The sequence below is a fragment of the Mesorhizobium sp. LCM 4577 genome (genome assembly GCF_001854795.2).
Lineage (GTDB): Bacteria > Pseudomonadota > Alphaproteobacteria > Rhizobiales > Rhizobiaceae > Mesorhizobium > Mesorhizobium plurifarium.
Genome location: NZ_MDDU01000053.1, coordinates 230,339 through 288,009 on the forward strand (window position 1 = coordinate 230,339; position 57,671 = coordinate 288,009).

Sequence of the window (57,671 nt, forward strand, 5' to 3'; positions counted from 1 at the left end):
TCACGCTGGCGCCCGATGCCGACACCGCAACGAAGGGCAAGACCGTCGCGCGTCCGGCCGAGCTCGACAGTTCAGGCGCTTCGCCGCAGATCGAAATCCTCTCCGACGTGATGCTGAGCGCCAGCGAAAAGTTCATGACGACGATCCCGTCGACGCAGGAGGATTTCGCCTTCTTCCAGGCGCAGCGGCAAGCCGCTCCGAAACCTTCGACAACGGCGCCCGACGACCGCCAGCCGGCCCCGCCCACCCCCGCCGCGGCGCCGAGCGATCAACAGGGCGATCCGCAAGGCGATCTGGCGAACGACCTCCAGGCGGCGCCGGACGAGAGCGACGCCGGCTCGGCGCCCAAGGCCGACGCCGACGACCCCGAGGCCGGGTGGGGCGAGACTATCGACCAGGGGGAAGCGGCACTGCCGGCCTTCAAGAAAACCGCGATCGAGAACAACACGACCGTCGCGACCGTCACCAGCGAATATCAGCGCTTCGAGGCGACCGAAGACACCTTCGTGAAGATCCTCAACGACCGCAGCCTGGACAGCGTGGCGCTCGATGCGCATTTCTCCGCCGACGACGCGAAGCTTGCGGGCGAGGCGCTGAAGACGCTGTTCAACCGCGACAGGCTGGAGGCCGGCTTTGTCGTGGCCATGCGCGGGTTCCGGCCGAACCGCGAGACGACGACCATGTCGCTGATGCAGGTCTCCGTCTATGCGAGGAACGTCTATGTCGGCACGCTGACGCGCAATGCGGCCGGGGCCTTCGTGTCGGGCGTCGACCCCTGGGTGCGCGAGGATCTGTTCAACTATTCCGGCGCTTCCGACCAGGGCGGGCCCAAGCGTCAGTACCGCCTGCTCGACGCGATCTATTCGACGGCGGCGCGCAACAAGGTGCCGACCAGCGTCATCGGCGAGGCGATCATGTATCTGTCGCGGGGGCAGGACCTCGACGCCTTCGCCAGCGAGGACCAGCGCCTGGTGCTGATCTATTCGCAGACGCCGCGCGGCCAAGGCGAGATCTCCGGGCGGGTGCTCTATGTCGGCGTCCAGGGCGCGGACAGGAGCCTCGACTGTTTCGTCTTCCAGCAGAGCGACGGCCAGTATGCCTGCGTGACCGGCGACGACCAGGTGCGCTCGCTCACCGTCACCAACGGCATGGTCACGCCGGTCGCCGGGGTGATGACCTCCACCTTCGGCCCGCGCAAGCATCCGATCCTCGGCACGGTCCGTATCCACAAGGGCGTCGACTGGGCGGCGCCGGTCGGCACGCCGATCATGGCCGCCTTCGACGGCGAGATCTCTTTCCAGGGCGATGGCGGCAGCTACGGCAATCTGGTGAAGATCACGCATGCCAACGGCCGCGAGACGCGTTACGCGCATATGCAGAAATTCGCCATCGCCAGCGGCGTCGGCACCAAGGTGAAGGCCGGCGACGTCATCGGCTATATCGGCACCACCGGGCTTTCGACCGGTCCGCATCTGCATTTCGAACTCTACCAGAATGGCGAGGCGATCGACCCGCTGGGGACGGTCACCACGGTGGCTACCGCCGTTGCCGTCAGTTCCGGCGGTTCCGGCGATACCGCCGTCGAAACGCTGACGGACCGGATCGTGCATGTCGAAAGCGGCGGCAGCGCGCGGGCCAAGAACCCGCTTTCCTCGGCGACCGGCGCCGGCCAGTTCATCTCCAAGACCTGGATCCGGATGATGAACACCTATCGGCCCGACCTCGCCCGCTCGCTGTCGACGGCCGACCTGCTTGCGCTTCGCTACGACGCGACGCTGTCGCGCGAAATGGTGCGCAACCTGGCGCGCGAGGGCGAGGCCTATCTGCGCGCCCGCGGCCACCAGATTACTGCCGGCCGCCTCTATCTTTGCCATTTCCTCGGCATGGAAGGCGCTGCCCAGGTTCTGGCGGCCCCCGGCTCGACGCAGTTGAGCGCGGTGCTCGGGTCGGCCGTCATCCAGGCCAACCCGTTCCTCACTGGCAAGACCGCCAGTTACGTCGTCGATTGGGCCGAGCGGAAGATGGGGCAGAAAGCGCCGCGCGTGGTGACCGATCAGGGCCAGCCGACGACGACCACGACCGAAGTCCGGCAGACCTCGCCGGAATTCGAAAAATACAAGCAGGCGATCACTGCGCTGATAGGCTCCATCCAGGACACGCTGGAGCCTGGCTAGCCCCGTAGGGAGCGCTGCCGTCCGTTGCGTCGCAATGAGCCGGCCGGCGGCCTATTCCGTCCGGATCCGCATTTCCACCCGGCGGTTGACCGGGTCGTAGGGGTTGGCGACGCGCGGGTGCGACTTGCCGAGGCCTATCGCTTCGAGCCGCGCCGATTCAACGCCGTTGGCTTCGAGGAAGGCGGCCACCGATTGCGCCCGTCGCTGCGACAGGTCCTGATTGTAGCGATCCGTGCCTGTCGCATCGGTGTGGCCTTCGACGACGAAGCTGAACGTGCTCAGCCTATTGTCCTTCAGCGCCTTGGCAAACTCGTCCAGCTCCGTGCGCGCGGTCTGGTCGAGCTGGGCCGAATCCAGGGCAAAATTGATMATCATGTCGAGGCCGGCCTTCTGAGGCGGCGCCTCGTTCTTCTCGGCCTTGCTCTTGCACTCTTCCTCGGTGCCGACGCAGATGCCGCGCGAGGCGCCAAGATTGCCTTGGCCGGCGAAGAATTTCACGATGTCTTCCGATTTCTGAAGCGGATCGGCGTAAACGTGCGTTGAAAAAAGCACGGCCGCCAATGCCAAGGCTGAGCTGCCCCACCGCATGACCGTCACTCCTGTTAGAACGGGCCTGTTTGAACGGGTTTTCGCTGGCGCGCACTATATCAAATCCCGAAACGATTGTCTGTGAACAAGCGCACGTTGCCAGTGGCTTCCGCCTGATAAAGGGGGAGGCTTGACCGGCACTCAGCCGCGGGCTTGAGTGTTGTTCTGCCGGTGCTCGGGGTGTGGCGGCCATGGCCAATGAACTCGGATACAGAACGGCGAGGGATCTGTTTCTTGCCTGTCCCGCGATCGCCCGGGACATGAAATCGCCGGCCGCCGCCCAACCCCCGCTGGAATTCTGCCGCGCTTTGCTCGCCGGGCGCGTGCCGGAGGAAGCCGTCACGTTCTGCGCCTATCTCCTGCCCGAGCGCGCCGCGGTCTGGTGGGGGCATGAATGCCTGAGCAATCTCGCCGAGCTCCTTGCCGAAGGGGATCTCGAATTGCTGGCGCTCGTCAATGACTGGGTGGGCGAACCCGGCAATCCTCGCCATCGCGCGGCGCTGAGCAGCGCCGTCGATCCGTCGCCGGCGACGCCGGCCGCATGGATCGCGCTGTCGGCAGCGTGGCGCGACCCGGCCTTCGACATGCTATCGACCGGATTTCCCGCCGCCCACGCCGTCAACGCCGGGATCCTGGCGGGGCTGGCCCGTGTCTCGACCGCGGATCGCTTTGACGTGCTTTCCGCCTTCGTCGAAATGGGCATCCAGATGGTGAAGATCGAGGCGCAACGACCATCGGTCGACGCGTATTAGAGCAGTTCAGCAATCATTTGCAGCCGCCTTGCGCCCACCGGGCGAGCGCGACCTTGAATCGGGTGCCGAGCGGATGCTGCAGGCGCAGGACGGAAACGTCATTGGCGGCGAAATTCTTCGCCTGCTCGCAGAGGCGGGTCTCATTCCACTCGTGACAGCCGTCGCAGTGCTTGCCCTGCCAGACCGATTTGTCGAGGCCTTCGACCGGGCTGAAAATCGGCTCACTCTTGATCAACTGGGCTATGCTCTTGCCGTCGATCACCGGGTCGCCGAACTTGACCGGGCGATCGAAAAAGATCGGCCCATCCGTCGCCAGCTTCGGGATCTTCTCCCGCAGCGCGTTGAGCGCAAGCTGGTCATCGGCCTGGCCGGGCGCCGCACCGGTGTTGCGCGTCCCGGAACCGGCTTCGGCCTGCGGCGGGTTCGCCTCGCCGACGATCAGCGGCGCGTTGAGGTCGACCTTGTGCAGCACGACCTCGGTGGTCAGCGAGACATTGATCCAGGGGCGCTGCTTGCCGGCGGTCGCCTTGAAGACGTCGCTGGTCACCCTGTTCATGGCTTCGGTGACGGAGACGTTGGATTCGCCGATATGCTGGAGCAGCGCCGTGGTGAAAGGCGAGTGGTCGCCCGACCCGTCATAGGCAAGCTGGTTCGGGCTGGCGGCGAAAGCGACCAGCGTGCCGGCGCCGCCATTCTCGATCGGGATCTCGGCAAGGCCGCTGCTTGCGCCCTTGATGCCGGTGGCCTTCGCCAGCACGTCGGCAAGCGGGTTGTCCCGGCAGGCGTCAAGGAACACCAGCCTTATGCTGGTCTCGCGCGACATCTGGCGCAGGATGAAATCGACCGAGACGGCCTCGAAGTCAAGCGAGGTCTCGTCCTCGAGCGCGGCATCGACCGGCAGCAGATAGTTCTTGCCGGAGACCTGCAGGCCATGGCCGGCATAGAAGAAAAGCGCGATGTCGGCGCCGCGCACCTCTCTGGCGAACTGCGCGACGGTAGCCTGCGTCTGCTGCTTGGTGAGGTCGAAGCCGGAAACCACCTGGAAGCCGAGGTCCTTGAGCCGCCCGGCCATGGCCTGCCCATCCCGCGCCGGATTGGCGAGGGCCGCCGCGTGCTGATATTGCGAGTTGCCGAGCACCAGCGCGACGCGCCGCTCGGCGCTCGCGGCCGTCAAGGTCAGGAGCAGGGTCAGCGCCACAAGTCCAGCGGCGCGAAACATGCCACCGCAAAAGGCGATCGGAGCGGAACTCACCGCCACCTCAGTTGGCGAGCTTCGTGGCGGAGAATTCGATCCGCCGGTTGAGCGCCTTGTTCTTGGGCGTGTCGTTGGCGGCGACCGGCTTGTCCTCGCCATAGCCGGCGGAGCTCAGCTGGTTGCGCGGAACGCCGTCGGCAATCAGCGCATCCGCGACCGCCTTGGCCCGCCGTTCAGAGAGCGCCTTGTTCGCCTCGGGCGATCCGTCGGAATCGGTGTAGCCGGACACCTCGACCTTGAGGGTCGGGCATTTGCCGACGACGCCTTCGACCTCGGCCAGCAGCGGGCGACTCTTCGCGTCGAGCCGGGCGCTTGCCTGGCGGAAATAGATGGCGCCGGTGCGCGAGAGCACGGCAAACCTGTTGAGGCACTCCTCGTCGCTGAAATTGGCCTTCGCCGCATCGGTGGCGACGGGACCGACCTCGGCGGTCGAGGCCGCAACGGTCTGCACGGCGGCCGGCTTGCCGCCGTCAGCGTTGAAGACGAAATCGAAGGACACCGAAGCGATCGGCACGATGTTGGTCACATTGGCGGCCTGCTGCAATTTGTCGATGTTGGGCAGGAGGCCGAAATCCTCGACATGGACAGCGACGGGCGCTTCCGAGGCGACGGAGACCTGGGTGTCGCTGATCATGGTGACGACGACGCTCGCCTCGAGATCCTTGCTGACGCCATGCAGGTTGAGGTGGAACGGCAAGGTCGTCTTCACCCGGCGCTTGGCCGGCAGGTCGGCGAACGCCGCCGGGTCCACCTTGGCCGTCACCTCGGCCGTCGGATAGGTGAATGTCTCGAAGAACAAGAAGCGCATGCGGACGTTGCGCAGGTCGACACCGGTATCGACGGAATTGAGGTCGAAGCTGATCTTCGCATCGCCGGCGGGACTCAGCGTGCCGGTGATGTTCCTGATCTTGTTGGTCTCGACGATCGTGTTCTTCTTGACCGACTGGTAGGTGAGCACCGAGGCGGACGGATCGAGCGTCCAGTTCGGCGCGGCGCCCGCAGCCTGCGATCCGAGGACCAGCAGCGTGGCAAGGATCAGGCAAAAGGCTACGGCCTCGGCTCGCGCTTTGCGCCAGAATGCGACTTCGAACATGGAACGCCCCCGCCAGGACAACCCGATCTCGATACCGGCACGTGGCCGGAGCATAGAGCACTTGCCCCGGCTTGGCGAGCGGTTACGTCGGGCTGCAGAAAAGCGACCCCCATCGCCATGCATCGGAAAGCATGGGGTCGGGGGCGTTATCACCACCCGCCGCCACCGCCACCACCATTGCCGCCGCCACCCAGAGGCGCAATGGTGGGTGGGGTTTCGTTCTTGACCGGTTTGATCACTTTCTTGGCGGTCACCTTCTTCTGCTTGACCACCTTCGGCGTCGTCGTCACGCGAACGTGCTTGGTACGATGTTTCGTTGTCGGCGCCGGTTCGAGCCTAGGCGCGATGGTCGTGCACCCAGCAACCGCAAAGGATAGGAATGTTGCGATGACCGCCTGCTTCAATGCCCTGCCCACCATTGCCTCCTTGTTGATCAGAACAGGTCCCGACGCGGATTGGCTTGCTCCCAAACCGCTCTGGCCGTCTTGATCAGTTGGTCGTCGACCGAGCCGCCCGCCGGGATTTTCGATTTGAGTTCGGAACGCAGTTGCTTGAGCGCAACCGACTTCGGCTTGTCTCCAAACTGCGCCAGCGTGGTGCGCGCGCCGGGCAACTCGTTGCGGAGGTCGAGCCCGGCGGCAAACGCCAGATAGCGGACGGCGACGACCTGATCGGATTTGTCGCCTTTCTGCATTTCGATGGCCGCGCGGTCGTATGCCGCCGAGTAGTCGCCACGGTCCGTCGCCAGTTCGAACAGCCGCTGCGCCTCGGCAAGATTCCGGTCCACGCCATCGCCGTCCCGGTACATGCGCGCAAGGCTGCCGGGCGCATAAGGCTGGCCAAGATCCATCGCCTTCTGGAACAGCGCCTGCGCCTGCTTGGTGTCCTTCTCGACGCCGCGCCCGCTGAGATAATTGCGGCCGAGAATGTTCATCGAATACATGTCCTGGCGTTCCACGCCCGCCTTGAGAAAAGCAACGGCGCGAGCCGGGTCGGCGGGCACGCCATTGCGACCTTCGGTGAAGATCGCGGCGAGATCGTTCATGGCATATGTATGACCCATGGCCGCTGCCTTGAGCAGCAGGTCCAGGCCCTTGCCGGTATCTCGCTCGACGCCAAGACCGTTGAACAGAGCGCGGCCCCAGGCGGTCATCCCATAGGGATCGCCCTTGTCGGATGCCTTCGCGTAGAAACCATTGGCTTTCTTGGGATCAACGGCCGTCCCAATTCCTGAAGAGGCAATGTAGCCAAGCTCGAACACCGCGCGGACATGTCCCTTGTCGGCAGCGTCCTGGATAGCTTTCTTCGCCTCGTCGACCTTGCCGGCGGCGAGCAGCGCGCGCCCGAGCTCGTAGTGGAAGCGGGCGACATCGGGATAGGCCTTCACCGCCGTCCGACAGGCCTCCACCGCGCCGGCGCCGATCTCGTTCGGCAACAGGCCGGGGACGACGCCCTGCAGGTCCAAGGGCTCGCCTGCCTGCGTGTCGCATGGATCGACACTTGGCGAGAGCTTCATCGTCGCCGGCTTGGACGAGGTATTGTCAGCCGTGATCTCGAAGCCGACGATCAACGGTTTTGCGGCGCCGATCTGCGGTTCGTAGCGCAGCTGATCGATTTCATTGGCCATCAGGCTCGATTGCGGCGACAAGGTCCGGTCCGGAAGGGACAGCGTCCCGGTCGCCGGATAACTCGCGAGCTTCAGGCTGACGCCCGGATCCTTGGTCGGGACATCCAGCTTCAGCGGCACGGGGCCGACACCGACGGGAATCTTGACGTCGCGGTTCTCGATCGCCTCGGCGGCGCCGGCGATGTGGATGCCGCGCTCCGCCACCTCCTGCTTCTGGTCGGACTCCAGCGAGGCCACGAGCTGCTTGCCCGCGGCACCGTCGCCATTCTTGACCCGGAACACCAGAATACCCTGCGATCCGCCGCCCCACTCGTCATGCGTGGCGTAGGCCAGCATGTCGACCTGGTCCTCGGCGTCGGCGCCCTTCGGCACATCCATAGCGAGCCGCGGCAGATCCTTGCCCTCTATCGGCTCGCCTGTCGCGACCGGCTTGCCGTCCAGGATCAGACGCCCCAGCGCCGGCGGTCGTTCGATGCTGACGGTGACCGCGCCGCCATCGACCTCGACCGGCACCGGCAGGTCGAGCACGACAGGCCCGACGCCCGACGGCACGGTCTTTTCCAGCACCGGCGGCAAAGCCGGCCGGTTGGCGCGACGCATCAGCACCACCTCGTCGATCAGCGAGGAATTCTCCCACGGAACCTGCGCCCCCTTGGTGGCCTCGACCACGTCGCGGCGCACGGCCGCCATGACCGAGCGTATCTCCTGGTTCGGCGCCAGCGCGCGGCGCGAGAAGGCGGATGAAAACGGGCTGAGATCGCCGGAGCCGTCATAGGCCACCGCACCCGGCTCGGTGGCAAACGCTATCAGCGTGTTCAACGAACTTTTCACCTGCGCCAGGCCGGTGCCGCCGGCCGCGATCAACTGGTCGCGCAGCCAGTAGTCCTTGCGCGGAAACGGGTTGTTGCGGCAGGCGTCGAGGATGATCACCTGGATCTTCGATTTGGCGCGCAATTGCTGCAGGACATCGTCCAGCTTGACCGCCTGGACCTCGATGTCGGCCGCAGCCTTGAGCGACGCGTCGACCGGGATCAGGAAATTCTCGCCGCCAATCTGAAAGCCGTGGCCCGAATAATAGACGACCGCCAGATCGGCGCCGTCGGCCGCCGCGAGATAGTTGCGGAACTCCTTCTCGAACTGGAGCTTCGTCAGGTCCTTGGCGACGAACACGTCGAAACCGGCCAGCCGGAAGGTGTTCGACACGTCCTCGGCATCCTTGTCGGGATTCTTCAGGGCCGGGATCTCGCGGTATTCGGAATTGCCGATGACAAGGGCAACCCTTCGATCGGCGCACGCCTGCACCGTCGTGAGGCCCACGAGGATCAAGGCTGCAATCAGCGCGCAGCACCGCAGCATGGCAAAATCCCTAACTGCTCGTCGGCCACAAGAACGCAGCTTGCGACATCGTGGTCTGTTAAAGACTTCACAATCTGCCAAGACGGCAAGGAAACGCGCCTGCGATGGCAAGGCAGGTCGCGTATCCAATAAACTGCTAAAATAACTCAGAGGCCCGGTCGCCGCAATGACCTCGGGCAGGCGTATCGAGGCGAGGACGCCCGGCTCATCCGGGCATCCTGAGATATGCAAGCGTGGGCGGCGTTTACTTCTCGGCGTATGTCGGCTTGCCGTCCGCGCCCTTCTTCCATTCGTAGATGACATAGTCGGGACGCGTGATGTCGCCCTTCTCGTCATAGCCGATGTCGCCGATCGCCGTCTTCCACGGGCCGCCTGCCTTGATGGTCGCGCCGACCTTCTGCGCGTCGTCGGCCGAGCCGGTCTTGTCGATCGCGGCGGCGACGATCTGGACCGCYGCGTAAGAGTAGAGCGTGTAGGCTTCCGGCTCGAAACCAGCGGCACGGAACTTTTCGACGATGTCCTTGGCGGCGGGGTTCTTGCGCGGGTCCGGCGAGAAGGTGTTCAAGGTGCCGATGACCGAATCGCCGGCGATCGAGGCAAGCTCGTTCGAGACCATTCCGTCGCCCGAAAACAGCGTCGCCTTCAGACCCTGGTCCGCCGACTGGCGCATGATCAGGCCGGCCTCTGTGTGGAGGCCGCCGAAATAAATCAGCGTGACGCCCGCGGCCTTCATCTTGGCGATGAGCGCGGAGAAGTCCTTGTCGCCGACATTGATGCCTTCATACATCACCTCGGTGATGCCGTCGGCGTTCAGATCCTTCCTGGCGACATCGACGAGGCCCTGGCCGTAGGGCGTCTTGTCGTGGATGATGGCGATCTTGGCGTCCTTGAAGTTCGCGGCGATATAGTCACCGGCAACCTTTCCTTGCTGGTCGTCGCGGCCGCAGGTGCGGAAGGTGTTCCACAGGCCGCGCTCGGTGTATTGCGGATTGGTCGATGCCGGCGATATCTCGAGCACGCCGTTCTCGGCATAGACTTCCGAGGCGGGGATCGACACGCCCGAGTTGAAGTGGCCGACCACATATTTCACGCCGTCCGCGACGAATTTGTTGGCGACCGAAATGCCCTGCTTCGGATCGGAGACATCGTCGCCGATCTCGATCTTGATCTTCTGGCCGAGCACGCCGCCGGCCGCATTGATGTCGGCGGCGGCCTGCTCGGCGCCTTTCTGGAACTGGGCGCCGAAAGCCGCGTTCGGACCGGTGATCGGCCCGGCGACGCCGATGACGATGTCCGCCCTGGCATTGCCCGCGAAGGCGACAAGCGCGGCCGCCGCCACCGCCGACAAGAGATGTTTCTTCATATTAGGCTCCCATTTCGTGGCGGGCACTGATTGAAGCTTCGATGCGATGCCCACGTCCCGCGCATCGAGCTGACTTGAATTGGGCGGGCCGGGTTTGCCGTTGGGCAAGATCAGGCCCAGGCGGGCGGGTCAGGTCATGAGGCCGGAGCAGGCTCCCGTCACCAAAGATGTCTTGCTCTCGATCCGCATCCGAAATGCCCCGCCTTCGGGGCATATTGGATGCAAGCGAAGTGGCATGCGATGACCGTAGGACCCAGATTTGGTGATCGATTTTGCAATGTTTCGGGAATGCGTCGCTCAGCGGTCAGTTCGCCGACGCGTTGTCGCAGGCATCGACCTCGGAAGACGCCTCGCGGCGGAACAAAGCCGGGCTCTTGCCGGTCCATTTGTGGAAGGCGCGGTGGAAGGCGCTCGGCTCGGAAAAGCCGATGTCGGCGGCGAGATCGGCGACGCTGCGGCTGCCATTGAGCAGGGCCTCCATCGCCAAAGCCCTGCGCATCTCGTCCTTGATCGAACGATAGCTCTGGCCTTCCGACTGAAGCCTGCGGCGCAAGGTCGGCGCCTGCATGCGCATGCCTGCGGCAAGCCGCTCGAAGCTCGGCCATGACGCGGGCGCGGTGGCATGAAGGCGTCCGCGTATGGCCGCCGAGAGCCCCTCGTCATGGCGGTAGCGCACCAGGATGTTGGCCGGCGCCTTGCGCAGGAATTCGCGCAACGCGCAGGCATCGCGGATGACCGGCAGCTTCAGGAATTCGGCGTCGAAGACAAGGCGGCTTTCGGGCTGGTCGAACCGCACCGGCGCGCCGAAGAACAGCCGGTAATCGCTCCCCGTCGGTGGAATGCTGCATTTGAAATCCACCCAGCGGATGGGAAGGCGCCGGCCCACCAGCCAGCAGTTCACGCCATGAACGATGATCCAGAAGGTGCGGTAGGCGAAGGCCGACCGCAACGGCCCGGAATCGCTCAGCCTGACTTCGGCGAGCCCGTCGCCGACGGTCAGCTCGCCATGCGGATCGTCGAGCACGGCGCGCAGGAAGCGCAGGCCCCTGCGCAGGGCGTGCTCCAGCGTCTCGGTGGTAAGCAGCGCCTGGCAGAGCAGCGCGAAGCTGCCGGCCCGCATCGGCCGGGCGCCTTCGCCGAAGAACTCGTCGTCCATCGCCTGCGCGACGGCATGCCAGAGCGCGCCATATTGTTCGGCCGAGATCGGCTCGGAAATCACCGGCGGCAGCCCGACGCTCGCCAGCAAAGGCTCGACCTCGACATTGTGGCGGCGAAGGCATTCGAGCGTGTCGTCCATGAAACAGGGAGCGATCATCCGGCGCTGCATCGCGTGGGGCTCCGTCCTCCTTCTGCCTGCGCCTTGCTAGCGCTCGCCCCGATCGAATGTGGCGGCGCCGACACCCTGCTGCCGCAGCGCTGTCCTGGCGATTTTTTCCGTCGGCGTTCGCGGCAGCGGCATGTCGGTGATCTCGATGTAGCGCGGCACCATGTGGCGCGGCGCCAGCGCCCTGAAATGCGCCAGCAGCTCGGCCGCCTCCAGGGTCGAGCCCGCCCGCCGCTGGGCCACGACCATGATGTCTTCCTCGGTGAACTCCGACGGGATCCCGAACGCCGCGCTTTCAACGATCTCGGGATGCTTCTCGGCGACGGTTTCCACTTCGTAGGCGGATATATTCTCGCCGCGCCGCCGGATCGCCTCGTTCAGGCGGTGCTTGAAATAGAGCCAGCCATCCGCGTCCAGGCAGCCGGCGTCGCCGGAGTGGTACCAGAGGTTCCGGAGCGTCTGCACCGTCTTGGCGTCCGCCCGGTAATAGCCGGAAAACATGCTCCAGCTCTTGCGCGGGCGCGATACGATCTCGCCGACGCACCCATGCGGCAAAGGCCGGTCCTTGTCGTCGACGATCGCGACTTCCCAGTCAGGGTGCGGACGGCCGCAGGAACCTTCCTTCGTGTCATCCACGGTATCGAGCGTGACGAAACCCGTCTCCGTCTGTCCGTAGCCGGTGACAAGCCGCATGCCGAAGCGTCGCTCGAACGCTTGCTTGTCCGGCACCATTGGAATGCACTGGCATATGCGCACCGGATTGGCGCCGTCGCCGTCGGACGGCGACTGGCGCGACAGGATGACCGCCATGGCGCCGAGCAGGTTCGTGGCCGTGGCGCCGCTGGCGCGGACCTGCTCCCAGAAGCGCGAAGCGCTGAAGCCGTCGACCAGCGTCGCGCGGGTGCCGTAGATCAGCGGCAGGTAGACGCCGAACATCTGCGCGTCGGTGTGAAACAGCGGCAATGCCGAGAAATAGCTGTCGCCGGTCGTGTAGCCGAGATTGAGCGCCATTCCCGCAGCCCAGGAATAGCAGTGATGGTGCGACATCAATGCGCCCTTGGCCGGGCCGGTGGTGCCCGAGGTGTAGAGGATCGCCATCGGGTCGGAATAATGGATGTCGGCGAGGTCGAAATCCGGCTGCCCGGCCATGCATTCCTCGAAGGAGACGATGCGGCCGATCCGGATGCCGGCCGCCCGGGCCTCGCCCGGATCGACGCCGACGAGGACGAGAGTGCGCAGGTCCGGCAGCCGGTCCTGGACCCTGGCGAGCTCCTCAAGCGCGTTGGCGTCGGCGACGAGGACCTCGGCGCCACAATTGTTCAGGTTGTGGYAGAGCAGGTCGCCCTTGAGCCCCGGATTGCTGGGCACCTCGATGGCGCCCAGGCTCGACACGGCGAACCACGTCGCAACCAGCTCGAAACAATTGGGCAAGAGCATCGCCACCCGGTCGGACTTGCCGATGCCGAGGCCGCGCAGGCCGCGCGCCAGCCGCGCTGAAGCGACCTGCATCTCCTCGAAGCTGGCGGAGCGTCCGCAAATGTCGATGAACGGGCTATCGCCGAGGCGTTCGGCCTGCGTGCGCAGGATCTTCGGCAACACCCGATTCTCCAAATCGTCGTCGTGCTGGCCGGGGATGTAGAAGGAAGGGGCGAGTTCGAGCATGGTCATGGATCAAAAATTCTTTGCCCGCGCTTGCGCTTCCGGGGAGAGGAAACCGCTCACCGTGGCCCTGGTCTCCAGCGCCATTGCATCGGCGAGGGAAGAGTGGAAGCCGTTGTTGATGGCATGCTTGATTTCGGCCACGGCGCTTTCCGGACGCTCCGCTATCGCCAAGGCCAGTTTCCTTGCCTCGTCCAGCAATTGCGCCTCGGGAAAAAGCTTCCACGCGATGCCGACTTCGAGCGCCTTCCTGGCGTCATGCTTCTCGCCCAGGATCATCAGCTCCTTGGCGACCTGCGGCCCGGTCTGCTTGGTAAGCAGCGCAGTGACGCCACCGGTGACGAACAGCCCATAGGTGACTTCGGGGAAGAACCAGCGCGCACTGTCGGCGAAGAGCGTGAAATCGCAATTCACCGCCCATTCGAGCGCGCCGCCCACGCACCAGCCATGCACTGCTGCGATGACGATCTTGCGCGACTGCATGATCTGCAGGGTGATGTTCTGGATGGCGTCGACCCAGCCTCGTGTCGTCGCCTCGGAGGTGGTCTGCTCGTCGAGGTCCTTGAGGTCGTCGCCCGAACAGAAGGCGCGCCCTTCGCCATGCAGGATGACGGCGCGGATCGACGGGTCCGCTTCGGCGCGCGCCAGCGCCTCGGACAGCCCGTCGACGAGCTGCCTGTTCATGGCGTTCAGCCGCTCGGGACGGTTGAGCTTGACCCAGGCGATGGCACCATCATGCCTGGAAATGACTGCGCCCATCTTGACGCTCCCCATCTTGTCGTCTCCCACCTTGGGCATCCTCCTCAAACGATCATTGGTTCGGCATAAGCGCCCCAGACCTCGCGCAGCGCGGCGCAGATCTCGCCAAGCGTCGCCTTCGCCTTCACGGCCTCGATGGTCTTCGGCAAAAGATTGATGTCGTCAGACCTCGCCTGTTCGGCGAGGTCCTTCAGCAGTTCCCGGACGCGGGCATTGTCGCGGCTCGCCCGCACCGCCTGTAGGCGGTCGATCTGCAGCTGCGTGCACGCTTCGTCATAGGGATGGATGTGCACTTCGGCCGAGCGGCTGGCCTCGTCGACATAGCGGTTGACGCCAACCGAGATCTTCTCGCCGGCATCGATCTTCTGGAATGTCGCGTAGGCCGAGTCCGCGAGCTTCTGCTGGAACCAGCCTTCCTCGACCAGCTTCACGGCGCCGCCGCGCTCATCCACCTCGTCCAGCAGTTTCCAGATCTCGGTCTCCATGTCGCGGGTGAGGCGCTCGATGAAATAGGAGCCGCCGAGCGGGTCGATCACGGAAGTCACGTTGATCTCGTCGCGGATGATCTGCTGGGTGCGGATGGCCAGCTTCATGGCCTCTTCGGTCGGGATGGCAAAGGCCTCGTCGAGGCCGTTGGTGTGCATGCTCTGGCAGCCGCCCAACACGGCGCCGAGCGCCTGGATCGCCGTGCGCATGAGGTTGTTGTGGTGCTCGACCTTGGTCAGGCTCATCGCCGCGGTCTGCACATGCACCCGCAGCCGCATGGATTCCGGCTTCCTGGCCTTGAAGCGCTGCGCCATGATCTTGGCGTAGACCCGCCTCGCCGCCCTGAACTTGCAGATCTGCTCGAAGAAATCCTGGTGGCTGATGAAGAAGAAGGACAGCCGGGGCGCGAAGTCGTCGATGTCCATGCCGGCGCCGGTGACCTCCTCGCAATAGGCGATGGTGAAGGCCATGATGAAGGCGATCTCCTGCAGAGCGTTGCCGCCGACATCCGAGAGGTGATAGCCGCTGAGGCTGATCGGATTGATCTTCGGCGTCGCCTTGGCGCTGTGCATGATGAGGTCGCGCAACAGCCTCACGGCGGGACGCACCGGGTAGATCCACTCCTTTTGCGCGACATATTCCTTCAGCGGGTCGGCCTGCAGCGTGCCCGCCAACTTGTGGAGGTCGTAGCCGCGCCGCTCCGCGACGGCGACATACATGGCATAGACCACCCAGGCCGACGGATTGATGGTGAGCGAGACCGAGATCTTTTCCAGGTCGATCCCGTCGAACAGCCGGTCGACGTCGTCGACCGTGTCGATGGCGACGCCGACGCGCCCGACCTCGCCGAACGCCCGCGGATCGTCCGAGTCGAGACCAAGCAGCGTCGGCAAGTCGAAGTCGGTCGAGAGCCCGGTCTGGCCGGTCTGGATCATGTATTTGTAGCGCTGGTTCGTGGCCTCGGGATTGCCGAAGCCGGCGACCTGCCGGATCGTCCAGGGCCGCCCGCGATACATCGTCGGATAGGCGCCGCGGGTGAAGGGATAGGCGCCGGGGAAACCGAGCTCGTCGGCCGGAATGTCGGCGATGTCGGCGGCCGTGTAGACGCGCTTCAGCGGAATGCCGCATTCCGTCTCGTAGGCCGGCTTTTCCTCCGGCCGGCTGCCGAGCGCGGCGGCGAGTTCCTTCTCCTCCCACGCGGCCTGTTTCTCGCGGATGTCCTCGATCGCGGTCTCAGAGAACAGATTCATGTCGCTTGCCCCTCGTCCGTCCAGCCGAGCAGAAGGCGAGCCGCGCCGGCAGGGTCCATATCCCTGTTCACGACCGCCTGGATGTGCTCTCCGATCTCGCCGGCCCGCTCATCGAATTTGCGCTGGAAAAGATATTTGGCCGCGCCGAGGATCCGCGTCCGGCAAATGCCGCGCTGCCGCTCRGCCAGCTCGCCGCTGTCGCGCAGATGCCCCCAATGCCTGGAAATGGCATCCTTCAGCTCGCCGATCCGCTCGCCCGAGACGGCGCTGACCGGAAGCACCGGCGGCGTCCATTTCGACCGCGCCCTTTGCGACCCGAGGGTCATCATACCACGCAGGGCCGAGACGGTTGCCGCCGCTTCCGGCTTGTCGGCCTTGCTGACGGCATGGATATCGGCGATCTCCAATATGCCGGCCTTGATCGCCTGTATGTCGTCGCCGAGCCCCGGCGCCGAGAGAACGACGATGCTGTGCGCCGCCGTCACCACTTCCACCTCGTCCTGGCCGACGCCGACGGTCTCGATGATGATGGGCGAGTAGCCGGCGGCGTCGAGGACGTCGACCGTCTGCAACGTAGAGCGGGCAAGGCCGCCGAGATGACCGCGTGTCGCCATGCTGCGGACGAAGGCCTGCGAGGACGAAGCCGCCTCGCTCATGCGCACCCTGTCACCGAGGATCGCGCCGCCGGAGAACGGGCTGCTCGGATCGACGGCGACGACGCCGACCTTGCGCCCCTCCGACGCGAACGCTCGGACGAGGGAAGACACGAGCGTGGACTTGCCCGCCCCCGGAACGCCGGTGATGCCGACGACATGCGCCTTGCCGGTGTGGCGGTAGATCTGCGCCAGCGCGGACGTGGCTTCCGGATAGCCCGCCTCGGCGCGCGTGATCATGCGGGCGATGGCCGCAACATTGCCGGCGAGTATCTCGGGCACCAGCTCGATCGAGGGCCTGTATGCCGCACGCCTCACCGGCCTCGAAGGCGTGAAGACGGTCATACCCGGCCACGAGCGGCGATCAGGTCCCTGATCGTCATCACGATCAGCTCGGCCCGCGCCTCCTGCGGCACGATCGCGTCGACGCCGCTATCCCACAAAGCGGCATAGTCCTGCTCGGGAATGACGCCGCCGGCGACGACGAAGATGTGATCGGCCTTCTCTTCGCGCAGGCAGCGCCCAAGTTCCCGGAACAGCGGAACATGCGATCCGGAAAGGAGGCTGACGCCGATGACGTCGACGTCCTCCTGGACCGCCGCCGCCACGACTTCGCCCGGCGACTTGTAGAGGCCGGTATAGACGACTTCCATGCCGGCATCGCGCAGGATCCGCGCCACCACCTTGGCGCCCCGGTCGTGCCCGTCCAGCCCCAGCTTGGCGACAAGCACGCGGATGGTGCCGGCCGCCRCGTCCCGGTCCGGCGTGTCGCCCGAGGCCTGTTCAGTCATGCTCGCTTCGTTCATAGGCCCCTGCCCGTCACTCGGCGGCGATGYCTGGGCGGCCGGCGCCGGCGGACAGCACCGCCTCGATGGCGTCGGAGATCGTGCGCAATCCGAGATCGAGCTCGTCCTCGGAGATCGTCAGCGGCGGCGCGATGCGGAACACGCCGCCCATGCCGGGAAGCTTGACGATGTTCATGCTGAGCCCGCGCCTGAATGCCTCCGCGGCAATCTTCGCGCCGAGCTCGTGGTCGGGCTCGCGGCTCTCTCCGTTCTTGACGATCTCGACGCCCAGCATCAGGCCGCGGCCGCGCACGTCGCCGACGCATTCATAGCGTTGCTTCAGTTCGAACAGTCCGTCGAAAAGCCTTTTGCCGAGATGGCGTGCGCGCTCGACGAGGCGCTCCCCTTCGACGACATCGAGCACGGCCACGCCAACGGCGGCCGGCAGTGGATCGGAGACATGGGTGGTGTAGAACAGGAAGCCGCGCTCATGCGCGGTTTCCTCGATCTCGGCGCTCGTCATGACGGCCGCCAGCGGAAGGCCGGCGCCGATGGTTTTCGACAAAGTGAGGATGTCGGGCGTGACGCCGTCGCGCTGGAAGGCGAACATGTCGCCGGTGCGGCCGACGCCGGTCTGCGCCTCGTCGAGGATGAGCAGCATGCCGCGTTCGCGGCATTTCTGCTTCAGCGCCGCGAGGTAGCCCGGCGGCAGCTCCAGCATGCCGCCGCTCGACAGGATCGGCTCGGCGATGAAGGCAGCCAGACTGCCGGTCGACTGGCTGTCGACCAAGGCGAAGGCATCGTCGAGCTCGGCCGCCCAGTCGAGCGAGCCGTCTGCCTTCTTGAAGCGCGGGCGAAAACTGTTCGGCGCGGGAATCGCGATCGAACCGACCGCCGCAGGCCCGTAGCCCTTGCGCCCGGCGCTGTAGGTGGCGGAAGCGGCGACCCCGGTCATACCGTGCCAGCTCTTGGAGAAGGCGACGATCTCGTGCTTGCCCGTCACCAGCTTGGCCATGCGGATGGCCGCCTCGTTCGACTCCGCGCCCGTCGAAAGCAGGAGCGCCCTGTCGAGGCCGGGCGCCAGCGCGGCGAGGCGCTCAGCAAGCTCGACGACCGGGCGGGACAGCATGCCGCTGAAGAGATGCGCCACGGTTTCGACCTGGCGGCGCACCGTCGCGACGATCCGCGGATGCGCATGCCCGAGCAGCGCGCTCATCTGGCCTGAGGTGAAGTCGAGTATCGGCCGATCGTCGGCGTCGTAGACGAACGAGCCTTCGGCGCGCTCGATGATGGCGGGCTCGAAGGCGCCGCCATAACGGATGAGGTGCTTTCGCGCCGCCGACCAGAAGGCATTGTCCAGATTTCTCGACATCTCACAGCCTCGCCAAGAATGCAGACCCGAAGATTAGCGGCTGGCGCAACAGCAGTAAAATTGATAGATATCGAACTCCGATATCAATGGAATTGATATGGCTGCACCCCTCGATCTCAAATTGCTGTCAACCTTCGTGCGCGCGGCGCATTCGGGAACGCTCAGCGCCACGGCCGTGCAGGTCGGGCGCACGCAATCGGCGGTGACGATGCAGATACAGCGGCTCGAGGATGYGCTCGGCGGCCAGAGCCTGTTCCATCGCAGCGGCAGCGGCGTGCGCCTAACCGGCAGCGGCGAGCGCTTCCTTGCCTATGCCGAGCGCATCCTCAAGATCCACGACGAAGCGGTTTCGGCTTTTTCCGGCAAGGGCCTGCGGGGCTCGATCATCTTCGGCAGCCCGGAAGACTATCTGAGCGCCTTCTTTCCCACGCTCTTGAGAAGTTTCGGGACCCTCTATCCGGACATCGAGATCAAGGTCGTGGCCGCGCCGACCGTCGAGCTTCACAGCCTGCTGCATGCGCGCCAGGTCGATCTGGCGCTCGTCTCCATTCCGGACGCGAGCGCGTCCAGGGAGGTCGTGCGCACGGAAGCGATGGTCTGGGTCGGCAGCAAGCCGACACTGGAGCTGCACGAGTTCGGCGAGACCGTGCCGCTGGCCCTGCCGGCCTCGAACGCCATGGACCACAAGGCGGCCTGCGATGCCATGTCCCGTGCCGGGCTGCGCTACAAGATAGCCTACGCCAGCAACAGCCTCACCGGCCTGATAGCCGTGGCGCGCTCCGGCCTTGCGATAAGCGTAATGACGCAGAAGGCCGTCCCGCCGGACCTGTTCATCCTCAACGCGCCGCTTCCGAGACTGTCCCGGCTCGGCGTCCTGATCGCCTTCGCCGAAACCACGAGATCGCCGGCCGTCGAGGYGTTCGCCAGCCACATTCGGGGCATCCTGCCGTCGCTGTAAAATCGACCCGTCAGAGATCCGGCAATCGATCAAAGCATGTCTCCCGAAAGYGGGAACCGGTTTCGGGATAAGGCATGCGTAAAATCAAAAACCTAACGCGCATGGAGCAAATCTGAAAGATCGCGACGCGCTTTAGGCTCTCCACGGAGACAACCGATCCCCGCTGGTCTAGATGTGGGTCGCATCGGATAAATTATCGGGAGCAAAGATGATCTTACTGACGAGAGCTGTGGTTCAACCCTGGAATTGCGACATGATGGGCCACATGACGACGCGGTTCTACGTCGCCTTCTTCGACGACGCCATCAACATCCTGCTGGGACAGGCGACCGGCTGGGCGCCGACGACGCCCGAATGGGCCGACAGGGGGTGGGCCGACGTCCGGCATGAGATCGACTTCGTCGGCGAGGTGCCATCGGGGGTCATCGTGGAAATCTACGGCACGGTCCGCAGTGTCGGCCGCACCTCCATCCAGACGGACTACGAGATGCGCAGGCTGCATGGCGGCGAACTCGCGGCGAAGCTCGCCGCCAAAACGGTTTTCTTCAATCTTGCGGAACGGAAATCCACCCCGCTGACGGAGCCTATGCTCGAACGCCTGAAATCCTGGATGGCCGCAGCCGATGCGCCAAGCCATGGCGGCGGCGCTTGAACCAGGAAGGCTGCCGGCAGGGATCGGTCAGCAGTGGACGCCTCGCTAGCGGATGCGGTTGCCCTCGGCGTCGAAGATACGGGCGCGGGTGGGCTGGAAACGCAGCGTTATCGTCTCGCCGAAGCGCGGTTGATCCTCGCGGCGTTCGGYGACGACCGTTTCGCCGGAGGGCAGCGCGCCGTGGACGTATGAGGTCGAACCCAGCCGCTCGGTGACGTCGACAGCCAGAGAAAGCGTCACGCCTTCCTTCTCGTCGAGATGTTCCGGGCGGATGCCGAGCGTGACGGTGCGGCCGTTATCTAGCCGAGCCTTGAGATGCGTAATGTCCACTCTCGCTTCGCCGGCCGTGAGCGCCTTGCCGTCATCGACCACCGTCGCCTTGAGGAAGTTCATGCGCGGCGTGCCGATAAAACCAGCGACGAAGACATTGTCGGGATCGTCATAGAGCGAGAGCGGCGTTCCGGTCTGCTCGATCTTGCCGGCCTTCAGGATGACGATCTTGTCGGCGAGCGTCAGCGCCTCGGTCTGGTCGTGCGTGACATAGACCATGGTGCGGCGGATCGACTGGTGCAGGCGCTTGATCTCGGCCCTGAGCTCGGTGCGCAGTGCGGCGTCCAGATTGGACAGCGGCTCGTCGAACAAGAAGAGGCGGGGGTCGCGCACCAGCGCCCGGCCGATGGCGACGCGCTGACGCTGGCCGCCGGAAAGCTCGCGCGGCAGACGCGATAGCAGCGGCTCGATCTGCAGCAGGCGCGCGACGCCGGCGACCTTCTCGTCCGAAGTCCTGCGGTCGAGCCCGCGCATCTTGAGCGGGAAGGCGATGTTCTGCGCCACCGTCATCGTCGGATAGAGCGCGTAGGACTGAAAGACCATCGCGACATCGCGTTCCCGCGCGGGCAGGTTGGTGACGTTGCGGTCGCCGATGACGATGCTGCCGGAATCGATCGGGTTGAGACCGGCCACGGCGTGGAGCAGCGTCGACTTCCCGCAGCCGGACGGGCCGAGCAGCACGACGAAGGAGCCCTCCTCGACCTCGACCGAGACGTCGTCCAGCACCTGGACCGCTCCGTAGGATTTCGAGACCGACCGTATCGAGAGTTGCGCCATCGGATGTTCAGCCCTTCACGCTGCCAAGCGTCATGCCGCGCACCACCTGTCCCTGCACCAGGACGCCGAGCACGATCATCGGCAGCATGATGAGGGTGGCGGCGGCGGTCAGCGCGCCCCACTGGATGCCCTGGAATGTCAGGAACGAGGTGATCGAGACCGGCAGCGTCTGAGTGTCTCGGCCGGTCAGCACGAGCGCCACGAAGAACTCGTTCCAGGTGAACAGCACGCACAGGATGAGCGTGGCTATGATGCCGCCGCGGGCGGCCGGCAAATAGACGTGCCAGAAGATCGAAAACTCGCGCGCCCCGTCGACACGCGCCGCATCGCGCAACTCCTTCGGGATGTCGTCGAAGAAGGTGATGAGCAGCGAGATGGTGAAGGGTACGTTGACGAAGGCATAGGCGGCGATCAGCAGCCAGTGTTTGTTCAGCGCGCCGATGCGGGTCGCCAGGTAATACATGGGGATGACGAAGAGCAGCGCCGGCGCGATGCGCAGGCTGAGGATGAATTTCTCCCGGGCGCGGCGCAGCTCCGCCGGCTGCTGCGCCAGACCATAAGCCGCGAGCGAGCCGACGGCGACGGCAAGCGCGCTGGAGAGGATCGAGACGATGAAGGAATTGGCGAAGGCGCTAAGGAAGCCGCGATTGGCGAACACCGTCCGATAGTTGTCGAGCGTCGGGCTGAACAGCCAGACGGGCGGAATGGCGAAGGCGTCGCGCGTCGTCTTGAAGGAGGTGACGACGACCCAATAGAGCGGGAACAGCACCGCAAGCAGAAGCAGGGCCAGACCAACATAGAACAGCGCGCGCCTGGCCATCAGCGGTTCCCGGTCTTCGGGAAGAGCACGCTGTACATGGTGAGCAGCGCGACATTGGTGAACACGGTCAGGATGATGGCGATAGCCAAGGCGTAGGAGATGTCGAAATTGGWGAAGGCGACGATATAGCCGTAATAGTTCAGCGTCTCGGTCGACAACGCCGGCCCGCCGCGCGTCATGATGTAGAAGAGGTCGAAGGCCTTGATGCTGTCGATCGCCCTGATCAGCGCGACGATGGCAAGCGCCCGGCGCAGCATGGGAAGGAGCACGTACCAGGTGACCTGCCATTCGCGTGCGCCGTCGACGCGGGCGGCGTTGAGCGGATCKGTGGGCGCCGATTCAAGCGCGGCCATCACAAGCAGGATGACGAAGGGCGTCCACTGCCAGATGTCGGCGACCAGTACCGAAAACAGCGCGATCCGCGGGCTGCCAAGCCAGTCGACCTGGGCGATGCCCACCAGCGACAGAAGATAGTTCGCCATGCCGGTGGCCGGGTCGAAGAGGAAGCGCCAGGTGAGGCCGACGACAACAGGCGTCATGATGATCGGCACCAGAAGCAACGTCCGCACCAGCCGCTTCATGGCGAAGTCGCGGTCGAGGAAGAGCACGACGGCAAGGCCGAGCGCGATCTCGATCACGGTGGCCAGCACGGTGAAGAGCACCGTGCGCCAGAGCGCGGCCATGGCGCGCGGATCGCCGAGGAAGCGGATATAGTTGTCGAGCCCGACGAACTTCTCGCGCCCTGCCCGCATCAGCGAGAGGTCGTGCAGGGAAATCCAGATGACAAACAGCGTCAGCGCCACCGATGCTACCGTCAGGCAGACGATGATCGGCTGGAAGAAATGCCTTGTAGGATCGGACGCTGCGGCCACGGGTCTCATCATCAATCCATGAATGCAGGGAAATTCACCCTGCCGCGCACAGGGAGCGCACGCGGCAGGGCACGCCTCTCGACCTAGCGGGCGAGCGCGGCGTTGTTGGCTTCGTCGGCTTCCTTCAGGGCGTCGGCCGCGCTTGCGGTTCCGGCGAGCGCCTTGGAGACGGCGATGCCAGTGTTGTTGATGATCTCGTTCGCCTGCTCGACCGTCGGCAGATATTGCGGGTTGCCGGCGTTGATGGCCGCGATCATGCCTTCCTTGAAGGCGCCGTAGCGTTTGCCGAAACTGTCGCTGTTGAGCGCCGAGAGCGAGGTCACGCCGGAGTTGGGATCGGTCTCGATCGATTTCAGCTGCTGCTCCTTTGCGGTTGCCCAGGCGGCGAAGAGGKCCGCCGCTTCCTGGTTCTTCGACTCGGCCGAGACATACATGGAATGCACGGCGAGCGAGGACGAGCCGCCCTTCGGCGAAGCCGACTTCATCGGCACCGGCACATAGCCGACCTTGCCGACCACCGTCGAGACGGCCGGATCTTCATTGTAGGCGCCGTTGACGGTCGCATCGAGCGTGATTGCCGCCTTGCCCTGCTGGAAGAGCAGCCGGTTTTCTTCCCAGCCGAAATTGGCGACGCCGACCGGACCGTAGTCCTTCAGCACCTTGGTGAAGGCGTCGAGCGCGGCGATGCCTTCAGGTGTCGCCAGCGCCGACTTGCCGCTGGCGTCGAAGAAGGAGCCGCCGAAGCCCCACAGATAGGCCGCCCAGACATAGACGCCCTGGATGCCCTGCTGGCCGCGCATGGTGATGCCGGCGATCTGCTTGTTGGTCTTTTCCGAGATGGTTTTCGCCGCGTTCTCGATGTCCTCGAAGGACTTCGGCGCCGCCAGCCCGTACTGTTCGAACAGGTCCTTGCGGTACATGACGAAGGTGCTCTCGCCATAGACCGGCAGGCCGTAGACCTTGCCGTCGAGGACGTTGGTATTGAAATAGCCAGGCACGAAATCGGCCTTGTCGAAATTCTCCTTGTGCTTGGCCAGGAAATCGTCGAGCGGCACGATGTAGCCCGACTTCACGAAGCCCGGCAGGTAGATGATGTTGTTCTGGACGACATCGTAGCGGCCGGACTTGGACGAGAACTCGAGCAGCTCCTTCGCGGTGATGTCGGCCTCGGGCACGACCTCGATCGCCACGTCGATGCCGGTCTTCTCCTTGAATTCGGGCACCATCTTCTGGATGGCGTCGGTGGTCGGATGGCCCTCGAGCAGCACCGATATCTGCACGCCGTTGAACGGCTTGTCTTCGGCCGAGGCCGGCGCGGCCAGCGAGAGCGCGGCGGCGGCCGCGCCAAGCATCAGTAGATTGCGTCTGTTCAGCATGTTTTCGTCTCCCATTCTTGGGCCGTCTGGCCTCGTTGCAACAGCGCCGTCCGTTTGACTGAGCTCAACCGAGGCGCACGATTTCGCCGCTCTGTGCCGACTGCATCATGGCAAGGGTGAGTTCGAGCGAACGAAGGGCTTCCCGGCCGGTGGCGATCGGCATCGCCGCGCCGTCCAGCCAGTCGATGAGGCCGCCGAGCTGGCGCGCGAGGTCGCCGTCGATACGGCCGTTGAGCTGGGGCCAGTGCTGGGTGTCGATCTCGCGCGACGTCTCGTTGCTGGCGAAATAGAGCCCGCTGTCGCCGCACTGGACCTCGAAGGATCCGTCGGTGCCGATAAGTTCCATGCGCGCGTCGATCATGTGGCGCGCGCCGGACGGCAGCGACCAGGCGCTCTCGAAATTGACGACTGTGCCGCCGGAAAAGCGCACGATGGCCGCGATGCTGTCCTGTGTGCCGGAGCTGCCCAGCAGCTTATCGGTCTGCTGCGCATAGACCGACACCGGCTGCTGGCCCTCGAGCATCCACAACACCATGTCGACGTCGTGGACGGTGACATGCAGTGCCAGCGGCAGCTTGCCGCCATAGCGCTTCGGGCCCTCGGTGCGGGCGCTGTTGCGGCGGGCATAGATGTGGATCGGCTCACCGATCTTGCCCGATGCCATCAGCTCCTTGGCGGCGGCGTAGCGCGGATCGAAGCGCAGCAGGTAGCCGACGCCGAGCTTTACGCCCGCCGCCTCGCAAGCCGCGATGATGGCCTGGGCGTCGTCGACCTTGGAGGAGATCGGCTTCTCGACGAAGACGTTGATGCCGGCTTCGGCAACTGCAACGGCCGGCGCCAGATGCAGATTGTCCGGCGTGCAGATCGAGACGAGATCGAGATCGCGTTCCGAGCCGAGCAGCGCCTGATGGCTGTCATAGACCTTGCAGCCCGGCGCCTTGGCCGCCACGGCCTCGGCCAACGCGCGGTTGGGATCGACGATGGCCGCGAGCTCGGAGCCCATCATACTGGCGAAGATGCCGGCATGCATGGAGCCCATGAAGCCTGCACCAATGACGGCGACGCGACGGCGCTTGATCATGTCGGGTTCCTTCTCAGTTGCGGACGGGCACTCGAGGCGGCGACCTCGTCGGCGAAACGGCGGGTGATGGCGTCGGGCCGGGTGATGGCGCCGCCGACGACGATGAAGCGGGCGCCGAGCTCGAAGCAACGGACGGCCTCGTGCGGCGACCATATGCGCCCCTCGGCAACGAAAGGAAGGCCGGCACGGGCGAGTTCCTCCATCAGGGCGAAGGCGGGGCCGCGCTGGTCGCTGGAATAGTTTGTGTAGCCGGCCATGGTGGTGCTGATGAGGTCAGCGCCGGCATCGAGCGCGCGCCGGCCTTCATCGAGCGTGGCGACGTCGCCCATGGAGAGCCGCCCCCTCGTCGCGATGCTGGCGAACATCGCCTTCAGCTCGGCGGGGCGCGGCCGGGCGGTGGCGTCGATCGCGACGACATCGGCGCCGGCCTCGACGACGGCGGCGACGTCGTCGAGCGTCGGTGTGATGTAGACCTCGGTGTCGTCGCGCCTGGACTTGATCAGGCCGATGAGCGGCACGTCGACCGCCGCGCGGACGGCGGCGATGTTGGCCACCCCCTCGATGCGGACGCCGGTGGCGCCGCCCAACACGACGGAGCGCGCCATCGCGGCGATGTGGCCGGGAGCGTCGAGCGGCAGGCCGGATTCGGCCTGGCACGACACGACCAGCGTTCCATCGAGTGTGGCGAGCAAATCGCCCTGCTTGGCCTGCACCGGGGCATCTCCTGGAAGAGCATCACCTCTCTAACCAAGCGTAGATGAAAGTTTTTGTCAAGAAGTTATATAAGATGAAAATTTCCGTCAGGCACTTTCGAGCGTGCCAGCGTCGCCGCGCCAAGCAGGCCGGCATCGGCGCCCGCACGCGCGGCGAGGATGGGACGCCGGTAGACGCGGGGCAGGTCGAGCGAGCGCGCGTGCAGTGCCTCGATGAAGCCGCCGGCGAGGCCGACTCCGCCGCCGACGGCAAAGCAGTCGACATCAACCGAGGCCGTCAGGTCAGCAAAGGCGTTGACCAGTGCTGCGACCGCGCCGGCGATGATTTCCGCGGCATTACCGTTGCCTTGTTCCGCCGCCGCAAACAGCTCCGGCGCCGTAACCTTGCGGCCCAGGCGCGCGCTGCCCAGCCGCGCCAGCGCCGTACCCGAGGCGACCGTCTCCAGGCAGCCGCGCCGGCCGCAGCCGCACAGGATGCCGCCGGGCTCGGAGCGCGTGTGCCCGACATGGCCGGCGAGCCCGGTCGCGCCGCTTTCCAGCCGGCCATCTATCACCAGCCCGCAGCCGATGCCGGTGGAGACGGTGAAGAAGGCGAAGTTGCGAAAACCCTCGCCGGCGCCGATCGTGAATTCGGCCCAGGCAGCGGCCTGCGCGTCATTGACGACGAACGGCGGCATGCCGAAAGCGCGCTCGATCGCCGAGGCAATCGGATAACCGTCCTCGATCGGCAGGGTTTCGGGGTTCAGCGCCGTCAACGCGCCGTCGCGCACGATGCCGGTGGTGGCGACGGCCACCGCGCCAAAACCGCTTTTCGGCGCAAGCCCAGCGATGGCCGCGATCAGGTCGTCACCCCTGCCGGTGCGTGGCGTCGGCGCCTGGCGGCGGTTGGCGATCATGCCGCCACGCACTTCGGCTGTCGCGATCTTGGTGCCGCCGATATCGATGGCGAGCACCGGCAAATCAGAAGCTGCGGTCACTCACGACCTCCGCCGTGCGGCTGAGCTCGACCAGCCGCTTCGGATCCTGCCTGGTCATCTCGGCGACCAGCGCATCGACGATGAGCAGTTGGCTGATCTTCGACGGGAAGGCGCCGCCAGTGAGCGGCGTCTCCGGCCAGGAGGCAATCAAAGCCAGGTCGCAGACGGCGATCAGCGGGCTCTTCGAACGGTTGGAGATACCGATGACGAAAGCGCCCTTGGAGCGGGCGAGCTCGGCGACACGCACGGCGTCGATGGTCGAGCCGGAGCTCGAGATCACCACCTGCACCGTCCCCGGCTGCGCGGTTCCCGCCGCCATAACCGCCAGATGCGCATCGCCCAGCGCGCGGCTGAACTTGCCGATGCGGGTCATCTTGTAGGCGAGATACTGCGCCGTGACGGCGGAGGCGGCGATGCCGAAACACTCGACCACGGAAGCGTCGAGGAGTTTTCGCGACGCGACGGCGACGTCTTCGCGAACGATCAGCTGCTCGGTCTCGCGCAGCGAGGTGATCGCGGTTTCGACCAGCCGCTGGATGTCGTCGGAAGGAGAGCCGTTATCGCGCGCCCGTTCGTCGGTCGCCAATTCCTTGGCCAGCGCCAGCTTGAAATCCTGGAAGCCGGAAAAGCCTTGGTCGCGGCAAAAGCGCATGACGCTCGCCTCAGACGATCCGGACGTTTCGGCAAGCTCGGTGATGCTCTGGCGAAGCGTGGCGTCGGGTTGCGCCAGCACCGTCTCGGCGACCCGCGCCAGCGCTGGCGTCATGTCGCCCGCCGCCGCTCTCAGCGAGGCTATCAGCGCGTGTGTCATGCAATATCCCTCAAAAGCTTCCTGGTGTGAGCATGATCCTGTCCAAAACCGGTTCCCACCTTTTCGGGATCATGCTCAGAAATGTTCCGCCACCCAGGGCGGCGATCCGGCAAAGAGCTGGTCACAGCGGCGTATGTCAGCCGAGTCGCCGGAAACGAGGCGATACTGCGCCAGTTTCGAGGCGCTGCGAAAGCCCGTGAAGAGCTGGGCGAAGGCGGTCGGTTGCAGTGACACCGCCCCGCCCAACGCGCCGGCCGCCTCGCCTACCTCCGCCTTGCCGGCGCGGATGTCGATCTCCAGCGGCGGCGCCTCGCCGATGCGCAACGCGAGCCGGGCTGCGTCGACATGGTAGCCGCGCTGGCGCAGCGCGGCTGGGGGGTCGAGCACGCGCAGCAGCCACTCCTCCTGATGCGCAAGCCGCCAGCCCTTGTCCGGCATGGCCGCCACCAGATCGTCCTGCGGAGCGCCGTGCCAGCGCACGGCCGGATAGACCGAGCGGAAGCGGGCGAGGAAGGAGAGCAGGCCAAGCGCCGCCTCGGGCGAAGCGGCAAACCAGTCCCGGACCTCAAGACGCGCCTCGTTGCCCATGTCGAGGATCAGATAGGCGGCCTCGCCCTCGGCCAAATAGGCGGCGAGCGCATCGGTCGGCGCGCGGCGCAACTCGTTCCAGTGCGCCGTGCCGCGCACGAGCAGCCCGGATTCGCGCAACGTCTTTTCGGCATAGGCGCCGGCCAGCCGCTGATCGTCGAGTTCGACGCGCTCGAAGCCAAGCCGGCTGGCGGAGGGCAACGCCGCGGTCTCGGCCTCGTAGACGATCTCGTGGCCGGCGAGCTCGAAGCCCGCCTTGCGATAGACCGGCCGGGTCGAGGCAAACAGCGTCGCGACCGCCGCGCCATTTGCCTTTGCCTCCTCGCAAAGCGCGTCGACCAAGGGAACCGCTAGGCCCTGCCCACGCCGCTCCGGCGCGATCGCCACATGGGCGATGTTGACGGCCCGCACCGGCCTGCGGTGGAAGACATGCGCGGTTTCGAGCAAGGCCGCGCAAGCCATCGGAAGCCCGTCCTCGTCGCGCAGGAGCCTCAGCGAAGCCAGCCCGGCATTGGCGATGTATTCCTCAGACCGGACCTTGCTGAAGCCGAAAGCCCAGCTCAGAAGGTTGATGATGTCGGAGGCGTCGCCGGCGGTTGCCGGTTCAAGCTTGAAGTTTTTTTTCATATCGTTTCCAATATTGACGATTTCCATCATAACTTGAAAACGGCAATGCGCAACAGGCAGCTTCGCTTAAAGCGCGTCGCGCTGAAACGGATTCAGGCGACGCGCTTTAAGTCCTTGTTTTGATGCATGTCGTTGTCCCAGAACCGCTGCGCACTTCTGGGCGACATGCATTAGCTCGCGAGCCCGCCGAAGCACAGGTATCAGCTCGAGAAAGTCATCCAGGCCGGCATTGAGTGCCGTGCGGGCTTATGGCGCCGGATCCCGACCGACATCGGCTTCCATATGGACTACACCGCCGTCGCCTTGGGTCCAGAACCGCTGAGCGTCAGGGGAAGCGGCGATGGTGAGGCTGCGGCCCGCGATCGCCGGCGCGACGCCCCGGTAGCGGAAGGTCGCCGGGATTCCGGTGCCGCGAGCCGCCGCGAGGTTGAACATCAGCGTGGCCTGCAGCGGGCCATGGACCACAAGGCCCTCATAGCCTTCCGTTTCGGTGGCGTAAGGCAGGTCATAGTGGATGCGGTGGCCGTTGAAGGTGATGGCCGAATAGCGGAACAGCAGCGTGGACGACGGGACCAGGGCCCACGATGCGCCGACCGGGCGGCCTGGCATCGGAGCGGTCTTCTCGCGGCCCGATGCGGCGTGCTTCGGCGTCGCGGCCTCGCGATAGACGATATCGTGCCGTTCGCTCAGCGCGATGCCGCGTGCGGTGTGATAGCGGTGGTCGACCGCGACGAACCAGAGTTCACCAGACCTGCCTTGCTTGCGTACGACGTCGCGGATCGTGGAGACCCGACGGACCTCATCGCCGATCCGCAAGGCATCGTGCATCTGCAATTCACCACCCGCCCACATGCGGCGCGGCTGYGGCACCGGCGGCAAGGACAGGTTTCTGGCCGGATGGCCATCGGCTCCCAACTGGTCCATTGCGACGATCGCCGGCGACAGGCACCAGTGGATCCCCAATGGCGCGTGGCCGGCGGCCAACGGTGCGAGATTGGGCTCGAATATCGCTCTGAAGCTCTGCACGAGGCGCTGCGAAACGACATCGAAGCTTTCGCTTTGACGGCCAATCCAGTCGGCGAACGGTTTCTTCCCTGTCGTGTCCACTGGCCTTGTCCGTCAGTAGGAACGTGGCATTCCGAGCACATGCTCGGAGAGGTAGGACAGGATGAGGTTGGTCGAGATCGGCGCCACCTGGTAGAGCCGGGTTTCGCGGAACTTGCGCTCGACATCGTATTCCTCGGCGAAGCCGAAACCGCCATGCGTCTGGATGCACGCATTGGCGGCCTCGTTCGAGGCATCGGCGGCCAGCATCTTGGCCATGTTGGCTTCGGCGCCGCAGTCGAGGCCGGCCTCGTAGAGGCGCGTCGCCTCACGGACCATCAGCTCGGCGGCGCGCGTGTTGGCGTAGGCCCTGGCGATCGGGAACTGGATGCCCTGGTTGGCGCCGATCGGCCGGCCGAAGACGTTGCGCTCGCAGGCATAGGCGGAGGCCTTCCTGATCAACCATTTGGCATCGCCGATACATTCGGCGGCGATCAGGATCCRCTCGGCATTCATGCCGGAAAGGATATAGCGGAACCCCTTGCCCTCCTCCCCAACCAGGTTTTCGACAGGGACCTCGACATTGTCGAAGAAGACCTCGGTCGTGGAGTGGTTCATCATGGTGCGGATGGGCCGGATCGAAAGCCCCTGCTTGAGCGCCTCGCGCATGTCGAGGATGAACACCGAAAGGCCTTCGGTGCGCTTGGATACCTGGTCTTTCGGGGTCGTGCGGGCAAGCAGCAGCATCAGGTCGGAATATTCGGCCCGGCTTGTCCAGATCTTCTGGCCGCTGACGACGTAATGATCGCCGTCCCTGCGGGCGAACGTGCGGATGGAGGTCGTGTCGGTTCCGCTGCCGGGCTCGGTGACGCCGAACGCCTGCAGTCTCAATTCGCCGGAAGCGATCTTCGGAAGATAACGCTGCTTCTGCTGCTCATTGCCATGCCGCAGCAGCGTGCCCATGACGTACATCTGCGCGTGGCAGGCGGCGCCGTTGCAGCCGGCGCGCTGGATCTCCTCGAGCACGGCCGCCGCCGCCGAAAGCGTCAGGCCCGCCCCGCCATACTCCTCGGGGATCAGCGTCGCGAGGTAGCCCGCCTCCGTCAGCGCGTTGACGAAATCCAGCGGGTAAGCGCGGGCGGCGTCGAGCTTGCGCCAGTATTCGCCCGGAAACCGCTCGCAGAGCCGACGCACGGCCTCGCGGATCTCCTCGTTGTCGACATCCTTGAACATCAAGCGCTCCCCGCGGCACGTGCCTGGGGACGCGCGTCTCCAGCGAGTTCAAACAAACCCAGCGAGCGCACCGGGCGGTTGCCGGGCAGTGCAAGGATGGCGCCGATCAGTTCGTCGGCGCGGGCTGGCGAACTGCCGCCGGCGATGAGCTGCGCGCGCGCTTTCTCGGAGAGCTCGGTCGCCGTCACCGGATTGCCGGGATCTCCCTTGGCGTCGTGTCGCGCGGCGGAAAGACGCCGACCGGAAGCCGTCTCCACCACGATCTCGGCGCCCCACGATTCGGGGTACGCAGCCTCGATCCCAGGCGCCAGCTCGACGTCGACTTTCTTGCGTTCGCCGGCCATACGCTGCCGGGCATCGGCATCGAAACTTGCCTGGTCGACGCGGCCGTCCGCGAGCGCGATCGCCACCGTGTGCTGGAGCGAGAATTTGGCGCTGTAGGGATCCTCCGGGAAGGGCCGGTCGCACACGTCCAGCGCGGCCCGGTAAGCTCCGACCTTCACCTTGGCGATGGCTTCGCCGGCTATCTCTGCGTGCAAGGCAATGGCGCCGTCGATCGCCGGATGGGTATGGCGGCAGCAGGGCCAGGGCTTGATCGAGGTGTTGATCAGCTGCCAGGCCCGATCGGGCCCAGCCGTCACGGCCTCCGGGATCGGGTCGGGGCACAGGCCCGCATAGAATCCCTTTTCGCCCTGGAGGATGTTTTGCGCGCCCGTGAACCCTTCCCTGGCCAGGAACGATGCAAGGACGCCCGATTCCGCGGCCCGGGCCGTGTGAAGATGCTTGCTCATGGCGCCCTCGGCCAGGAACTCCCAAAGCCCCGACGACTGGGTCCCGGCGTTACCGAGCGCCCAGACGGTCCTGTCGTCGTCGAGGCCGATGAGCTCGGCCACGGCAAAAGCCGCGCCGAACGGCCCGCAGGTCGAGGTGTTGTGCCAGATCCGGTAATGCTTCTTGCCGACGGACATGCCGACGCGGCAACAGGCTTCATATCCCGCCAGAACCGCGCGCAGGAACGCTTCGCCGCCAAGGTCGTGATCATGGGCCACGGCCCAGGCCGCGGGAATGACGACGCTGCCTGGATGGGTCACCGAATCCCGGTGCAGGTCGTCCATCTCCAGGATATGGGACAGACCGCCGAGATAGAATGCCTTGCGGGCCGTGTCCGCCTGCGCCGGCGGCGCAACCGCCTTGAGCATGCGGGCAGGTTCGGTCGGCAACGCGCCGAGCGCACAGCCGAGCGTATCCAGGACGAACAGCGATGCCCATTCAAGATCGCGTTCGGTCACCGGCTTTTCGCGGATCAACCGGGTCAGGTCGCGGGTGAGACTCATGACGTTCCATTCCCTATCCGTTGGGATGCCGCCGTATCCGGCGGACCGAATTCCCGTCGCAAGGCCACATCGTGTTCGCCGAGCGAGGGCACCCTGCCCAATTCGGGGCGCTTGCCATCGACCGTGACGGGCGGCGCGAAAAGCTCTATCGGACCAACCGCGGTCTCGACCGCGACCCTGGTCGCGCTGCGATGCACAGCCAGGTCCGCCATGGTCGACACGCGGCCATAGCCGATGCGCACCTGGTCCAGCAGTTCGCACAAGGCGGCCATCGTGTAGGGCGCCAGGATCGCCTGCACACAAGCGTCGAGCGGCTCGCGATTCTTGATGCGCAGCACGTTGCGTTCGAATCTCGGATCCGTCGCCACCGACGGCCAGCGCAGGACGCTCTCGCAGAAGACGGCCCATTCGCGTTCGTTCTGGACGGCGATCAGGATTTCCCCGTCGCTGACGCGAAACAGCCCGTAAGGAGCTATCGAGGGGTGGGCGAGGCCAAGCCGGCTGGGCTCCTTGCCGCCGTAATAGCGCGCCAGATACGGCACATTCATGTATTCGGCGAGGGTGTCGAACAAGAAGACCTGCAGGTGGGCCCCTTCCCCGGTCCGCTCGCGCATGATCAGGGCTTCGAGGATGGCGGCATAGGCGGCCTGTCCCGTGGCGATATCGGATATCGATACGCCGACGCGCGTCGGACCCGACGTCGCCGATCCCGTGATGCCCGCCAGACCGGCTTCCGCCTGGATGAGCAGGTCATAGGCTTTCCGTTCGTGATCCGGCGTTCCTGGCGCGTAGCCGCCGATGTCGCACACGATCAGCCTCGGGAACCGCCGCCTGAGGTCTGCGCTGCCGATGCCCAGCCTGTCGGTGGCGCCGGGCACAAGGTTCTGGACGAACACGTCGGCTGAGGCGAGCATCGCCTCGACCAGCGCCAGATCGTCCGGCTGCTTCAGGTCGACGGTGCAGGACTGCTTGCCGCGGTTGTTCCAGATGAAATAGCTCGACAGGCCGTGGACATAGTCGTCATAGCCGCGGGCGAAATCGCCCTCGAGGCGCTCGAGCTTGATGACGCGCGCGCCGGCGTCGGCCAGCCGTGACGTCGCCAGGGGCGCAGCCACGGCTTGCTCCAGCGAGACGACGGTCGTTCCCTCCAGCGCGCCTGGCATGGCTCGCTCCTTATCCTGCTTTTGCTACACCATCGCACCGGAAGGGTCCCCTCCGTCAAATAGCGTTTTGTAATGGGAGGTATAGCGAAACGGCACAGTCGGCCGTGCGTTCGTTGCACCCTGGATGTTGAAGCATGATCTTCCCCGAAACCGGTTCCCAATTTCGGGATTATGCTCTAGCCGAAGAGGTCAAGAGCGGCAACGACGTCCGGCGTGTCGGCGGTGCCCCACCACACGGCGCCACTCCGGCTGGCAGCGCCATCGTGATCTATCCGAGGCTCTCGACGATTGKGGCGACAGTGGCGCGAACCTCGGCTGACCCGTCAGATCTGTCCCGCGCTCAAGCGCCGCTCCACATCGCGTCCGGCACCACCACCAGCTTGCCGACGAAGTCCTTGCCCATGAAATCGGTCTGGGCGCGATGGAAATCCGACAGTCTGTAGACGCCGCCGACCAGCGGCTTGATCTTTCCTTCCTCGATGTAGCGCACGATGCGGCGGAAATCGGCGCGCGTGCCCTGGCTTGAGCCGTGGAGCTGTAGTTGCTTCAGATACATGGTGCGAAGATCGAGCTGCACGACCGGTCCGGCGATCGCTCCGGCAGTCGTGTAGCGGCCCTCGGGCCGGAGAATGCGCAGCAAGTCATTGAAGATGGYGCCGCCGATGAGGTCGGCGACCACGTCTATGGGCTGGCCGCCCGTCGCTTCGTTGACGGCGGCGGGCAGGTCGGGCACGCCGCGCGTGATCACCTTCTCGGCGCCGATGTCGAGCACGGCCCGCTCCTTGCCCTTGCCGACGAYGGCGTAAGGAACGGCGCCGCGGGCCCGCGCCAGTTGCACGATRCCGGAGCCGACGCCGCCGGAGGCCCCGGTGACCAGCACCCGTTCGCCGGCCTTCAGCGCCGCGCGCTCCAGCATCTGCTCGCCGGTGAGATAGGCGCAGCAGAAGGTAGCCAGCTCGACATCGCTGAGCCCGGTGTCGACAACATGCGCATTCTCGGCCGGCAGCGCCTGATATTCGGCGTAACCGCCATCGCGGCCATGGCCCATATAGTCGATGTCGGCCAGCGAATCGTCGTCGCGGTTGTAGATGGAGAAATCGACCATGACGCGCTCGCCGATGCGGTCGTTGGATACGCCGTTACCGACCGCGACGATGGTGCCCACCGTGTCGGTGCCCTGGATGCGCGGGAAGGTGAGCGTGTTGCCTTGCCGGCGCCAGGTCGACACGGCGGCGGCATCCTCCTCCGTGCCATAGGCGCCCTGGCGCACCCAGACGTCGGTGTTGTTCATGCCACAGGCGCTGACCTTGACCAGCACCTCGCCGGCGGCCGGCGCGGGCACCTTCACATCGGTGCGGTAGACGAGCTTCTCCAGGCCGCCATGGCCGGTGAGCTGCACGGCGGCCATGGTGGCGGGTACGGTTACGGTCATCGCATTCATGTCACTTCTCAGATGCTTGCCAACACGCTGTTCACCGCGTCGGCGGTCTTGGCGACGACGATGTCGGCCTCCTCGCGCGTCAGGCAAAGGGGCGGCGCGAAGCCGAGGATATCGCCCTGCGGCATGGCGCGGCCGATCACGCCGCTGGCGGCCAGCGCCGTGGCGATCTGCGGCCCGACCTTCAGCGCCGGATCGAAGAAGACTCGGTCGTCGCGGTCCTTGACGAACTCGATCGCGGCCAGCATGCCGTCGCCACGCACCTCGCCGACATTCCGGTGGCCGCCGACGGCCTTGGCCAACTCTGTGCGGAAGTAAGCGCCGGTCTCGCCGGCGTTCCGCACCAGGTCCATCTCGTCGATCAGCTCAAGATTGGCGACGCCCGCGGCAACGCAGATCGGATGCGCCGAATAGGTCCAGCCATGGCCGAGCGAGCCAAGCTTGTCGGAGCCCTTGACCAGCACCTGCCAGACCTTGTCGGAAACGATGACGCCGGAAAGCGGCGCGTAGGCCGAGGTCAACCCCTTGGCGATGGTGATCAGGTCCGGCTTGATGCCGTAATGATCGGATCCGAACATGGTGCCGAGACGACCGAAGCCTGTCACCACCTCATCGGCGACGAGCAGCACGTCGTATTTGTTCAGGACGGCCTGGATTTTCTGCCAGTAACCGGCCGGCGGCGGCACGATGCCGCCAGTGCCGAGGATCGGCTCGCCGATGAAGGCCGCGACCGTGTCGGGGCCTTCGGCAAGGATCATCTCTTCCAGCTTGTCGGCGCAATATTGCGAGAACTGCTCCTCGCTCATCGAACGATCGGCGCGGCGGAAATAATACGGCGCCTCGGTATGCAAGATCGGCGCGCGCGGCAGGTCGAAAGCGTTGTGGAACAACTCGAGCCCGGTCAGCGATCCGGTCATGACGCCGGAACCGTGATAGCCGCGCCAGCGCGAGATGATCTTCTTCTTCTCCGGCCGCCCGAGGACGTTGTTGTAGTACCAGATCAGCTTGATGTTGGTCTCGTTGGCGTCGGAGCCGGAGAGGCCGAAATAGACCCTCGACATGCCTTTCGGCGCGCGGTCGATGATCATCTTGGCCAGTGTGATCGAGGCCTCGGTGCCGTGCCCGACATAGGCGTGGTAGTAGGCGAGGTTCTTCGCCTGCTCGGCGATGGCATCGGCGATCTTCTGGCGGCCATAACCGACATTGACGCAATAGAGGCCGGCGAAGGCATCGATGCTCTTCTTGCCGGTGTTGTCCCAGACGGTGACGCCTTCGCCGCCGGCCATGATCCTGGCTGGCGACTCACCCCGCGCGTGCGTGCCCATGTGCGTCGAGGGATGGAAGAAGTGGTCGCGATCCCAGGCGGAGAGTTCGTTGGACTGTTCGAGCATTTTTTGACTCCTGACGAGAATGAGGCCTGCGTAGCTTAGGCTACATCGAGGCAGAGGTATTTGAGATCCGTAAAAGCTTCGAGCCCGTGGCGCGAGCCTTCGCGGCCGATGCCGGACTGCTTGACGCCGCCGAACGGGATCGGCGCGCCGGTGATCTTGACGCGGTTGATCGCGACCATGCCGTACGCCAAGGCGCCGCCTATGCGCGCCTGCCGCGCGCCATTCTCGGTGACGACATAGGCGACCAGGCCATATTCGGTAGCATTGGCTCGGGCGACGACTTCCGCCTCGTCGTCGAACGGCGTGACGGCGGCGACAGGACCAAAGGTTTCCTCATGCATGATCAGAGCTTCGTCCGGCACGTCGACAAGCAGGGTCGGCTGGTGGAACAGCGGGCCGGCAGCGTGGCGCTTGCCGCCGGTCAGGCATCGCGCGCCGTGGGTAAGCGCATCGGTGACTTGCTCCTCGACCTTCTTGACCGCGCGCTCATGCATCAGCGGCCCGATATCGGCGTCCGCGGACAGGCCGTTGCCGACGCGGAGCTGCTCGATGCGGCGCGCGAAAGCGGCGCAGAAGCGGTCATAGATAGGCCGCTGCACATAGATGCGGTTGGCGGCGAGACAGTCCTGGCCGGAGGTGGCGAATTTGGCGTCGAGCGCGATCGTCACCGCCTTGTCGATGTCTGCGTCGTCGAAGACGATCAGCGGCGCATGCCCGCCGAGCTCCATGACCAAGCGTTTCATTGTCGGCGCACTCTGCGCGGCTATCAGCCGACCGACCTCGGTCGAGCCGGTGAAGCTCATGGCGCGAACCCTGGCGTCGGCGCACATCGCGCCGACGATGGTGTGCGCATCGCCGGTGACGACGTTGAAGACCCCGGCCGGCAGGCCGGCGCGCTCGCCGAGCTCGGCCAGCGCCAGGGCCGACAGCGGTGTTTCGGAGGACGGATGCGCCACCACCGTGCAGCCGGCGGCAAGCGCGGCCGCGGCCTTGCGGGTGAGCATGGCCGATGGAAAATTCCAGGGCGTGACGACGCCGACCACGCCGAGCGGTTCGCGGCGCACCGACATCTCGGCGTTCGGCAGATGGCTAGTGACGCTTTCGGCGTTGAGGCGTTTCGCTTCCTCGGCATACCACTCGACGAAGGAGGCTGCGTAATCGATCTCGCCCAGCGACTCCTTCAGCGGCTTGCCCTGTTCCAGCGTCATCAGCAGCGCCAGATCGTCCCTGGCCGCGATGATCAGATCGAACCATTTTCGCAGGATCTTCGAGCGTTCCTGCGGCAGCGCCGAGCGCCAGGCGGGAAACGCACGGGACGCGGCGTTGATCGCTTTCGTCGTCTGGGCGGCATCGAGTGCCGCCACGAAGGCGACGGTGGCTCCGGTCGCCGGATCGGTAACCTCAAAACTTGCCGCCGCTTCGCTCGCCGTCCAGTGGCCATCGACATAGGCGAGCGCGCGCAACAGCCGGCGATCGGCGAGGCGGTCAAGCGCTTCATGGTGGTTCGTGCGGGCAAAATGCGCGGACATCAGTCGGATCTCCCGGTGCCGAGGCGATATGGAGAGACTAGCCGCGCGATCGAGACAAAGAGGCTGTTTCGGCAAGCTGACAGAGAGAGATTGTCTCTATTAGCCAGCTGCCACAGGCAATCTCTCTACCTCCTCAAAGTTGCTCCGGCAGCAGATCGGCCACCGGCAGCACGGTCTCGTCCTTGACCGTCTTGGTGACGATGTAGGTGAAGTAGCGGTCGATGCCGATCTCACGTTCGAGCAGGCTGTCGACCAGCCGCTGATAGGCATCGATGTCGCGCGCCATCACCTTCAGCACGTAGTCGACGCCGCCGCCTACCGACCAGCAGGCGACGATCTCGGGAACATCGCGCACCACACGCTCGAAACGGTCGAAGTCAGCCTGGCGGTGATTGGCCAGGGTGACTTCCATCAGCACCGTCGCCACCGGCGCGATGGCGCGCATGGCGATCGCGGCGTGATAGCCGGAGACGATGCCGGCCTTTTCCAGCTTGCGCAGCCGCATCCAGCACGGCGTCGGCGACAGGCCGACCTTCTCGGCCAGCGCCAGCTTGGTGATGCGCCCGTCGCGCTGGATGGCGTCGAGAATCCTGAGGTCGATCGGGTCGAGTTTCGCTGCCGCCATTCGGGATCCGCCTTTCGTTGGAGACACCATGACGATGCATTATTTCGATTGTCAATTGCACTGATTTCGATCTCTAATAAGTCATGACATTATGGCAGCCTGATCCTGCTCTCATCCGCCGCCCGGCCTATCTCTCGCTGGCCGACCAGTTCGCGCGCGCCATCCATGACGGGCGGCTGGCCAACGGCACGCGGCTGCCTACGCACCGCCGGCTGGCGGATGACCTGAAGCTTTCGGTGCAGACCGTCAGCCGCGCCTATGAGGAATTGATCCGCCGCGGCCTGATCTCCGGCGAGGTCGGCCGCGGCAGCTTCGTGCAGACGCAGCGCCGCGAGCCGGAGCCGCCCTACCTTCCGGAACGGCTGGGCGAGGTCATCGACCTCTCCATCCTGAAGCCGGTCTGCGAGCCGATGCATCTGGAAAAACTAAAGCAGGCGCTGGGCTGGCTCGCCGAGAACCTGCCGTCGAGCTCGGCGCTGTCGTTCCGGCCGAACATGGTTTTCCCGCGCCACCGCGCGGTCGCGGTCGAATGGCTGAAGCTCTGCGGGCTGGAGGCGTCCCCGCAGAACATCAGCCTCACCAACGGCGCCACCGCCGGCATGACGGTGGCGCTGATGAGCGTGGCGCCGCCCGGCTCGACGGTCGCCACCGAGGCGATCGGCCATCACACGCTGGTGCCGCTTGCCCGCTATCTCGGCTTCAACCTCGAAGGCTTGCCGATCGATGCCAACGGGCTGATCCCCGAAGCGCTCGACGAGGCCTGCCGCCTCTCGGACATTCGTGCCGTCTTCGTCCAGCCGTCAGTGATCAACCCGACGGCGACGTTGATGGACGCCACCCGGCGCGAGCAGATCGCCGCCGTTGCCCGTAAGCACGATATCGCCATCATCGAGAACGACGTGCTCGGGCCGCTGGTCGAAGGCCGGCCGCCGGCCGTCGCCGCCTTCGCGCCGGAGCGGACGCTCTACGTCACTTCCTTCACCAAGATTGTCGTGCCAGGGCTGCGCATCGGCTATCTGGCGGTCCCGGATCGCTATGTCGCGGCCGTCGCCAACCGTCACCTCGTCTCGAACTGGATGGCGACACCGATGGTGGCGGAGATCGCGACACGCTGGGTGAATGACGGCACGGCGATGGAACTGGTCAACTGGCAGCGCGGCGCGCTGAGACGCCGGCAGGAGATCGCTGCGGAAGTGCTCACGGGCGTCGACTATCGCTGTCATCGCGACGGGCTGCATCTGTGGCTCGAGCTGCCGGGCGACCGGGCCGAGGAGAGCTTTGTCGCGCAGGCGCGCCTGCGCGGAGTGGCGATCGCGCCGGGCACTTCGTTCCGCATCGCCGACACGTCCTGGCATCCTGCGATCCGCATCTCGCTCGGGTCGACCACCGAGGGGGAACTGCGCGCGGGCTTGAGCGTTGTCGCCAAGCTGCTGCTCGGCGAACCGGAGCATCTCCTGCTCGCCATCTGATGCACAAAGGGAGCGCAGATTGCCCTGAAATTGTGCCGCGCCGGAAATATTGTCATGATATTATTTTCCCGATTGACATGATTTGGCACGTTTCGCATCGTTAAGGGCATAGACTTCTCCAGAACGGGGAAAATGGATTGCCCGCGCCCATCATCAAGGTCGATGCGATTTCGAAGAGCTTCGGCGCCTTCAAGGTGCTGGACGGTTTGTCGATGCAGGTGATGCCGGGCGAGAAGCTGGCGCTGATCGGTCCGTCCGGCTCCGGCAAGACGACAATCCTGCGCATCCTGATGACGCTGGAAAAGATCGACGGCGGCCATATCCAGGTCGATGGCGAACAGCTCTACCACGTGGAGCGCAACGGCCAGCTGCTGGCGGCCGACGAGCGGCACCTGGCCAGGATGCGCCAGAAGATCGGCATGGTCTTCCAGCTCTTCAATCTCTTCCCGCACAAATGCGTCATGGACAATGTGACCCTGGCGCCGATGCTGACCAAGGGCGTCGCGCGCGCCGCCGCCGAGAAGCGGGCGATGGAACTGCTCGATATGGTCGGCCTCGCCGACAAGGCGAAGGCAATGCCGGCGCAGCTGTCCGGCGGCCAGAAGCAGCGCGTGGCGATCGCGCGCGCCTTGGCGCTGTCGCCCAAGATCATGCTGTTCGACGAGGTCACCTCGGCGCTCGACCCCGAACTCGTCGAGGAAGTGCTCAACGTCATGCGCAAGCTCGCCGCCGAGACCGACATGACGATGCTGCTCGTCACCCACGAGATGGGTTTCGCCCACGACTTCGCCGACCGCGTGCTGTTCTTCGACCGCGGCCGCATCGTCGAGGAGGGCAAGCCCGATGAGATTTTCCGCCATCCCAAACAGGAAAGAACGCAGAGCTTCCTGAAGAAGATCATCGCGGCCGGACATCGCGTCTGACCGCAATGCGAACGGGCGATGCAAGTCGTCCACGGGCGGCCAAAGGCCGTCCCGAACCGAGCAAACCAAGAAGCAGAAACAAGGAGTTGGGAACGATGAAGAAACTTGGCATTCTGGCTGGCGTCGCCGGCCTCGCGATCACCACGATACTGTTCGCCTCTGGCGCGCGATCGGCGGACGACGCCAAGCTGGAGCAGCTCAAGCAGCAGGGTTTCGCGCGCGTCGCCATCGCCAACGAGCCGCCCTATACGGCGGTCGCGGCCGACGGCAAGGTGTCAGGCGCAGCGCCCGACGTGGCGCGCGAGATCTTCAAGCGTCTCGGCGTCAACGACATCGTCGCCTCGATCTCCGAATATGGCGCCATGATCCCCGGCCTGCAGGCGGGACGCTTCGACGTGGTCACCGCCGGCCTGTTCATGAAGCCGGAACGCTGYGCGGCGGTCGCCTATTCCGAGCCGGTGCTTTGCGATGCCGAGGCGCTGCTGGTGAAGAAGGGCAACCCGAAGGGCTTCAAGAGCTATGCGGATATCGCCAAGGACACCTCGGCGACCATCGGCGCGCCGGGCGGCGGCACCGAGGAGAAGCTGGCGCTCAACGCGGGCGTGCCGCGCGATCGCGTCATCGTCGTGCCGGACGGCCAGAGCGGGCTGAAGATGGTGCAGGACGGCCGCATCGACGCCTATTCGCTGCCGGTGCTGTCGATCAACGACCTGATCAAGAAGGCCAACGACCCGAATCTCGAAGTGATCGCGCCGGTGCAGGGCGCGCCGGTCTATTGCGACGGCGCCGCCTTCAAGAAGGGCGACGAGGCGCTGCGCGATGCCTATGACGTCGAACTCGCCAAGATGAAGAAGTCCGGCGAGTTCGCCAAGATCATCGAGCCCTACGGCTTTTCGGCCGCGGCCGCCATGTCGACGACGCGCGAGAAGCTCTGCTCGGCGAAGTAAGGCGCGAATCCTGCCTTCTCCCCGTTCACGGGGAGAAGGTGGCCCGAAGGGCCGGATGAGGGGCGGCGCCATAGCTCAATAAGTTCGCGCTGCCCCTCATCTGCCTGCCGGCATCTTCTCCCCGTTAACGGGGAGAAGAAAGCTAACCGCAAACGTTGGAACCCCATGACCCAGTGGTCCGGCTATCTCGGCCTGATATTGCAAGGTGCGCTTGTCACCATCGAGCTGACGCTGATGGGGTCGGTGCTTGCGCTGATCATGGCCTTCCTGGCCGGCATGGGCCGCGTGTCGCGCTTTTTCATCCTGCGCGCGATCGCAACCGCCTATATCGAATTCTTCCGCGGCACCTCGATCTTCGTGCAGCTGTTCTGGGCCTATTTCGTGCTGCCTTTCGCCGGGCTGTCGCTGACGCCACTGCAGGCCGGCGTGCTGGCGCTGGGCTTGAATGTGGGCGCCTATGCGGCGGAAGTCGTGCGCGGCGCCATCCTGTCGGTCGGCCGCGAGCAATATGAGGCCTGCACGGCGCTCAACCTCGGCCGCTGGCAAGGCATGCGCCATGTGATCCTGCCGCAGGCGCTGCTGGTCATGCTGCCGACGTTCGGCAACAATGCGATCGAGCTGCTCAAAGCGACGTCGGTCGTCTCGCTGATCTCGCTCGCCGACTTGACCTTCCAGGCGCAAGTGGTGCGCTCGCAGACCGGCAGCACGCTGATGCCGTTCCTGTCGGTCCTCATCATCTATTTCGCGCTGGCGCTGATCATCTCCTGGGGCGTTCGCACGCTGGAGCGCCGGATGGCGCGCGGTCTCGACGGAGTGCGTGTCTGATGGAATGGGCCAAATAATGGATTGGGATTGGAACTTCGTCCGGGAGATCATGCCGACCCTGATCCAGGGCGTGAAGATCACCATCCTGGCGACTATTCTGGGTTCCATCCTGGCGGCGATCGTGGGGCTCGCGATCGCGCTGGCGCGGCGCTCGGAGAACAGGATCGTCGCGCGCAGCGTCGGCTGGTTCGCCGAGTTCATCCGCGGCACGCCATTGCTGGTGCAGCTCTATTTCATCTTCTACGTGCTGCCCGATATCGGCATCCTGCTGCCGCCGCTGGTGGCGGGCGTCATCGGGCTTGGCCTGCACTACGGCACCTACACGGCCGAGGTCTATCGCGCCGGCATCGACAATGTGCCGCGCGGCCAATGGGAGGCTGCCAAGGCCTGCAATCTCAACGGCCGCCACACCTGGACGCATATCATCCTGCCGCAGGCGATCCCGCCGATGATCCCTGCCTTGGCCAATTATTTCATCGCCATGTTCAAGGAGACGCCGCTGCTCTCGGCGATCACCGTGCTCGAGCTGATGAACCAGGCCAAGAGCGTCGCCAACACCTACTACCGCTATATCGAACCGATGACGCTGGTCGGCGCCTTCTTCCTCGTCATCAGCCTCTGCTCCGTCGTGCTCTTGCGCTGGCTGGAGCATCGCTACGGCAGGATCGAAAGATGAGAAGCATGAAAGCATTGCCCGACATCCGCCTCGAAACGGCGCGCCCAACGCTCGACGCGCGTCCGCTGAAAAAGCGCGTCGGACTGATTGCGCTTGCGACCGACCACACCAGCGAGGTGGACTTCCGCCGCATGGTGGCGAGCGAGCGGATCGGCGTCTATGTCGCGCGCATCCCCTACGCCAATCCGACGACGCCGGAGAATTTGCGCAAGATGCAGCCTTCGCTTTCGGTGGGCGCGGCGCTGATCCTGCCGGACGAGACGCTCGATGCCGTCTGCTACTCCTGCACGTCCGCTTCGGTGGTGATCGGCGACGCCGAGATCGAGCAGGCGATCCAGGCAGCCAAGCCCGGTGTGCCCGTGGTCACGCCGCCGATGGCCGGCATGCGCGGCCTGAACGCCTTCGGCGTGAAGCGCATCAGCATCCTGACCCCCTATACGGTCGACACCAGCCGACCGATGGCCGCCTATTTCGCCGCGCATGGCTTCGACATCCAGAGCTTCTCCTGCCTCGGTTTCGAGGACGACCGCGAGATGGCGCGGATCACGCCGGCGTCCCTTGTCGAGCTGGCGCGCAAGGTCACGCATCCGCAGGCCGATGCGCTGTTCGTGTCGTGCACTGCGCTGCGCGCCGCGCTCGCGGTTCCTGGCATGGAGGAAGCGATCGGGCGTCCGGTGGTCACCAGCAACCAGGCCAGCGCCTGGAACTGCCTGCGGCTTTGCGGCGACGACACGCCGCGACCCGAGTTCGGCCGGCTGTGGACGAAGCCGCTGGCGCAGTGAACGAAAGTCCGTGATCGAAATGACTGTCGAGCTTCAGCATATTCGCGCCGCGCGCGAACGCATTGCCGGCAAGGTCGAGCGGACACCCTGTGTGGTGTCGCAAAGCCTGTCGGACCGCGCTGGCCATACTGTTCATCTCAAGCTGGAGCATCACCAGACCACCGGTGCCTTCAAGCTGCGCGGTGCTTCCAATGCGATCGCAGCATTGAGCGCGGACGAAAAATCGCGCGGCGTCGTCGCCGCCTCGACCGGTAATCACGGCCGCGCGCTGGCGCATGCGGCGAAGCTCGAAGGCATCCGCGCGGTGATCTGCATGTCGCGGCTGGTGCCGGAAAACAAGCTCGATGCCATCCGCCGCCTCGGCGCGGATATCCGCATCATCGGCAACAGCCAGGATGACGCACAGCAGGAAGTCGACAGGCTGGTGGCGGAGGAAGGGCTGGTCATGCTGCCGCCCTTCGACCATCCCGATATCGTCGCCGGTCAGGGCACGCTTGGCCTGGAGATCATGGAGCAGGTTCCGGATACCGCGGCGGTGCTGGTGCCGCTGTCCGGCGGCGGGCTGGCGGCTGGCGTGGCGTCGGCGGTCAAAGGCGTGAGCCCGCGCACCAAAGTCATCGGCATCTCGATGGCGCGGGGTGCCGCGATGAAAGCCAGCCTCGACGCCGGCCGTCCAGTGCAGGTCGAGGAACTGCCGACGCTGGCGGACTCGCTCGGCGGCGGCATCGGCCTCGACAACCGGCTGACCTTCGCCATGTGCCGTGGCCTGCTCGACGACGTGATCCTGCTTGCCGAGGACGAGATCGCCGCCGGCATCCGCCATGCCTATGAGGAGGAGCGCGAGATCGTCGAAGGCGCTGGCGCCGTCGGCATAGGCGCGCTGCTTGCCGGGAAGGTCGGCGTGAACGGCCCAATGGTGCTCATCCTCTCCGGCCGCAACATCGACATGGACCTGCACCGCCGCATCGTCTGCGGCGAGGCAATCGCGGAGCGTGCAGCATGAGCCGGATGACCATCCTCACCGAGGCGGAACTGCGCAAGATCGTGACGCTCGACCTGGAAGCGGTCGCCTGCGTCGAGAACGCCTTTCGCGCCTTGGCCACGCTGCCGGTAGCGATGCCGCCAATCTTGCGGCTCGACATACCCGAGCATCGCGGCGAGGTCGACGTGAAGACCGCCTATGTGCCGGGTATCGACGGTTTCGCGATCAAGATCAGCCCCGGCTTCTTCGACAATCCGAAGCTTGGCTTGCCCAGCGTCAACGGCATGATGGTGCTGCTGTCGGCGAAGACGGGCCTGATCGAAGCGCTGCTGCTCGACAATGGCTATCTCACCGATATCCGCACGGCCGCCGCCGGCGCGGTCGCGGCCAGACATCTGTCGCGCAAAGATTCCAAGGTAGCGGCGATCTTCGGCGCCGGCGTGCAGGCCGGGCTGCAGCTAGAGGCGCTGCGCCTCGTGCGGCCGATCGCGGAAGCGCGTATCTGGGCGCGCGACGCCGCCAAGGCGGAGGCTACAGCCGCGCGCTTGCGCGAGAAGCTCGGTATCCTCGTGCGGGCAGAGCCGGATGCGGCGAACGCGGCAGCCGGCGCCGACATCATCGTCACCACGACGCCTTCGACCGAACCGCTGATCAAGCCCGGTTTCGTCACCGCCGGCCAGCACATCACCGCCATGGGCTCGGATGCCGAGCACAAGAACGAGATCGCGCCGGCCATCCTGCGCATGGCCGACCTCTATGTCGCCGACAGCGCCAAACAGACGCGGCGCCTCGGCGAACTCCATCACGCCATCGAGGCGGCGGTCTTCRCCGCCGACGCTGAGGTCACCGAACTGGGGGAGATCATTGCCGGCAATAAACCCGGCCGGCGTTCAGCAAGCGAGATCACGATCGCCGACCTCACCGGCACCGGCGTGCAGGACACCGCGATCGCCACGCTCACCCGCGACCGCGCGCAGGCGGCGAATGCCGGAACGATTTTCGAGAGCTAGTACCGGCCGCAAGGCCCAACAAACGAGGACCAAGAACAATGCAACCAAATCTGAAATTCTCGCGCGGCGAATATGCGGAGCGCCTCGCCAAGACGCGGAAGGCCATGGAGGCCAAAGGCGTCGATCTGCTGATCGTCAGCGATCCCTCCAACATGGCCTGGCTGACCGGCTATGATGGCTGGTCCTTCTATGTGCATCAGGCGGTCATCGTGCCGCCTTCCGGCGAACCGGTCTGGTACGGCCGCGGCCAGGACGCCAACGGCGCCAAGCGCACCGCTTATCTCGCGCATGACAACATCATCGGCTACGCCGACCACTATGTGCAGTCGACCGAGCGGCATCCGATGGATTACCTCGCCAGCGTGCTTGCCGAGCGGGGCTGGGACAAGCTCTCCATCGGCGTCGAGATGGACAATTACTGGTTCTCCGCCGCTGCCTTCGCCTCGCTGCAGAAGCATTTGCCCAATGCACGTTTTGCCGACGCCACCGCGCTGGTCAACTGGCAGCGCTCGGTGAAAAGCCCGACCGAGATCGAGTATATGCGCAACGCCGCCCGCATCGTCGAGGCGATGCATAAGCGCATCGTCGACAAGATAGAGGTCGGCATGCGCAAATGCGATCTCGTCGCCGAGATCTACGATGCCGGCACGCGCGGCGTTGAGGGCATCGGCGGCGACTATCCGGCGATCGTGCCGCTGCTGCCGTCGGGCGCGGATGCCTCGGCGCCACATCTCACCTGGGACGACAAGCCGATGAAGGTCAACGAAGGCACGTTCTTCGAGATCGCCGGCTGCTACAACCGCTATCATTGTCCGCTGTCGCGTACCGTGTTCCTCGGCAAGCCGACACAGGCCTTCCTCGACGCCGAGAAGGCGACGCTGGAAGGCATGGAAGCAGGTCTTGCCGCCGCCAAGCCCGGCAACACCTGCGAGGACATCGCCAATGCCTTCTTCGCGGTGCTCAAGAAATACGGCATCGTCAAGGACAACCGCACCGGCTACCCGATCGGCATCTCCTATCCGCCGGACTGGGGCGAGCGCACGATGAGCCTGCGCCCCGGCGACCGCACCGAGCTCAAGCCCGGCATGACCTTCCATTTCATGACCGGCCTGTGGCTGGAGACGATGGGGCTGGAGATCACCGAGTCGATCCTGATCACCGACACCGGCGTCGAATGCCTGGCCAATGTGCCGCGCAAGCTGTTCGTGAAGGACTAAGCCGATGTCCGCTTTGCGTCCATCGCCGATCACGCCGACCGTCGACTTCGAGCGCGACGGCGTCCAGCACGGCTTCCTGCGCCTGCCCTACAGCCGTKACGATTCCGCCTGGGGCTCTGTGATGATCCCGGTCTGCGTCGTCCGCAACGGCAAGGGCTCGACGGCGCTGCTCACCGGCGGCAATCACGGCGACGAGTATGAGGGGCCTCTGGCGCTCTACGATCTCGCCCGCACGCTCGATCCGAAAAATGTTTCCGGCACGGTGATCATCGTGCCGGCGATGAACTATCCGGCCTTCCGTGCCGGCACCCGCACCTCGCCGATCGACAAAGGCAACATGAACCGCTCTTTCCCCGGCCGCCCGGACGGCACGGTGACGGAGAAGATCGCCGACTATTTCCAGCGTGAATTGCTGCCGCGCGCGGACATCGTGTTCGACTTCCATTCCGGCGGCAAGACGCTGGACTTCGTGCCGTTCTGCGCCGCGCATACGTTGCCGGACAAGGCGCAGGAGAAAAAGGCTTTCGCCGCCGTCGAAGCCTTCTCGGCGCCGTTCTCGATGCGCATGACCGAGATCGACGCGGTCGGCATGTATGACACGGCCGCCGAGGAGATGGGCAAGGTCTTCGTCACCACCGAGCTCGGCGGCGGCGGAACCTCTCGCGCCGAAACCGTGCGGATTGCCCGGCGCGGTATCCTCAACGTGCTGCGCCATGCAGGTATCGCCGATGGTGCGGTCGAGAAGGGCAGAACCCAATGGCTCGACATGCCGTCGGGCGACTGCTTCGCCTTCGCCGAGGATGACGGCATGATCGAGACCATGGTCGATCTCGGCGAATCCGTGGAAGAGGGCCAGGTGGTCGCGCGCGTCCATCCGGTCGGCCGCACCGGCCAGGCGCCGCAGGAGATCACGGCCAGGATGTCGGGGCTGCTCGCCGCACGTCACTTCCCCGGCCTGGTCAAGGCGGGCGACTGCGTCTCGGTGCTGGGCGTGGCCGTTCGGTAATTGCCCCGGCGCGGCGTCCGACTGGTGCCGGGCATCGGATAGGGTATAGGCCGGCCCGGTCAAACCGGGCCGGCCATGTGATCAGAACGCCGGTTCGACCGAGCCGACATTGTCCTTGGTGACGACCGTCAGCGGGATCGGCAGCCTGTCCTTGACCTCCTTGCCGTCGATGATCTCCGCCATGGTGTTGATCGCCAGGCGGCCGTCCTCGACCGGCGACTGCACGATGGTCGAGTACATCTCGCCGCTCTTGATCGATTCGAACGCGTCCTTCTGGCCGTTGATGCCGACGATCGGTGGTGTCGGCTTGGACGGATTGGCTTCCTTCCAGGCGTCGATGAAGCCGCGCGCCATGGTGTCGTCATTGGCGTAGACGCCGGTGATCTGGTCGCCGAAGCGGGTGATCAGGTCGCGGCTGACGACCAGCGCCTTCTGCTGGTCGAAGTCGGCGTTGACGGTGTCGAGCACCTTGATATCGGCGTTCGTTTCCTTGAGCCGGTCGGTGAACCCGTTGACACGGCCGATGGTGGTGCCGTTGCCGGCCTGGCCGGCGATGATGACCACCGAGCCCTTGCCGCCCAGCGCCTTGCTCAGCGAATCCGCGGCCAGCTTGCCTTCCTCGTAGACGTCCGGTCCCGTGAAGGACTTTATGAAGGGCTTGGCGTCGTCGCTCATCGGCGAGTTGATGAGGATCGCCGGGATGTTCGCCTGCTGCGCGCGGGCAAGGCCCGGAATATAGGCCTGCGGATCGAGCGGCCACAGGATGATGCCGTCGACCTTGCGCGCCACGCAGGTGTTGAGCTGCTCGGTGCCCTTCTGCACGTCGAAGTCCTGGCTGAGGCTGAGTATCTCGACGCCAAGCTCCTTGGCGCGGGCCTCGAGCGCCTTGTTGGCCGGCGTCGCATAGGCATGCGAATCCGCCGCCGTCACGTAGCAGACGGTCTTGGCGCTTGCCCATCCGGTCGAGGCCAGGAGCGCCACGGCGGCGAGTTGGAGCATGCTTTTCTTGCCAATCATAAGTTTCCTCCCAATCATACGTTTTCTCCTTGAGTGATTGGATTGTCGCGAACGAGCGCCGGGCGCGTGCCCGGAGCCCTCCCCTTGGTGGTAACGGCCCGATCGAGCACGACGAGCAGGATCAGGATCAGCCCGGACACGACCTGCTGGACGTATGCGGGTATGGACTGGAACTCCATCGCGATGGTCAGCGAGCCGATCGTCAGCACGCCGCCCAGCGTGCCGAGCGCGGATCCCCTGCCGCCTTCGAGGCGGGTTCCGCCGACGACGACGGCGGCAATGACGGCAACCGTCAGTTCCGAGCCGAAGACGGGCGAGCCGGTGTTGGTGACGAGGCTCTGGAGGACGCCGGCAAGGCCGGCCAGCGTGCCGGCGAGGACGAAGCCGAGAAAGACGATGCGGTCCGAGGCAATGCCGCTTTCCTTGGCGGCGGCTGGATTGGAGCCGACGGCAAAGACGTTGCGGCCCGGGATGGTGCGCGTCAGCCAGACATGCAGCAGCACGATCAGCACGATGAACAGCGCGCTGCGGATGGTGAATATCTCGAGATAGGTCTTGGCCAGCGCCAGCGACAGCATGATGTCGGTGCCGGTCACCGGCTGGCTGTTGGTGATCCAGTGCGCGAGCGAGCGGAAGATCAGCATCGTGGCCAGGGTGAGCACCAGCGAATTGACCTTCAGTCCGACGACCAGGGCGCCATTGATCGCGCCGGCGACGGCGCCGACAAGAATGCCGACGGCCGCCGCGGGCAGGATGCCGATCTCGCGCTGCAGGATGACCGAGACGATGCCGGCCAGCGCGAACACCGCACCGCCGGAGAGATCGATCTGACCGGCGATCAAAAGCACGGTCAGGCCGATGGCGATCAGGCCGATGGTCGCGGCCCTGTCGAGGCCGAGGCCGAGCGTCGACGGCGCCAGATAGCCAGGCACGACCAGCGCCGAGACGACAAGCGTCAGACCGAGGATGATGAGGACGCGATATTGCGAGGCGAGGACCAGGAGGCGCATCACGCGACTCCCCGCTTGCGCAGCGCGGCGTCCATGCCGACGGCGCCGACGATCAGGATGCCCAGCACGAAGCCCTGGACCGGCGTGCGCACCCCTTGCAGCACCATGACGTTGGTCAGGAGTTGCACGAAGATGAGGCCGGCGACGGCCCTCGGCACCGAGCCGAAGCCGCCGATGATCGAGACGCCGCCGACGACGACCGCGGTGATGGCGCTGAATTCGTAGCCGGAGCCGATCAGCGGCCGTGCGCTCTGCAGCGTCAGCCCGAGCAGGCCGCCGCTGATGCCGGACGCGAGCGCGGTGATCACGAAGGCTCCGGCCTTGACGGCCTTGACGGGGACGGCGCTGGCTTCGGCGGCGCTGTAATTGCCGCCGGTCGCCAATGTCCAGCGTCCCCAGAAGGACCTGGACAGCACGAAATGGCCGATGAGCGCGATGGCCAGGAAGATCAGCACCACGACCGGGATGCCGAGCAGCCGGCCCTTGGCGAATTCGGCCGAGGCCGCGTTCGAACCGTAGACGATGACGCCGCCGACCGCCGCCTGGACAATGCCGAGGCCGATGGTTCCGACGCCCAGCGTGGCGATGATCGGATTGATGCCGACGTAGCCGACGAGAACGCCGTTGAGCAGGCCGATCAGCCCGGCAAGCGCAACCGCCAGGGCGAAGGCGGGCACGGGACCGATCAGCGGCTGCAGCCCCAGCGAGAGGATCGCGCCGCAGGCGATGGTGGCGGGCACCGAAAGGTCCGCCAGGCCGCCGACCACCAGCACGAAGGTCATGCCGACCACGACGATGCCGACGATCGACATCGAGGTCAGCACGTTGAGCAGATTGCCTGCGGTGAAGAAGGCCGGGCTGGCAAACGAGCCGTAGAGGACGACGGCGAGGATGGCCAGCACAAGGCCTGCCTTGGACAGCACACCGACGAGCCTGCTGCCGCGCGTAAAACGGTCGTTGCGGTTCACGCAGCTGATCTCCATGGCCGCGTCCGTCACGCCGCTTCCTCGCCGGTCGCGAGCGCCATGATGCGCTCCTCGCTGAGCTCGGCGCGGGTCAGCGGCGCCGATGCGCGGCCGTCGCGCATCACCACCACGCGATCGCACACGCCGAGGATCTCGGGCAGTTCCGACGAGATCATCACCACCGCCATGCCGTCGGCGACGAGTTGGCCGATGATGTGATGTATCTCCGCCTTGGCGCCGACATCGACGCCGCGCGTCGGCTCGTCGAGGATCAGAACGGCGGGTTTCGCCGCCAGCCATTTGGCGATGACCGCCTTCTGCTGGTTGCCGCCCGAAAGCAGGCTGATGCGCCGCTCGCCATCCGGCGGCGAGATGGAGAACTGCTTGACGTAAATGGCCGACAGCGAGCGGTCGGCACTGCGCCTGATGCGCCCGAAGCTGGTCAGGCGGCGCAGGATGGGCAGGCTTATGTTCTCGCGCACCGACATGCCGGGCACGATGCCGTCGCCCTTGCGGTCCTCCGGGACGTAGGCGATGCCGGCGCGCACCGCCTCGGATGGCGAGTTGATGACGACCTTGCGGCCATTGACGCTGACGCTGCCCTCGACGAGCCGCGACAGGCCGAAGACGGCGCGCGCGACTTCGGTGCGGCCGGCGCCGACGAGGCCGGTCAACCCAAGGATCTCGCCGGCCCGCACATCGAAGCTGACATCGCGGAAGCTCGCGCCGTCGCCGATGCGCTCGACGCGCAGCACCGACGCGCCGATCTCGGCCGGGCTCTTGGGGAAGACATTGCTCACCTCGCGGCCAACCATCAGCCTGATCATCTCGGCCGCGGTAATCCCCTCGATGGGCCGCGTCTCGATCATCGAGCCGTCACRCAGCACGGTGACCTCGTCGGCGATCTCGAGCACCTCCTTCAGCCGGTGGCTGATATAGATGATGGCGATGCCCTCGCCGCGCATCTTGCGCAGGATGCGGAAGAGCGCCGCCGTCTCGTGCTCGCTGAGCGACGATGTCGGTTCATCAAGGACGATGATGCGGGGCTGGGCTGCGTATGCCTTGGCGATCTCGACCAGTTGCTGCTGGCTGATCGAGAGGTTCCCCAGCCGCTCGCGCGGATTGATCGCGGCGCCCAGTTCCTTGAGGATGGCCGCGGCCTTCCTGATCATCTCGCCCTTGCGCAGCCAGGTCCATTTGCCGGGCATGCGGCCAAGATAGACATTCTCGGCGACGGTCAGGTCGGGGACCAGATTGATCTCCTGATGGACCATGCGGATGCCGAGCGCCTGCGCGTCCGCCGGCTTGCGCATGCGCACCTCATTGCCGCCGACCTTGATCGTGCCGCTGGTCGGCGCGTATGAGCCGTTGAGCACTTTCATCAGGGTCGACTTGCCGGCGCCGTTCTCGCCGACGACCGCGTGGACGGTGCCGAATTTCACGGCGAAATTGACGTTCGATAGCGCCTTCACGCCCGGAAACGTCTTGCTGATGCCCCGCATGTCCAGGGCACAATCCGCCACGACAGTCATTTCTGGCTTGGTCCTCCCTGGCAAGCGGCCCGGCGCTCCCCGGCGCGGGTTCATCGGTCATCAAGCGCATGGCCGGCCCCTCAAACCGACCACGAAAGCCCTCGCGAAAACCACGCTTGAGGCCCCCGAAACGCTTCCGCCGCGACGCCGATAATCGCGACGGCCGGCACTATTGCACTAATATAACAGTTCTGGCAAGCTGGTTTTCAGAGGCTTTCGACAAGGGAGGCAATCGGTTTTGCGCATGCGTGCATTCCGGTTGGCATTCTAATATAATTCATCCATTGGCGTGGACGAGCGATGGGATTTTTCATGGATCTGGACCCTTCGACCCTCAATCGGGCCCTGCCGCTGCGCGACCAGATCTACAACAAGGTCCGCAACCTGATCGTCGTCGGGCGACTGAAGCCCGGGGAGATCATCAACGAGGTGGCGATTGCCGAGGCGCTCGGCGTATCGCGCACGCCGGTGCGGGAGGCGGTCAAGCGCATCAGCGACGAAGGGCTGGTCAAGATCCTGGCGCAGAGCGGCACCTATGTGGCGCCGATCAGCCGCGCCGATCTCGAGGAAGCCTATGTCATCCGCCGGGCGCTGGAGATGGAAAGCGCAAGGCGCGCCGCGGCCAAGATGACGCCGCAAGCGGCCGAGCTCCTGGAAGACAACATGGCCGCTCACAAGCTCGCCATTTCGCGTGGACGCTATGCCGTGGCGATCCAGCTCGACGACGTCTTCCACCGCAGCATAGCCGAGATCTGCGGCATGCCAATGATCTGGCGGGCGGTCGACATCTCCAAGGCGCAGATGGACCGCGGCCGCTATCTGGCGATCCCCAAGCCTGGCTATGGCGAGCAGACGATCGAGCAGCACGAAGCCATCCTCGACGCCCTGAAGCGCCAAGATGCGGAGGGCGCCGCGCAGGCGATGGAGAGCCATCTGGAGACGTCCTTCCGCAACACGCTCGAAGTCGCCGCCGAGCTTCTCGACTAACGATCCAGTCGAACCAGACGAGACCATGATGAAGAGAATGGGGTTTTGCATCGGCCTGAAGGCCGAGGCGATCGAGGACTACAAGCGCGTGCACGCCGAGGTCTGGCCCGAGGTGCTCGATGTCATCAGCCGCGCCAATATAAGGAACTACTCCATCTTCCTGCGCGAGCCGGAGAACCTGCTGTTCGCCTATTGGGAATATCACGGCGACGATTTCGCATCGGACGCCGCGCGGATGGGCGAATCGGCCGCGATGCGCAAATGGTGGGAATTGTGCGACCCGATGCAGCAACCCTTGGCCACCCGCGCGCAAGGCGAATGGTGGGCGGCGATGGAGGAAGTCTTCCATCTGGACTGAGCCGCTGACGGCAGCAGGTAGAGCAAGGATCTGTGCGCGCAGGCGGCGATCCCGCTCTGTCGAGCCCTGCGAAGGATATCCCGCAACGGCGGTTCCACTGAAACACGATCGGCTGTCGCTTGACCGCTGACATTCTATTATATTAGTATTCCGACTCATCAAATCTCGCGGCCGCGCCGGTGAGAATTTTCTTCAGAGTCTTGGGCAATGGCACGCTTCATCAAGCTTTCGCATGCGGACAACATCCTGCTCGCGGTCGATCCGTTGGCGGCTGGCGAGAAGGCCGGCGATATTGCGGCTCGGACCCGAATCCCGCGCGGACACAAGATGGCCATGCGCGACATCGCGGTGGACGAGCCCATCGTGAAATACGGCCAGACCATCGGCTTCGCGCGCGGACCGATCGCGGCCGGGGATTGGGTGCACGAGCACAATGTCTACCTGCGCGATTTCGAGCGGGATTACGGCTATGGCGCGGACGCCAGGCAAACGCCGGTCGTTCCCGACGGCGAACGGGCGACCTTCATGGGTTATCGCAGGCCGAACGGCAAAGTCGGCACGCGCAACTACATCGCCACGCTGACCTCGGTGAACTGCTCGGCCAGCGTCGCGCGTTTCATCGCAGAGGAAGTCAACCGCTCCGGCATCCTGCGCGACTATCCCAATGTCGACGGCATCATCTCGCTCGTCCACGGCACCGGCTGCGGCATCGACACCAAGGGCCCGGCCTACGATCTTCTGAAGCGCACGCAATGGGGCTTCGCCACCAATCCCAATGTCGGCGGCGTGCTGATGGTCGGGCTCGGCTGCGAGGCCTTCCAGATCCCGCGCTGGATGCAATCCTACGGCATCGAGGAGAACACCACCTTCCGCACGATGACGATCCAGGAGACCGGCGGCACGCGCAAGACGGTCGATGCCGGGGTGAAGGCGATCGTCGAGATGCTGCCGATCGTCAACGCCGCGCGGCGCACGCCGCAACCGGCCTCCGAGCTGGTGCTGGCGCTGCAATGCGGCGGCTCGGACGGCTACTCCGGCATCAGCGCCAATCCGGCGCTCGGCGCGGCGGTGGACCTGCTCGTCGCGCAGGGCGGCACCGCCGTTCTTTCGGAGACACCCGAGATCTACGGCGCGGAACATCTCCTGACCCGCCGCGCCGAAAGCCGGGCGGTCGGCGAAAAGCTGGTCGAGCGCATCCGCTGGTGGGAGGACTACACCGCCAGGCACGACATGGAGATGAACAACAATCCCTCGCCCGGCAACAAGCTGGGGGGATTGACGACCATCCTGGAGAAGTCGCTCGGCGCATCGGCCAAGGGCGGCACCACCAATTTGCGCGCGGTGCTGGAATATGCCGAGCCGATCAACGAGCGCGGCCTCGTCTTCATGGACACGCCCGGCTACGACCCGGTCTCGGCCACCGGCCAGGTCGCCGGCGGCGCCAACATACTGTGCTTCACCACGGGGCGCGGCTCGGCCTTCGGCTGCAAGCCGACGCCTTCGATCAAGCTCGCCTCCAACTCGTTCATCTTCGAGCAGATGCGCGACGACATGGACATCAACTGCGGCGACATACTGGACGGCGTGACGCTGGCTGAGAAGGGCGAGGAAATCTTCGCGGAGATCCTGCGGGTGGCGTCCGGCGGGCGCACCAGGTCGGAGGTGCTTGGCTATGGCGACAACGAATTCGTGCCGTGGAGCCTCGGCGCCACCATGTAGCGTCGCGATACCGGGCCGGAAGCCCGTGCGGATCACGCATTGCGGCCAATAGCCGGAATATCAGCAGGAAAATTGGACTGGAGGAAACGCCCGATATGAACAGGATCGATCTGGACGGCCAGCACGCGGTGGTGACCGGCGGCGCCCAGGGCCTCGGCTTCGCCATGGCCAAGCGCTTTGTCGCCTCGGGCGCCACGGTCACGCTTTGGGATCTCGACGAGGCGCGCCTCGACGCCGCCCGGCAGGAGCTCGGCAAGGCCGCCACGACGCTGGTGGTCGATATCGCCGACTGGGACGCGGTCGATGCAGCCCGCGCCAGGACCGAGGAAATCGCCGACAAGATCTCCATCGTGGTGAACTCCGCAGGCATCGCCGGCCCGGCGGCGCCGCTCGACGTCTACGACGTCGACATGTGGAAGAAGATCATCGACATCAACGTCAACGGCACCTTCCACGTCAATCGCGCTGTCGTGCCCGGCATGAAGGAGCGCAATTACGGCCGCATCGTCAACATCGCCTCCGTGGCCGGCAAGGAGGGCAATCCCAACGCCGCCGCCTATTCGGCATCGAAGGCGGCCGTCATCGGCCTGACGAAGTCGCTCGGCAAGGAGCTGGCGCAATACGACATCGCCGTGAACTGCATCTCGCCGGCAACCGCCCAGACGCGCATCCTCGACCAGCTGACGCCCGAGCATATCGAGTACATGCGCTCGCGCATTCCGCGCGGCCGGCTGCTTGAGGTCGACGAAGCCGCCGCGATGGTCGCGTGGCTGGTCTCGAAGGAAAACAGCTTCACCACCGCCTCGACATTCGACCTGTCAGGCGGGCGCACCACCTACTGAGCAATCGAGGAAATTACCCCAGAGCATGTCACCGTTTCACAGAAACGGTGACATGCTCTATCTCCTTGCTTTTACGCAATTCCGGACGGAAAAGCGCTCACACTTTTCCTGGAATTGCCCTACTGCACCACGCGCTTCTCGAGCTTGCGGGCGAGCGTGCGCCGGTGCAGACCAAGCCGGCGCGCGGTCTCGGAGATGTTGAAGCCGGTCTCGACCAGCGTTTCGTGGATGCGCTCCCATTCGAGGTTCTTGATCGAAGTGGGGCGGCTGGTGAGCGGCACCGAGACGTCGCCCTCGGCGCGGCCGAAGGCGGCTTCGATGTCGTCGGTGTTGGCGGGCTTGGCCAGATAATGGCAGGCGCCGAGCTTGATCGCCTCGACCGCCGTGGCGATGCTGGCAAATCCCGTCAATACGACGATCCGCATCGACGGGTTTCGGGCGCTGAGCAGCTTGACGCATTCGAGCCCGGATCCCGCTCCGAGCTTGAGATCGACGACGGCATAGGCCGGAACAGTCTTTTCCAGCGCGACCAGCAGCGCCTCCCGGTCGTGGGAGACCACGACGTCGTA

53 protein-coding genes (2 of these 53 running past the window's edge) are annotated in these 57,671 nt (G+C 65.3%); 18 read left to right on the forward strand and 35 right to left on the reverse strand.

Annotated features, from left to right (window positions below; translation table 11 throughout):
* On the forward strand, positions 1-2,174 hold the 3' portion of the coding sequence (locus LCM4577_RS29955) for a M23 family metallopeptidase (RefSeq protein WP_071074507.1). Its footprint begins 268 nt before the window's first position; only the last 2,174 of its 2,442 coding nucleotides appear in the window; the start codon falls outside the window, past its left edge; the stop codon is at positions 2,172-2,174.
* A gap of 51 nt (positions 2,175-2,225) precedes the next feature.
* Here the strand turns inward: LCM4577_RS29955 and LCM4577_RS29960 are convergent, their stop codons facing one another.
* A complete protein-coding gene (locus LCM4577_RS29960) occupies positions 2,226-2,762 on the reverse strand; it encodes an OmpA family protein (RefSeq protein ID WP_071074561.1) in 537 nt (178 codons plus the stop codon).
* Positions 2,763-2,953: 191 nt separating this feature from the next.
* Here LCM4577_RS29960 and LCM4577_RS29965 point away from each other — a divergent pair, with 191 nt between their 5' ends.
* The gene (locus tag LCM4577_RS29965; RefSeq protein WP_244508469.1) at positions 2,954-3,514 is read left to right on the forward strand and encodes a DUF6931 family protein; all 561 of its coding nucleotides are present in this window, start codon (positions 2,954-2,956) and stop codon (positions 3,512-3,514) included.
* A 13-nt stretch (positions 3,515-3,527) separates the two neighbouring features.
* On the opposite strand, the gene LCM4577_RS29970 is transcribed toward LCM4577_RS29965, so the two are convergent.
* The 12 genes from LCM4577_RS29970 to LCM4577_RS30025 all read right to left on the reverse strand — a co-directional run bounded on the left by LCM4577_RS29970 (position 3,528) and on the right by LCM4577_RS30025 (position 18,496).
* A complete protein-coding gene (locus LCM4577_RS29970) occupies positions 3,528-4,766 on the reverse strand; it encodes a caspase domain-containing protein (protein WP_244508465.1) in 1,239 nt (412 codons plus the stop codon).
* 7 nt (positions 4,767-4,773) lie between these two features.
* Positions 4,774-5,862 carry an OmpA family protein gene (locus tag LCM4577_RS29975; RefSeq protein WP_071074508.1) on the reverse strand — a complete coding sequence of 363 codons (1,089 nt, stop codon included), beginning with the start codon at positions 5,860-5,862 and terminating at the stop codon, positions 4,774-4,776.
* Positions 5,863-6,011: 149 nt separating this feature from the next.
* A complete protein-coding gene (locus LCM4577_RS29980; RefSeq protein WP_041001871.1) occupies positions 6,012-6,281 on the reverse strand; it encodes a hypothetical protein in 270 nt (89 codons plus the stop codon).
* Positions 6,282-6,295: 14 nt separating this feature from the next.
* Positions 6,296-8,845, reverse strand: coding sequence for a caspase family protein (locus LCM4577_RS29985; protein ID WP_071074509.1), 2,550 nt, complete (start codon positions 8,843-8,845; stop codon positions 6,296-6,298).
* 244 nt (positions 8,846-9,089) lie between these two features.
* Entirely contained in the window at positions 9,090-10,208 is a 1,119-nt protein-coding gene (locus LCM4577_RS29990) for a branched-chain amino acid ABC transporter substrate-binding protein (protein WP_071074510.1), read from the reverse strand.
* Positions 10,209-10,512: 304 nt separating this feature from the next.
* Positions 10,513-11,535: an AraC family transcriptional regulator gene (locus tag LCM4577_RS29995; RefSeq protein ID WP_041001865.1), complete on the reverse strand. Its 1,023-nt coding sequence runs from the start codon at positions 11,533-11,535 to the stop codon at positions 10,513-10,515.
* Positions 11,536-11,571: 36 nt separating this feature from the next.
* Positions 11,572-13,200: an AMP-binding protein gene (locus LCM4577_RS30000; protein WP_083354889.1), complete on the reverse strand. Its 1,629-nt coding sequence runs from the start codon at positions 13,198-13,200 to the stop codon at positions 11,572-11,574.
* 3 nt (positions 13,201-13,203) lie between these two features.
* Entirely contained in the window at positions 13,204-13,950 is a 747-nt protein-coding gene (locus LCM4577_RS30005) for an enoyl-CoA hydratase/isomerase family protein (RefSeq protein ID WP_071074563.1), read from the reverse strand.
* A gap of 44 nt (positions 13,951-13,994) precedes the next feature.
* Entirely contained in the window at positions 13,995-15,686 is a 1,692-nt protein-coding gene (locus tag LCM4577_RS30010) for a methylmalonyl-CoA mutase family protein (RefSeq protein WP_071074511.1), read from the reverse strand.
* Positions 15,683-16,684 carry a methylmalonyl Co-A mutase-associated GTPase MeaB gene (meaB, locus tag LCM4577_RS30015; protein WP_071074512.1) on the reverse strand — a complete coding sequence of 334 codons (1,002 nt, stop codon included), beginning with the start codon at positions 16,682-16,684 and terminating at the stop codon, positions 15,683-15,685. Before meaB ends, LCM4577_RS30010 begins: the two co-directional genes overlap by 4 nt.
* A complete protein-coding gene (locus tag LCM4577_RS30020) occupies positions 16,681-17,130 on the reverse strand; it encodes a cobalamin B12-binding domain-containing protein (protein WP_071074564.1) in 450 nt (149 codons plus the stop codon). The genes meaB and LCM4577_RS30020 overlap by 4 nt, the downstream gene beginning before the upstream one ends.
* Positions 17,131-17,158: 28 nt before the next feature.
* Positions 17,159-18,496 carry an aspartate aminotransferase family protein gene (locus LCM4577_RS30025; protein ID WP_071074513.1) on the reverse strand — a complete coding sequence of 446 codons (1,338 nt, stop codon included), beginning with the start codon at positions 18,494-18,496 and terminating at the stop codon, positions 17,159-17,161.
* 97 nt (positions 18,497-18,593) lie between these two features.
* On the opposite strand from LCM4577_RS30025, the gene LCM4577_RS30030 reads away from it, so the two are divergent.
* A complete protein-coding gene (locus LCM4577_RS30030; protein WP_071074514.1) occupies positions 18,594-19,454 on the forward strand; it encodes a LysR family transcriptional regulator in 861 nt (286 codons plus the stop codon).
* 208 nt (positions 19,455-19,662) lie between these two features.
* Positions 19,663-20,106: a thioesterase family protein gene (locus LCM4577_RS30035; protein WP_071030731.1), complete on the forward strand. Its 444-nt coding sequence runs from the start codon at positions 19,663-19,665 to the stop codon at positions 20,104-20,106.
* A 45-nt stretch (positions 20,107-20,151) separates the two neighbouring features.
* On the opposite strand, the gene LCM4577_RS30040 is transcribed toward LCM4577_RS30035, so the two are convergent.
* The 17 genes from LCM4577_RS30040 to LCM4577_RS30120 form a co-directional block, all read right to left on the reverse strand.
* Positions 20,152-21,213, reverse strand: coding sequence for an ABC transporter ATP-binding protein (locus tag LCM4577_RS30040; protein WP_071074515.1), 1,062 nt, complete (start codon positions 21,211-21,213; stop codon positions 20,152-20,154).
* Positions 21,214-21,220: 7 nt separating this feature from the next.
* Positions 21,221-22,033 carry a carbohydrate ABC transporter permease gene (locus LCM4577_RS30045; protein WP_071074516.1) on the reverse strand — a complete coding sequence of 271 codons (813 nt, stop codon included), beginning with the start codon at positions 22,031-22,033 and terminating at the stop codon, positions 21,221-21,223.
* Positions 22,033-22,914 carry a carbohydrate ABC transporter permease gene (locus LCM4577_RS30050; protein WP_071074565.1) on the reverse strand — a complete coding sequence of 294 codons (882 nt, stop codon included), beginning with the start codon at positions 22,912-22,914 and terminating at the stop codon, positions 22,033-22,035. Before LCM4577_RS30050 ends, LCM4577_RS30045 begins: the two co-directional genes overlap by 1 nt.
* 74 nt (positions 22,915-22,988) lie before the next feature.
* Positions 22,989-24,281, reverse strand: a complete 1,293-nt coding sequence (locus tag LCM4577_RS30055; RefSeq protein WP_083354892.1) for a sugar ABC transporter substrate-binding protein — start codon at positions 24,279-24,281, stop codon at positions 22,989-22,991.
* Between the two features lie 64 nt (positions 24,282-24,345).
* Positions 24,346-25,362 (reverse strand): Gfo/Idh/MocA family protein, encoded by a 1,017-nt coding sequence (locus LCM4577_RS30060; RefSeq protein ID WP_041001849.1) that lies wholly within the window; start codon positions 25,360-25,362, stop codon positions 24,346-24,348.
* The gene (locus LCM4577_RS30065) at positions 25,359-26,075 is read right to left on the reverse strand and encodes an N-acetylmannosamine-6-phosphate 2-epimerase (protein WP_071030736.1); all 717 of its coding nucleotides are present in this window, start codon (positions 26,073-26,075) and stop codon (positions 25,359-25,361) included. The genes LCM4577_RS30060 and LCM4577_RS30065 overlap by 4 nt, the downstream gene beginning before the upstream one ends.
* 65 nt (positions 26,076-26,140) lie before the next feature.
* A complete protein-coding gene (locus LCM4577_RS30070; protein WP_083354893.1) occupies positions 26,141-27,052 on the reverse strand; it encodes an N-acetylmannosamine kinase in 912 nt (303 codons plus the stop codon).
* Positions 27,036-27,863, reverse strand: a complete 828-nt coding sequence (locus tag LCM4577_RS30075) for a MurR/RpiR family transcriptional regulator (protein WP_041006570.1) — start codon at positions 27,861-27,863, stop codon at positions 27,036-27,038. Before LCM4577_RS30075 ends, LCM4577_RS30070 begins: the two co-directional genes overlap by 17 nt.
* Positions 27,864-27,938: 75 nt before the next feature.
* Positions 27,939-29,078: an enhanced intracellular survival protein Eis gene (gene eis, locus LCM4577_RS30080; RefSeq protein ID WP_071030793.1), complete on the reverse strand. Its 1,140-nt coding sequence runs from the start codon at positions 29,076-29,078 to the stop codon at positions 27,939-27,941.
* A 246-nt stretch (positions 29,079-29,324) separates the two neighbouring features.
* Positions 29,325-30,185 carry a MaoC family dehydratase N-terminal domain-containing protein gene (locus LCM4577_RS30085; protein WP_071074518.1) on the reverse strand — a complete coding sequence of 287 codons (861 nt, stop codon included), beginning with the start codon at positions 30,183-30,185 and terminating at the stop codon, positions 29,325-29,327.
* A gap of 12 nt (positions 30,186-30,197) precedes the next feature.
* Entirely contained in the window at positions 30,198-31,355 is a 1,158-nt protein-coding gene (locus LCM4577_RS30090; RefSeq protein ID WP_071074519.1) for an acyl-CoA dehydrogenase family protein, read from the reverse strand.
* Positions 31,355-32,689 (reverse strand): MmgE/PrpD family protein, encoded by a 1,335-nt coding sequence (locus LCM4577_RS30095; RefSeq protein WP_071030740.1) that lies wholly within the window; start codon positions 32,687-32,689, stop codon positions 31,355-31,357. Before LCM4577_RS30095 ends, LCM4577_RS30090 begins: the two co-directional genes overlap by 1 nt.
* A complete protein-coding gene (locus tag LCM4577_RS30100; protein ID WP_071074520.1) occupies positions 32,686-33,852 on the reverse strand; it encodes a CaiB/BaiF CoA-transferase family protein in 1,167 nt (388 codons plus the stop codon). The genes LCM4577_RS30095 and LCM4577_RS30100 overlap by 4 nt, the downstream gene beginning before the upstream one ends.
* Positions 33,853-34,192: 340 nt before the next feature.
* Positions 34,193-35,293 carry an alcohol dehydrogenase family protein gene (locus tag LCM4577_RS30105; RefSeq protein ID WP_071074521.1) on the reverse strand — a complete coding sequence of 367 codons (1,101 nt, stop codon included), beginning with the start codon at positions 35,291-35,293 and terminating at the stop codon, positions 34,193-34,195.
* Positions 35,294-35,301: 8 nt separating this feature from the next.
* Entirely contained in the window at positions 35,302-36,681 is a 1,380-nt protein-coding gene (locus tag LCM4577_RS30110; RefSeq protein WP_071074522.1) for an aspartate aminotransferase family protein, read from the reverse strand.
* Positions 36,682-36,716: 35 nt separating this feature from the next.
* Positions 36,717-38,210, reverse strand: a complete 1,494-nt coding sequence (locus LCM4577_RS30115; protein ID WP_071074523.1) for an NAD-dependent succinate-semialdehyde dehydrogenase — start codon at positions 38,208-38,210, stop codon at positions 36,717-36,719.
* Positions 38,211-38,343: 133 nt separating this feature from the next.
* Positions 38,344-38,835 carry an Lrp/AsnC family transcriptional regulator gene (locus tag LCM4577_RS30120; RefSeq protein ID WP_071074524.1) on the reverse strand — a complete coding sequence of 164 codons (492 nt, stop codon included), beginning with the start codon at positions 38,833-38,835 and terminating at the stop codon, positions 38,344-38,346.
* An 83-nt stretch (positions 38,836-38,918) separates the two neighbouring features.
* Between LCM4577_RS30120 and LCM4577_RS30125 the strand changes: the two genes are divergently transcribed.
* From LCM4577_RS30125 to doeB, 10 genes are all read left to right on the forward strand, one after another.
* Entirely contained in the window at positions 38,919-40,304 is a 1,386-nt protein-coding gene (locus LCM4577_RS30125) for a PLP-dependent aminotransferase family protein (protein ID WP_071074525.1), read from the forward strand.
* Between the two features lie 137 nt (positions 40,305-40,441).
* Positions 40,442-41,227, forward strand: a complete 786-nt coding sequence (gene ehuA / locus LCM4577_RS30130) for an ectoine/hydroxyectoine ABC transporter ATP-binding protein EhuA (protein WP_040985803.1) — start codon at positions 40,442-40,444, stop codon at positions 41,225-41,227.
* A 95-nt stretch (positions 41,228-41,322) separates the two neighbouring features.
* Positions 41,323-42,174 (forward strand): ectoine/hydroxyectoine ABC transporter substrate-binding protein EhuB, encoded by an 852-nt coding sequence (ehuB, locus tag LCM4577_RS30135; RefSeq protein WP_040985804.1) that lies wholly within the window; start codon positions 41,323-41,325, stop codon positions 42,172-42,174.
* A gap of 165 nt (positions 42,175-42,339) precedes the next feature.
* Positions 42,340-42,999, forward strand: a complete 660-nt coding sequence (gene ehuC, locus LCM4577_RS30140) for an ectoine/hydroxyectoine ABC transporter permease subunit EhuC (RefSeq protein ID WP_042638468.1) — start codon at positions 42,340-42,342, stop codon at positions 42,997-42,999.
* A gap of 16 nt (positions 43,000-43,015) precedes the next feature.
* Complete coding sequence (gene ehuD / locus LCM4577_RS30145; RefSeq protein WP_041001787.1) at positions 43,016-43,675, forward strand: ectoine/hydroxyectoine ABC transporter permease subunit EhuD; 660 nt, start codon at positions 43,016-43,018, stop codon at positions 43,673-43,675.
* Between the two features lie 5 nt (positions 43,676-43,680).
* Positions 43,681-44,457: an ectoine utilization protein EutA gene (gene eutA, locus LCM4577_RS30150; protein WP_071030749.1), complete on the forward strand. Its 777-nt coding sequence runs from the start codon at positions 43,681-43,683 to the stop codon at positions 44,455-44,457.
* 19 nt (positions 44,458-44,476) lie between these two features.
* Entirely contained in the window at positions 44,477-45,460 is a 984-nt protein-coding gene (gene eutB, locus LCM4577_RS30155; protein ID WP_071030750.1) for a hydroxyectoine utilization dehydratase EutB, read from the forward strand.
* Positions 45,457-46,449, forward strand: coding sequence for an ectoine utilization protein EutC (gene eutC, locus LCM4577_RS30160; protein ID WP_071074526.1), 993 nt, complete (start codon positions 45,457-45,459; stop codon positions 46,447-46,449). The genes eutB and eutC overlap by 4 nt, the downstream gene beginning before the upstream one ends.
* A 38-nt stretch (positions 46,450-46,487) precedes the next feature.
* Positions 46,488-47,666, forward strand: a complete 1,179-nt coding sequence (gene doeA, locus LCM4577_RS30165) for an ectoine hydrolase DoeA (RefSeq protein ID WP_071074527.1) — start codon at positions 46,488-46,490, stop codon at positions 47,664-47,666.
* A gap of 4 nt (positions 47,667-47,670) precedes the next feature.
* Positions 47,671-48,672 (forward strand): N(2)-acetyl-L-2,4-diaminobutanoate deacetylase DoeB, encoded by a 1,002-nt coding sequence (gene doeB / locus LCM4577_RS30170; RefSeq protein ID WP_071074528.1) that lies wholly within the window; start codon positions 47,671-47,673, stop codon positions 48,670-48,672.
* Between the two features lie 81 nt (positions 48,673-48,753).
* On the opposite strand, the gene LCM4577_RS30175 is transcribed toward doeB, so the two are convergent.
* From LCM4577_RS30175 to LCM4577_RS30190, 4 genes are read right to left on the reverse strand one after another with little or no spacing between them, the layout of a single operon-like run.
* Positions 48,754-49,689, reverse strand: coding sequence for a sugar ABC transporter substrate-binding protein (locus tag LCM4577_RS30175; RefSeq protein ID WP_041001776.1), 936 nt, complete (start codon positions 49,687-49,689; stop codon positions 48,754-48,756).
* A 14-nt stretch (positions 49,690-49,703) separates the two neighbouring features.
* A complete protein-coding gene (locus LCM4577_RS30180; protein WP_071030755.1) occupies positions 49,704-50,699 on the reverse strand; it encodes an ABC transporter permease in 996 nt (331 codons plus the stop codon).
* Positions 50,699-51,697: an ABC transporter permease gene (locus LCM4577_RS30185; RefSeq protein ID WP_244508466.1), complete on the reverse strand. Its 999-nt coding sequence runs from the start codon at positions 51,695-51,697 to the stop codon at positions 50,699-50,701. The genes LCM4577_RS30180 and LCM4577_RS30185 overlap by 1 nt, the downstream gene beginning before the upstream one ends.
* Complete coding sequence (locus tag LCM4577_RS30190; RefSeq protein WP_244508467.1) at positions 51,694-53,166, reverse strand: sugar ABC transporter ATP-binding protein; 1,473 nt, start codon at positions 53,164-53,166, stop codon at positions 51,694-51,696. The genes LCM4577_RS30185 and LCM4577_RS30190 overlap by 4 nt, the downstream gene beginning before the upstream one ends.
* Positions 53,167-53,508: 342 nt before the next feature.
* On the opposite strand from LCM4577_RS30190, the gene LCM4577_RS30195 reads away from it, so the two are divergent.
* From LCM4577_RS30195 to LCM4577_RS30210, 4 genes are all read left to right on the forward strand, one after another.
* Positions 53,509-54,183: a GntR family transcriptional regulator gene (locus LCM4577_RS30195; RefSeq protein ID WP_040986220.1), complete on the forward strand. Its 675-nt coding sequence runs from the start codon at positions 53,509-53,511 to the stop codon at positions 54,181-54,183.
* A 28-nt stretch (positions 54,184-54,211) separates the two neighbouring features.
* Positions 54,212-54,541 (forward strand): L-rhamnose mutarotase, encoded by a 330-nt coding sequence (locus LCM4577_RS30200; protein ID WP_071030796.1) that lies wholly within the window; start codon positions 54,212-54,214, stop codon positions 54,539-54,541.
* Between the two features lie 207 nt (positions 54,542-54,748).
* Positions 54,749-56,260: a UxaA family hydrolase gene (locus LCM4577_RS30205; RefSeq protein WP_071074530.1), complete on the forward strand. Its 1,512-nt coding sequence runs from the start codon at positions 54,749-54,751 to the stop codon at positions 56,258-56,260.
* Between the two features lie 95 nt (positions 56,261-56,355).
* Positions 56,356-57,102: an SDR family NAD(P)-dependent oxidoreductase gene (locus LCM4577_RS30210; RefSeq protein WP_040985817.1), complete on the forward strand. Its 747-nt coding sequence runs from the start codon at positions 56,356-56,358 to the stop codon at positions 57,100-57,102.
* A gap of 119 nt (positions 57,103-57,221) precedes the next feature.
* Here the strand turns inward: LCM4577_RS30210 and LCM4577_RS30215 are convergent, their stop codons facing one another.
* Positions 57,222-57,671, reverse strand: the 3' portion of a protein-coding gene (locus tag LCM4577_RS30215) for a response regulator transcription factor (protein WP_198541111.1). It continues 84 nt past the right edge of the window; 450 of the gene's 534 nt are visible here — the last part of the coding sequence; its start codon lies beyond the right edge, outside the window; the stop codon is at positions 57,222-57,224.

Bases quoted from the DNA above. Each gene is read 5' to 3' on its own strand.
- LCM4577_RS29965 (WP_244508469.1), top strand. From the start codon at position 2,954: ATGGCCAATGAACTCGGATACAGAACGGCGAGGGATCTGTTTCTTGCC.
- LCM4577_RS29975 (WP_071074508.1), bottom strand. From the start codon at position 5,862: ATGTTCGAAGTCGCATTCTGGCGCAAAGCGCGAGCCGAGGCCGTAGCC.
- LCM4577_RS29980 (WP_041001871.1), bottom strand. From the start codon at position 6,281: ATGGTGGGCAGGGCATTGAAGCAGGCGGTCATCGCAACATTCCTATCC.
- LCM4577_RS29985 (WP_071074509.1), bottom strand. From the start codon at position 8,845: ATGCTGCGGTGCTGCGCGCTGATTGCAGCCTTGATCCTCGTGGGCCTC.
- LCM4577_RS29995 (WP_041001865.1), bottom strand. From the start codon at position 11,535: ATGCAGCGCCGGATGATCGCTCCCTGTTTCATGGACGACACGCTCGAA.
- LCM4577_RS30005 (WP_071074563.1), bottom strand. From the start codon at position 13,950: ATGGGCGCAGTCATTTCCAGGCATGATGGTGCCATCGCCTGGGTCAAG.
- LCM4577_RS30010 (WP_071074511.1), bottom strand. From the start codon at position 15,686: ATGAATCTGTTCTCTGAGACCGCGATCGAGGACATCCGCGAGAAACAG.
- LCM4577_RS30035 (WP_071030731.1), top strand. From the start codon at position 19,663: ATGATCTTACTGACGAGAGCTGTGGTTCAACCCTGGAATTGCGACATG.
- LCM4577_RS30045 (WP_071074516.1), bottom strand. From the start codon at position 22,033: ATGGCCAGGCGCGCGCTGTTCTATGTTGGTCTGGCCCTGCTTCTGCTT.
- LCM4577_RS30060 (WP_041001849.1), bottom strand. From the start codon at position 25,362: ATGATCAAGCGCCGTCGCGTCGCCGTCATTGGTGCAGGCTTCATGGGC.
- LCM4577_RS30075 (WP_041006570.1), bottom strand. From the start codon at position 27,863: ATGACACACGCGCTGATAGCCTCGCTGAGAGCGGCGGCGGGCGACATG.
- eis (WP_071030793.1), bottom strand. From the start codon at position 29,078: ATGAAAAAAAACTTCAAGCTTGAACCGGCAACCGCCGGCGACGCCTCC.
- LCM4577_RS30095 (WP_071030740.1), bottom strand. From the start codon at position 32,689: ATGAGTCTCACCCGCGACCTGACCCGGTTGATCCGCGAAAAGCCGGTG.
- LCM4577_RS30100 (WP_071074520.1), bottom strand. From the start codon at position 33,852: ATGCCAGGCGCGCTGGAGGGAACGACCGTCGTCTCGCTGGAGCAAGCC.
- LCM4577_RS30110 (WP_071074522.1), bottom strand. From the start codon at position 36,681: ATGCTCGAACAGTCCAACGAACTCTCCGCCTGGGATCGCGACCACTTC.
- LCM4577_RS30115 (WP_071074523.1), bottom strand. From the start codon at position 38,210: ATGTCCGCGCATTTTGCCCGCACGAACCACCATGAAGCGCTTGACCGC.
- LCM4577_RS30120 (WP_071074524.1), bottom strand. From the start codon at position 38,835: ATGGCGGCAGCGAAACTCGACCCGATCGACCTCAGGATTCTCGACGCC.
- LCM4577_RS30125 (WP_071074525.1), top strand. From the start codon at position 38,919: ATGACATTATGGCAGCCTGATCCTGCTCTCATCCGCCGCCCGGCCTAT.
- ehuC (WP_042638468.1), top strand. From the start codon at position 42,340: ATGACCCAGTGGTCCGGCTATCTCGGCCTGATATTGCAAGGTGCGCTT.
- ehuD (WP_041001787.1), top strand. From the start codon at position 43,016: ATGGATTGGGATTGGAACTTCGTCCGGGAGATCATGCCGACCCTGATC.
- eutA (WP_071030749.1), top strand. From the start codon at position 43,681: ATGAAAGCATTGCCCGACATCCGCCTCGAAACGGCGCGCCCAACGCTC.
- eutB (WP_071030750.1), top strand. From the start codon at position 44,477: ATGACTGTCGAGCTTCAGCATATTCGCGCCGCGCGCGAACGCATTGCC.
- doeA (WP_071074527.1), top strand. From the start codon at position 46,488: ATGCAACCAAATCTGAAATTCTCGCGCGGCGAATATGCGGAGCGCCTC.
- LCM4577_RS30175 (WP_041001776.1), bottom strand. From the start codon at position 49,689: ATGATTGGCAAGAAAAGCATGCTCCAACTCGCCGCCGTGGCGCTCCTG.
- LCM4577_RS30180 (WP_071030755.1), bottom strand. From the start codon at position 50,699: ATGCGCCTCCTGGTCCTCGCCTCGCAATATCGCGTCCTCATCATCCTC.
- LCM4577_RS30195 (WP_040986220.1), top strand. From the start codon at position 53,509: ATGGATCTGGACCCTTCGACCCTCAATCGGGCCCTGCCGCTGCGCGAC.
- LCM4577_RS30200 (WP_071030796.1), top strand. From the start codon at position 54,212: ATGAAGAGAATGGGGTTTTGCATCGGCCTGAAGGCCGAGGCGATCGAG.
- LCM4577_RS30205 (WP_071074530.1), top strand. From the start codon at position 54,749: ATGGCACGCTTCATCAAGCTTTCGCATGCGGACAACATCCTGCTCGCG.
- LCM4577_RS30210 (WP_040985817.1), top strand. From the start codon at position 56,356: ATGAACAGGATCGATCTGGACGGCCAGCACGCGGTGGTGACCGGCGGC.